General features: G+C 42.9%; 41 protein-coding genes, 1 rRNA gene, 1 other RNA gene and 5 pseudogenes. 30 read left to right on the top strand and 18 right to left on the bottom strand.

Going from position 1 to position 57,671, the window contains the following annotated elements; genetic code table 11:
* Positions 1 to 231: 231 nt before the first annotated feature.
* Together DXA15_RS03670 and DXA15_RS03665 are read left to right on the top strand one after the other, a co-directional pair.
* On the top strand, positions 232 to 549 hold the full coding sequence (locus DXA15_RS03670; protein ID WP_007654170.1) for a DUF3467 domain-containing protein: 318 nt from the start codon (positions 232 to 234) through the stop codon (positions 547 to 549).
* A gap of 391 nt (positions 550 to 940) precedes the next feature.
* A pseudogene (locus DXA15_RS03665) lies at positions 941 to 1,677 on the top strand (lysophospholipid acyltransferase family protein).
* A 2-nt stretch (positions 1,678 to 1,679) separates the two neighbouring features.
* Here the strand turns inward: DXA15_RS03665 and DXA15_RS03660 are convergent.
* Positions 1,680 to 3,167, bottom strand: a complete 1,488-nt coding sequence (locus DXA15_RS03660; RefSeq protein WP_128133169.1) for a capsule assembly Wzi family protein — start codon at positions 3,165 to 3,167, stop codon at positions 1,680 to 1,682.
* A gap of 141 nt (positions 3,168 to 3,308) precedes the next feature.
* Between DXA15_RS03660 and DXA15_RS03655 the strand changes: the two genes are divergently transcribed.
* The gene (locus tag DXA15_RS03655; RefSeq protein ID WP_128133168.1) at positions 3,309 to 4,694 is read left to right on the top strand and encodes a protein kinase; all 1,386 of its coding nucleotides are present in this window, start codon (positions 3,309 to 3,311) and stop codon (positions 4,692 to 4,694) included.
* Here the strand turns inward: DXA15_RS03655 and DXA15_RS03650 are convergent, their stop codons facing one another.
* A complete protein-coding gene (locus tag DXA15_RS03650) occupies positions 4,695 to 5,702 on the bottom strand; it encodes an alpha/beta hydrolase (protein ID WP_128133167.1) in 1,008 nt (335 codons plus the stop codon).
* Between the two features lie 379 nt (positions 5,703 to 6,081).
* On the opposite strand from DXA15_RS03650, the gene DXA15_RS03645 reads away from it, so the two are divergent.
* Positions 6,082 to 7,302, top strand: coding sequence for a hypothetical protein (locus DXA15_RS03645; protein WP_128133166.1), 1,221 nt, complete (start codon positions 6,082 to 6,084; stop codon positions 7,300 to 7,302).
* 16 nt (positions 7,303 to 7,318) lie between these two features.
* On the opposite strand, the gene DXA15_RS03640 is transcribed toward DXA15_RS03645, so the two are convergent.
* Genes DXA15_RS03640 through DXA15_RS03630 form a run of 3 tightly spaced genes read right to left on the bottom strand, consistent with a single transcriptional unit; the run spans position 7,319 to position 11,507 of the window.
* On the bottom strand, positions 7,319 to 8,023 hold the full coding sequence (locus DXA15_RS03640; RefSeq protein WP_128133165.1) for a LytTR family DNA-binding domain-containing protein: 705 nt from the start codon (positions 8,021 to 8,023) through the stop codon (positions 7,319 to 7,321).
* A gap of 1 nt (position 8,024) precedes the next feature.
* On the bottom strand, positions 8,025 to 9,059 hold the full coding sequence (locus tag DXA15_RS03635; protein WP_128133164.1) for a sensor histidine kinase: 1,035 nt from the start codon (positions 9,057 to 9,059) through the stop codon (positions 8,025 to 8,027).
* Between the two features lie 18 nt (positions 9,060 to 9,077).
* A complete protein-coding gene (locus tag DXA15_RS03630; protein ID WP_128133163.1) occupies positions 9,078 to 11,507 on the bottom strand; it encodes a TonB-dependent receptor in 2,430 nt (809 codons plus the stop codon).
* A gap of 345 nt (positions 11,508 to 11,852) precedes the next feature.
* Here DXA15_RS03630 and DXA15_RS03625 point away from each other — a divergent pair, with 345 nt between their 5' ends.
* From DXA15_RS03625 to DXA15_RS03585, 9 genes are all read left to right on the top strand, one after another.
* Positions 11,853 to 13,361 (top strand): sulfatase, encoded by a 1,509-nt coding sequence (locus DXA15_RS03625; RefSeq protein ID WP_128133162.1) that lies wholly within the window; start codon positions 11,853 to 11,855, stop codon positions 13,359 to 13,361.
* A gap of 118 nt (positions 13,362 to 13,479) precedes the next feature.
* Positions 13,480 to 13,833: a 30S ribosomal protein S6 gene (rpsF, locus tag DXA15_RS03620; protein ID WP_007654157.1), complete on the top strand. Its 354-nt coding sequence runs from the start codon at positions 13,480 to 13,482 to the stop codon at positions 13,831 to 13,833.
* A gap of 2 nt (positions 13,834 to 13,835) precedes the next feature.
* On the top strand, positions 13,836 to 14,105 hold the full coding sequence (gene rpsR / locus DXA15_RS03615) for a 30S ribosomal protein S18 (protein WP_007654155.1): 270 nt from the start codon (positions 13,836 to 13,838) through the stop codon (positions 14,103 to 14,105).
* A gap of 21 nt (positions 14,106 to 14,126) precedes the next feature.
* Positions 14,127 to 14,570, top strand: coding sequence for a 50S ribosomal protein L9 (rplI, locus tag DXA15_RS03610; protein WP_007654153.1), 444 nt, complete (start codon positions 14,127 to 14,129; stop codon positions 14,568 to 14,570).
* A gap of 247 nt (positions 14,571 to 14,817) precedes the next feature.
* Positions 14,818 to 16,014, top strand: a complete 1,197-nt coding sequence (locus DXA15_RS03605) for an N-acetylmuramoyl-L-alanine amidase (RefSeq protein WP_233566776.1) — start codon at positions 14,818 to 14,820, stop codon at positions 16,012 to 16,014.
* A gap of 24 nt (positions 16,015 to 16,038) precedes the next feature.
* Complete coding sequence (locus DXA15_RS03600; RefSeq protein WP_128133160.1) at positions 16,039 to 16,923, top strand: MlaD family protein; 885 nt, start codon at positions 16,039 to 16,041, stop codon at positions 16,921 to 16,923.
* 366 nt (positions 16,924 to 17,289) lie between these two features.
* Complete coding sequence (gene dnaA, locus DXA15_RS03595; protein WP_128133159.1) at positions 17,290 to 18,687, top strand: chromosomal replication initiator protein DnaA; 1,398 nt, start codon at positions 17,290 to 17,292, stop codon at positions 18,685 to 18,687.
* A 254-nt stretch (positions 18,688 to 18,941) separates the two neighbouring features.
* Positions 18,942 to 21,485 carry an adenosylcobalamin-dependent ribonucleoside-diphosphate reductase gene (locus DXA15_RS03590; RefSeq protein WP_128133158.1) on the top strand — a complete coding sequence of 848 codons (2,544 nt, stop codon included), beginning with the start codon at positions 18,942 to 18,944 and terminating at the stop codon, positions 21,483 to 21,485.
* A gap of 87 nt (positions 21,486 to 21,572) precedes the next feature.
* The gene (locus DXA15_RS03585) at positions 21,573 to 24,266 is read left to right on the top strand and encodes a 4-alpha-glucanotransferase (RefSeq protein ID WP_128133157.1); all 2,694 of its coding nucleotides are present in this window, start codon (positions 21,573 to 21,575) and stop codon (positions 24,264 to 24,266) included.
* A gap of 35 nt (positions 24,267 to 24,301) precedes the next feature.
* Here DXA15_RS03585 and DXA15_RS03580 read toward each other — a convergent pair whose 3' ends face one another.
* Positions 24,302 to 24,682, bottom strand: coding sequence for a polymer-forming cytoskeletal protein (locus DXA15_RS03580; protein WP_007654145.1), 381 nt, complete (start codon positions 24,680 to 24,682; stop codon positions 24,302 to 24,304).
* 88 nt (positions 24,683 to 24,770) lie between these two features.
* Between DXA15_RS03580 and folB the strand changes: the two genes are divergently transcribed.
* The 5 genes from folB (at position 24,771) to DXA15_RS03555 (ending at position 29,504) form a co-directional block, all read left to right on the top strand.
* The gene (gene folB, locus DXA15_RS03575; protein ID WP_128133156.1) at positions 24,771 to 25,133 is read left to right on the top strand and encodes a dihydroneopterin aldolase; all 363 of its coding nucleotides are present in this window, start codon (positions 24,771 to 24,773) and stop codon (positions 25,131 to 25,133) included.
* 56 nt (positions 25,134 to 25,189) lie between these two features.
* Complete coding sequence (locus DXA15_RS03570; RefSeq protein WP_128133155.1) at positions 25,190 to 26,626, top strand: monomeric [FeFe] hydrogenase; 1,437 nt, start codon at positions 25,190 to 25,192, stop codon at positions 26,624 to 26,626.
* Positions 26,627 to 26,632: 6 nt separating this feature from the next.
* Positions 26,633 to 27,874: a PNGase F N-terminal domain-containing protein gene (locus DXA15_RS03565; RefSeq protein WP_128133154.1), complete on the top strand. Its 1,242-nt coding sequence runs from the start codon at positions 26,633 to 26,635 to the stop codon at positions 27,872 to 27,874.
* A 296-nt stretch (positions 27,875 to 28,170) separates the two neighbouring features.
* Complete coding sequence (locus tag DXA15_RS03560) at positions 28,171 to 28,815, top strand: MarC family protein (RefSeq protein ID WP_128133153.1); 645 nt, start codon at positions 28,171 to 28,173, stop codon at positions 28,813 to 28,815.
* On the top strand, positions 28,815 to 29,504 hold the full coding sequence (locus tag DXA15_RS03555; RefSeq protein ID WP_128133152.1) for an HAD family hydrolase: 690 nt from the start codon (positions 28,815 to 28,817) through the stop codon (positions 29,502 to 29,504). The genes DXA15_RS03560 and DXA15_RS03555 overlap by 1 nt, the downstream gene beginning before the upstream one ends.
* Positions 29,505 to 29,726: 222 nt before the next feature.
* Here the strand turns inward: DXA15_RS03555 and DXA15_RS03550 are convergent.
* The 3 genes and pseudogenes from DXA15_RS03550 to mtaB all read right to left on the bottom strand — a co-directional run bounded on the left by DXA15_RS03550 (position 29,727) and on the right by mtaB (position 33,046).
* A pseudogene (locus DXA15_RS03550) lies at positions 29,727 to 30,778 on the bottom strand (glycosyltransferase family 2 protein).
* Between the two features lie 57 nt (positions 30,779 to 30,835).
* Positions 30,836 to 31,717, bottom strand: a complete 882-nt coding sequence (locus tag DXA15_RS03545) for a lysophospholipid acyltransferase family protein (protein WP_122328946.1) — start codon at positions 31,715 to 31,717, stop codon at positions 30,836 to 30,838.
* Between the two features lies 1 nt (position 31,718).
* Positions 31,719 to 33,046, bottom strand: a pseudogene (gene mtaB, locus DXA15_RS03540) (tRNA (N(6)-L-threonylcarbamoyladenosine(37)-C(2))-methylthiotransferase MtaB).
* A 299-nt stretch (positions 33,047 to 33,345) separates the two neighbouring features.
* On the opposite strand from mtaB, the gene DXA15_RS03535 reads away from it, so the two are divergent.
* From DXA15_RS03535 to DXA15_RS03505, 7 genes and pseudogenes are all read left to right on the top strand, one after another.
* On the top strand, positions 33,346 to 34,503 hold the full coding sequence (locus DXA15_RS03535) for a 6-bladed beta-propeller (protein ID WP_128133151.1): 1,158 nt from the start codon (positions 33,346 to 33,348) through the stop codon (positions 34,501 to 34,503).
* Between the two features lie 109 nt (positions 34,504 to 34,612).
* On the top strand, positions 34,613 to 36,277 hold the full coding sequence (locus DXA15_RS03530; protein ID WP_007654123.1) for an AMP-binding protein: 1,665 nt from the start codon (positions 34,613 to 34,615) through the stop codon (positions 36,275 to 36,277).
* 158 nt (positions 36,278 to 36,435) lie between these two features.
* Entirely contained in the window at positions 36,436 to 36,660 is a 225-nt protein-coding gene (locus tag DXA15_RS03525; protein ID WP_007654122.1) for a hypothetical protein, read from the top strand.
* Between the two features lie 74 nt (positions 36,661 to 36,734).
* On the top strand, positions 36,735 to 38,792 hold the full coding sequence (locus DXA15_RS03520) for an outer membrane beta-barrel family protein (RefSeq protein ID WP_128133150.1): 2,058 nt from the start codon (positions 36,735 to 36,737) through the stop codon (positions 38,790 to 38,792).
* 1,138 nt (positions 38,793 to 39,930) lie between these two features.
* Positions 39,931 to 40,871: pseudogene (mdh, locus tag DXA15_RS03515) on the top strand (malate dehydrogenase).
* 99 nt (positions 40,872 to 40,970) lie between these two features.
* On the top strand, positions 40,971 to 41,516 hold the full coding sequence (locus DXA15_RS03510) for a GNAT family N-acetyltransferase (RefSeq protein WP_128133149.1): 546 nt from the start codon (positions 40,971 to 40,973) through the stop codon (positions 41,514 to 41,516).
* Positions 41,517 to 41,521: 5 nt separating this feature from the next.
* Positions 41,522 to 41,803 carry a hypothetical protein gene (locus DXA15_RS03505; protein ID WP_128133148.1) on the top strand — a complete coding sequence of 94 codons (282 nt, stop codon included), beginning with the start codon at positions 41,522 to 41,524 and terminating at the stop codon, positions 41,801 to 41,803.
* Between the two features lie 60 nt (positions 41,804 to 41,863).
* On the opposite strand, the gene lpxA is transcribed toward DXA15_RS03505, so the two are convergent.
* The 4 genes from lpxA to DXA15_RS03485 are packed head-to-tail and all read right to left on the bottom strand — an operon-like array spanning position 41,864 to position 48,541.
* Positions 41,864 to 42,634 (bottom strand): acyl-ACP--UDP-N-acetylglucosamine O-acyltransferase, encoded by a 771-nt coding sequence (lpxA, locus tag DXA15_RS03500; protein ID WP_128133147.1) that lies wholly within the window; start codon positions 42,632 to 42,634, stop codon positions 41,864 to 41,866.
* 23 nt (positions 42,635 to 42,657) lie between these two features.
* Entirely contained in the window at positions 42,658 to 44,043 is a 1,386-nt protein-coding gene (locus DXA15_RS03495; protein ID WP_199676209.1) for an efflux transporter outer membrane subunit, read from the bottom strand.
* Between the two features lie 11 nt (positions 44,044 to 44,054).
* Complete coding sequence (locus DXA15_RS03490; RefSeq protein WP_128133146.1) at positions 44,055 to 47,270, bottom strand: efflux RND transporter permease subunit; 3,216 nt, start codon at positions 47,268 to 47,270, stop codon at positions 44,055 to 44,057.
* 59 nt (positions 47,271 to 47,329) lie between these two features.
* On the bottom strand, positions 47,330 to 48,541 hold the full coding sequence (locus DXA15_RS03485; RefSeq protein ID WP_128133145.1) for an efflux RND transporter periplasmic adaptor subunit: 1,212 nt from the start codon (positions 48,539 to 48,541) through the stop codon (positions 47,330 to 47,332).
* A gap of 322 nt (positions 48,542 to 48,863) precedes the next feature.
* Here DXA15_RS03485 and DXA15_RS03480 point away from each other — a divergent pair, with 322 nt between their 5' ends.
* From DXA15_RS03480 to DXA15_RS03460, 5 genes are all read left to right on the top strand, one after another.
* A complete protein-coding gene (locus DXA15_RS03480) occupies positions 48,864 to 49,496 on the top strand; it encodes a glycerophosphoryl diester phosphodiesterase membrane domain-containing protein (protein ID WP_007653788.1) in 633 nt (210 codons plus the stop codon).
* A gap of 73 nt (positions 49,497 to 49,569) precedes the next feature.
* Complete coding sequence (locus DXA15_RS03475) at positions 49,570 to 50,631, top strand: LacI family DNA-binding transcriptional regulator (RefSeq protein WP_128133144.1); 1,062 nt, start codon at positions 49,570 to 49,572, stop codon at positions 50,629 to 50,631.
* 132 nt (positions 50,632 to 50,763) lie between these two features.
* Positions 50,764 to 51,576 (top strand): SDR family oxidoreductase, encoded by an 813-nt coding sequence (locus DXA15_RS03470; protein ID WP_128133143.1) that lies wholly within the window; start codon positions 50,764 to 50,766, stop codon positions 51,574 to 51,576.
* Between the two features lie 24 nt (positions 51,577 to 51,600).
* Positions 51,601 to 52,776, top strand: coding sequence for a mannonate dehydratase (gene uxuA / locus DXA15_RS03465; RefSeq protein ID WP_128133142.1), 1,176 nt, complete (start codon positions 51,601 to 51,603; stop codon positions 52,774 to 52,776).
* A 203-nt stretch (positions 52,777 to 52,979) separates the two neighbouring features.
* The gene (locus DXA15_RS03460; protein WP_199676211.1) at positions 52,980 to 53,828 is read left to right on the top strand and encodes a M23 family metallopeptidase; all 849 of its coding nucleotides are present in this window, start codon (positions 52,980 to 52,982) and stop codon (positions 53,826 to 53,828) included.
* Here the strand turns inward: DXA15_RS03460 and DXA15_RS25890 are convergent.
* From DXA15_RS25890 to rrf, 5 genes and pseudogenes are all read right to left on the bottom strand, one after another.
* Positions 53,734 to 54,291 (bottom strand): hypothetical protein, encoded by a 558-nt coding sequence (locus DXA15_RS25890; RefSeq protein WP_233566774.1) that lies wholly within the window; start codon positions 54,289 to 54,291, stop codon positions 53,734 to 53,736. The genes DXA15_RS03460 and DXA15_RS25890 overlap by 95 nt on opposite strands.
* A gap of 163 nt (positions 54,292 to 54,454) precedes the next feature.
* Positions 54,455 to 54,855: a transfer-messenger RNA gene (gene ssrA, locus DXA15_RS03450) on the bottom strand.
* 60 nt (positions 54,856 to 54,915) lie between these two features.
* Positions 54,916 to 55,797: an alpha/beta hydrolase gene (locus DXA15_RS03445; RefSeq protein ID WP_128133140.1), complete on the bottom strand. Its 882-nt coding sequence runs from the start codon at positions 55,795 to 55,797 to the stop codon at positions 54,916 to 54,918.
* 33 nt (positions 55,798 to 55,830) lie between these two features.
* Positions 55,831 to 57,389: pseudogene (locus DXA15_RS03440) on the bottom strand (arylsulfatase).
* 177 nt (positions 57,390 to 57,566) lie between these two features.
* Positions 57,567 to 57,671 (bottom strand): 5S ribosomal RNA (rrf, locus tag DXA15_RS03435); the annotation flags it as partial.

Here is a 57,671-nt window from a genome sequence, read left to right as displayed (position 1 = left end):
AATGTAGATATACATCTGAACAGAAAAAAACCTTAACCTAAAAGTCAGGATAATAAATATTAAACACAATAAGGTATTTTTTTTACATTGGTCTAAAGAATTGAGAATTAAAAACACAACTGGAAAAGGGTCGCCTGTGAAGGTGGCCCTTTTTATTTCCAATATATTTCATGGATACTTCTTATATCAGTATATTTGCGTTCGATTTGTTAAACATAAAACATAAAGAAAATGGAGAACAATAACAAACCTTCTAACGAGATACAGGTAGAACTGTCAGAAGAAATGGCACAGGGTACTTATGCAAACCTGGCAATTATTTCACATTCAACATCAGAGTTTATACTCGACTTTATCCGTGTGGTACCGGGAGCTCCGAAGGCACAGGTGAAAAGTCGTGTGATCCTGACTCCGGATAATGCGAAGCGCTTGTTTTTTGCATTGCAGGATAACCTGGCAAAATATGAAGAACAGTTGAAAGGAGGAAATAAGACGGCTAATTTTGAAGATTTTATTCCACCGATGGGAGGCGTTCAGGGAGAAGCCTGATTTCTCGTGTTTCTTAAACTAAAAAGGGATCGTTTCAATTATCAGAAACGGTCCCTTTTTAATTTTTTGAAGCTTGTGTGTGTTACTCCATCTTCTTGTTGATAACAATGTGACCGACGTAACCAAGGATGATGACTGCCAAACCTGCGATAAGGATAGTGTTGGTTACACCTCCGGTAATAGCCGGTACAGCAGGATGATTACACCGATTAGGAGTACGATTACCCCAAGATTTTTGACTAATTCGCTCATGGTTATAGATGTTTTTATAATAATTTTCTTTTCTACCGCAAATAAAGTAATAATAACCCGATTGCAAAAATATTTTAGAATAAAAATAATGAATCCATCAAATTTAGCGGTTATATTTGTAGGATCAATACAGTTATATATGATACGAATACTTTACTTAGTTTATTTATGGCTGTTTTTTGTGCCTGTCTTTCTGGTGCTCACGATCGTTACAGCCTTAACTGTCATCGCTGGTTGTTTGCTGGGGGGAGAAAAGATTTTTGCTTATTACCCGGGTATGATCTGGTCCCGGCTGACGTGTTATCTGGCACTCTGTCCGGTAAAAGTAAGAGGTCGGGAAAATATAGATCGTAAACAATCATACGTGTTCGTCTCAAATCATCAGGGGGCATTTGATATTTTTCTTATTTATGGTTTTCTGGGCGTCCCGATCAAGTGGGTGATGAAGGCCGGGATTGGAAAGATTCCTTTTGTGGGAGCCGCCTGTCGTGCTGCTGGTTTTATATTTGTGGATAACTCTACGCCTAAAGCAGCAGCCCGCAGTGTGCAGGAAGCGGAACGATGCCTGAAAATGGTGCCTCTGTTGTTGTCTTTCCGGAAGGTTCAAGGACCTATACCGGGAAAATGATCCGTTTTAAAAAAGGTGCTTACCAGATGGCTCTCGATCAACATTTGCCGATTGTGCCGATTACATTGAACGGACCTTTTGATGTCTTGCCGATCGGATCGCTGAATGTGCACCGGCATAAAATGGAGATGATCATTCATCCGGCTATTTCAACGGAAGATATGGACCCTTCCCATAAAGGGATGCAGCAATTTGCAGACCGGACGCAGGCGATCATTACTTCTGCCTTATGGGAGAAGTATAAGTGAAATTAGTTCCATGCTTTCAATAAACCAGTCTTGGTTACACCCAGACTGAACCCGACACTCTTGCCCAGCATCGTTCCGGTATCGGCTGCTACTGATCCGGTAAACTGCCATCCTTTTAACCGGGGATGCGTGTAGTTGATATCGACCAGGCTGGAAGTGCCGTATTTCTTATTCAGATATGGGAAATAAGAGGTCCCCCAACCGTTCATTGCCGTGAATAATACGCGGTAGGACAGGAGGGCGTTAATATTGCCTTCTGCTCCAAAATGCCAGCTTTTAACACGATTGTTCTCAAAGCCTAAAGTACCGTCTGTGTTATATTCCGGTGCGGGAATCAGTGGTGAACCTACTCCACGGTTAAAATAAGAAAAACCTGTCCGGTATTCTCCATTATTATAATAATCATCGTTTCCGCCTCCTCGGCCGCCTTTCCATTTATCACGGTCGAATGTGATAAAGTGCATCGGTCCACTTTGATTCATTGTTACCAGATATTCGGCTACAATTTTATTTAGCCAGGGAATAGTCGGTAAATCGACTTGAATACCCCATAAGCCGTCCGTTTTATTGGCAAATTCCATCCCCGACTTATCATTGAAATAATGTTGATAATAAAAATGTCCTCCCCAGTCCTTTTGTGTGTAACTTAATTTGAAATCGTAAGAACCGTAGTGACTACCCAATACGTTAATCTGATCGGAATCTGTAGCATCTTCACCTCCCTTTTGTCCAAAAATGACTCTTATGAAATCTTTAAAAGATTGTGGTTGCTTGCCGATTCTAGGATTAGTGGAAGTACCTCCCCATTGGGCAAAATGCTGAACACCGGCTGTGAAGGATAAAGGAAAATTATTTTCTGTGTCCTTGATACGGAAGAAGAAGGATTTATGATGCCATAATACATTCTTCACATAAGTCTGTTTCGAGTTGGCGAAATCTTTCAGGTAATCGGTATCGAATGACTTGCCGACGGCAAAATCACCTCTCACCTGTAGCCACCCTTTAGTTAAGGGAACTAATGTAAATTCAGGCATACTGATATTAATTTCCGGGATAGGACGGGCATTAGCCGATTGAGTCATATCACCCGAACTCAGGTTACGGTCCCATAACGAATTATACCGTTCCTTACTTCCAATGCTGAGCAGCATGCTTCTGTATCCTATTTCCGCATAAGCCTGTTGAATGAAAACATTACGGTGGCGTGGTACGGCTGCAACGAGATCCAACCCTGCGCCCCAGTAGAACTTCGAACCGAAATGCTGGTTATGAAAAACTCCTGCATTTAAAAGCCCGTTTCCTGCATCCAACGGAACAACTCCATAGCGGTTGCTGACCATCCAGAACGGGGTGTTCGAACCGGTTGCTGCCGAACCGAACAGCTCGGCTTTATAAATCGTGGAATCTTGTATCTTGTTGATCTGGGAATAACTGCGAACAGAAATACTAAGCAAACTTATTCCTATTAATATAATATGTAAGGCTTTCATTTAATTTACTTTTTTGTCCGCAACAAAGGTAATGATAAATATAATGCTTCAAGAGACTCATTTAAAAAAGAAGCTTAAGCATTATAAAAATACAAATATAATTGTATCTTTGTTGTCACTGCTTGATTTACAACGTTTGATATGGATGATAAGCTACTTTTGTTTGAATTTCTTGATGCTGAAAAGTATAGAATTTCATTATCTTTGGGGGAATGTCAGTTAGATTCCAAACCTTTAGGGAGGAATGAGGCAGGCATAGTCTTCAAAGCGAGAATGAATGGAAAAGATGTTGCCTTGAAATTCTTTTTGTTTAATGGTGATGACTCAAGAAAAGGGAAGTGGTTAAATAAACTTAAAGCAAGATACCTGGAAATATCGCTTTTGGAGACAAGAAATAACATTGTCCAGTATGCCGACTTTGATATCGTGACTGTCGAAGGGGAGGAAATACCGGTCCTTGTGATGAAATTGTATAAATGTTCGTTGGAAGAATACCGGAGTATACTTTCGATGGATACTTTCCTAAAGTTGTTCCGTTTCCTGACGAACACCGTACAGTTCCTGCATAGCATGGGAATCAGCCATGGAGCTATAACTCCCCGTAATATCCTGGTGGACGATCATAATGATTTTGTCCTGACGGATGTCTCTATCCTGGAGAATAACGATGCCGGTTATTCAGATATCACCGCGATCGGAGAGGTACTGCAATGGTATGCTTTCGGAAATACCAGCAACGACGCTGGCATAAGCAAGGTTTTCCCGGCATTGAAACTGTATGACCAGATCGTGGAACGTTGCCTGACACAGGATAACAGCCGGCGCTTCCGTTCGGTGGATGAGATATTGGCTTTTGTAGAGATCCAGAAAGAACGTGATCCGAGTGAATTATTGAAAGAGTTCAGCCTGATCTGCCGGAAGAACTTTCCTAAGGAACTTCCCGAGTTTGTCCATTGTTCGGACCAGGCAAAGATCACAAAACTCTTTTCCGAGTTTGTCTCCAGAAAAGACTTCTTTGGCAGCAACCTGATCTATTTCACGGATGTGGAGCGGAATGTCTTTTCTCCTCAGATATGCAAGAACGGATATATCAAGTTCGATAACTCAGCACAATATAAGGTATTGGATATCTGGATTCACAGTGACAGCGATATGCGAAACGACTATATCCTGGTTCACCATTCGAACACACTGCCCGAAAAGGTAAACGGCAAGGATGTGTACCGCTGGGCCGTTTATGAAGAACGTACACAGATCACCTGGGAGGAAGCGATGAACGGTTTCGCCGAAAGCGACGGGGATATTATCGCACTGGACCGGACTAAAATTGAGTTTTACAACCGCATCTCCCGTGAGGGGTATACTTTTATCGCGCTGAACCATCTGCATAGCCTGGCTTCTCCCGCCAATGCCGGGACGTTACGCGATTACTTTTTCCGTTTTAGCTTTAGTTATGTCAACCGTTACATTCTGGAAGATATGAATAACCAGATGAAGCAACATATCTCGGCTCTCGGCAGAAAATGATCAGAAGCCTTTCCGGTTCATCCAGTCGAAAACCGTCCGGTAGGTGTGGTCGCGGGATTCTTTTTCGGAGAGTATCAGGTCATGGATGCCGTTCGGTATCGTGTCGCGGGTCACATACTCTCCCAGCTTCGGAGCATACTTCTGAATATCGTGTACATCCAGTACTATGTCGGAAGATAGATATTCGTTATGCCATTCTTTAGTCTCCGGATATGACTTGTCGGACGACATGACCAGAACCGGACAATCCAGGTGCAGGCCTTTCCTTACTTTTCGTTGCCCTTCCTGAATAGCCTTTATCCAGCCAGCCTTTTTAGGATGCCCGTTAATCATCTTCCAGTTTGTATCGTATTCCCATTCCCCTTTGAACTGCTTCAACAGGCTGTGTGCGTAAGATGCAATACCATAGCCTTGTACGGTCAGGTTCGGCAAGAATCTCCCTATAAATGCCACAGCCGGAATAGCAACCTTTTCCATAAACCATCCGAAGTTCCAGTCGAGGAAAGGACTGTTCAATATCAACCCGTCGACCGGAAGGTTATCCTTTTTGCTATCCAGGTATAATGGTGTGATCAATCCTCCCGTGGAATGGGCCATCAACAGGATTCTGTCATTCCCTTCCGAACGTATGGTTGCCAGTGCCGTATCGATATCCGCGAAATACTCCGTAAGGCTTTTGCAGAAAAACGGATTCTGGTTGGGGAGGATGGAACGCCCGTATTTTCGCAGGTCCATCGCATAGAAGTTGTAGCCGTGTGCATTCACGCTATCGCCCAGTTGCTTCTGAAAAAAGTAATCGTTGTAACCATGAATATACAGGACCGCCTGTTTTACATCGGGCAACTGGGGCTTCTTGACCAGCGTACAGACCACTTTCCCTTCGTAATCGTCAGGCATTTGAAAAGTACGACGCAGGTATCCGTCTCCCAGCACATCGGGTACATATTGGGCATACAGGCTGACTGCCAGTAGAATAAGTAAAGATGTAAAATAAAGTTTGCGTCTCATAATCGTTTTCCTTTTATAACCGCGACGGGTATATCATTGTTCCGGTCGCAAAGGTAGGTAAACAATTAGAACGGAAGACATCGTATTTTAATCTTTTCTATATTACTATTTAGTTCTTACCTCTTGTATTTTTATTCATTCCGGCATGCATAAATTTAATTTTGAGCATGCCGGAAATTAAATTTATGCATGCTGAAAATTGATTTTTAGCTTGCTCAAAAGAAATAGAATAAGGGAGAAAAATACGAAAAGTCTATGACAAACAAACTAAATAGTCATGTCTTTCCGGTTAGTTTGATTTATGCCGTTCTTTATTTCATTAAATAAAATAATTGTGTACTTTTAGGACTTCATTAATAATCAATAGGGGGAGATAGTTATGAGACGTTTTTATTCTTTGTTACTGATGGTACTGTGTTGCGCCGGTTTGTTTGCCAAGACGAAGAAGGCAGTGTATATAATCATCGACGGGGTTCCTGCCGACCAGATCGAGAGACTGCATACTCCGGCGATTTTTGATATAGCGTCGAGGGGAGCCTATGGCAGGGCTTATACCGGAGGTGAGATAGGAGGATATTCCCAGACCGCTACGATCTCGGCGATCGGATATACTAATTTGCTGACATCTACTTGGTTTAACAAGCATAATGTGGGCGGCAATTCGGACTTGAAACCCAATTATAACTACTGGACTATCTTCAGGATCGCGAAAGAACAACCCAAAGAGTATAAAACAGCCATTTATTCCAGTTGGACGGATAACCGTACCGTGTTGATCGGGGAGGGGAAGAAGGAAACAAACAATCTTAAAATAGATTATGTAAAAGACGGTTACGACCTGGATACAATTCGTTTTCCTAAAAAGGAGAAGGATTTGCATATCTTCGATATAGATGAACAAATATCGAAGGATGCCGCAGAAGGTATCCGTAAAGAGGCGCCCGACCTGAGCTGGGTTTATCTGTGGTATACCGACGACGCAGGGCATATTGCCGGAAACGGGGCTTTCTTCGACGAATATGTCCGGAAGGCCGACAATCAGGTTGCCCGTATCTGGGAAGCCGTCAAGTACCGCGAAGCAAACTTTGATGAAGAATGGATGGTTGTTGTTACCACCGATCACGGACGCGGAGAAAATGGTCACGGTCACGGGGGGCAGTCCTGGCGCGAACGTACTACCTGGATTTCGACCAATATCCCTGTAAACAGTCATTTTACAAAAGGCTCCCTGGCTATCACGGATATCGCTCCTTCCATTTGCCGTTATATGGGATTTGAAATTCCGCAGGCTGTACTTTGGGAGCAGGACGGCATGCCGTTTATCGGGCAGACCGATATTTATGATTTGCAAACCCTGCCTTATAATAATACGGTGGAGTTGTCCTGGAAATCCTATACAGGAAATGCCCCGGTCGCAGTCTATGCCGCTTCCGCTAATAAGTTCAGGGAAGGCGGAAAGGATGAGTGGACTAAGCTCGCGGAACTTCCGGCCGGCGTGAAAAGTTATACGGTCGATCTACAGGTTTTACCGGCATCGCAGTTTTATAAGTTCGTTGTCGTGTCTCCGGGCAATCATCTGAACCGTTGGTTACAGAAATAGCTGGATTACAATAGGTCTAACCTTTGGTTATTAACCGGTTATTCAGTATCAGGTTGAAGATGTTATCCTTTAGGTTCCGGGCTACGGGTATTTTGTATGAGTTTACGTTCAGCAGATTTCCGTCGATAGCATTTACCTGGTTGATATTTACAATATATGACCGGTGGGTCTGTTGAAAGATATCCTGTGGCAACGATTCATGGATCTGTTTCAGGGTGGTGTACACTATTTCTTTAGAGGACACAGTTTGGATGATAACATAGTTTTCCATGCTTTCGATAAAGAGGATATCTTTGAACAGAATCTTCTTCAACTGCTTGTCGCTCTTTACGAATATGTAATCGTCAGCTTCTTTCTGTTCTGTTTGCAACAGGGCGTGAATCCTGTTTGCTGATTTTAGGAAGCGATCGAAGGATACCGGTTTCAGAAGATAATCCACTACTTCGAACTCATATCCTTTAAGGGCATATTGCTCATAAGCCGATACGATGATAACCTTAGGCGGGTTGGTTATGTTTGATAGCAATTCCAGTCCTGTCATTTCAGGCATTTCAATATCGAGGAAGATAAGGTCGACCTGTTGGTTCTTCAGCATTGTGTTTAACTGAATAGCATCTTCACATTCGCCGACCAGTGTGAGAAATTCTATTTTTTCGATATAACCCCGTAACCCCTTTCTAGCCATGGGTTCATCATCTGTTATGATACATTTTATTTTCATGTCAGTTTGTGCTTATAGTAAGTTTAGCAACAAACAGATTTTCTGTTTGTTTAATCTCTAAGTTGTATTTATCAGGATACAGAAGGTCGAGCCGTCGTTTTAAATTCTCAATGCCTATCCCTTTTTTCTTTTTGGTGCTCTGCGATTGGGATATTGAATTTGTTATTTCAAACAGAATTTGTCTCCCGTCTGATTTCATTTCCAGTTGTATTCTGTATTCACCTCTTACATATTTAAAAGCATTTTCAATTAAAGGCTGAAACAAGAGAGGGTGTATCTTCTGATCTTTCAACTCCGGATCGAAATACAGATCCAGCACGAGCCTTTCGGTCATCCGTAACTGCTGAAAAGCAATATATGATTTAAGATAACTTATTTCCTGTTCCATTCTCACCTCCTTTTCTATATCATAGAGCTGATAGCGTAGCAGGTCGGATAACTGTTCGATACTTTGTTTGGCTTCCCCGTTTGTATCCTCTACCTGAAAATAAATGGTATTTAAGGCATTGAACAGGAAATGCGGATGGTATTGCGATTTAAGGAATTTCAGTTCGGTTTCTAGCTGATCGACTTTAACCTTTTCCAGTTGAAGGTTTTGCTCAATGAAACTTTTGAATAAAATGCCATTGCGCACCAGCGTATAATATAGAAACAGCATAAGAGATACAACCACATTAATCAGTGCCGATTCCCCCCATTTAAAAGTGTCATTCAAGTTTACACAAAACTGAATAAATGTGTGTGTGATATTTAAGAGGGTAAAATTTATTAGAAAAACCAACACATATTCTTTCCAGCTTGCTTTCTTCTTATCTTTGCTTTTATTGATAGAATAGCGTGCTATTCGTTGATAAATAAAACTTCCCAGAAAGAATGTGGTAATGGTTATACCCATAGCCAGTAAACGGGCTCTAAAAGCAAACGGATTAAATTCCCATATTCGCTCATTATAAGCAATATCCACAACAATAAACATGCACAATGTAAGTGTTAACGCGATAAGTAAGGAATTAATCCAGTCATGCTTTAAGTTCATTTGTTTTTATCTTTAATGTTACAAGCCTATTCGTTTACTTTCTTCGATCCTATTTGCCTTTTGGGATTTCTTTATCTCCCTGCCACGATTAAAACGGTAACCGAGCGATATTCCTATCATTCTGCTATCATTCTTTTCTTTAGATGTATAATACAGATAGTTACTGTCTATACTGACACGGGGACGAAGAGAATGAAAGATATCGTGAGCGTAAATATACATACTAAATTTGTCTTTAAACAGGTTTTTGCGAACTCCGAGCGATAGTGTCCATAAAGATTTCACCCTGGTTTGTCCTTCGATCATCTTGCCGCTATAAAATCCTTGAACTTCTCCTCCCCATCCGTAGGGTAGCCTGAATTGATTGCTGATATGTAACATTGGGGTGATAGCCTCATTTTTTAATGTTTTCCCGGATGCCGTCCAATCGAATTGTTTATAAGTTAAAGAACCATTTATGTGAGCTGTCCACCAATTAAAAGGTTGCAGGTTGTTTAATCCGACTCTTAATCCGAATGAATTATTGCCGGATAAGTTTTGCGGCATAATCATGACGCGGCTATCCTCGACCAGAAAACTAGTAGAGATCGGATTGTTTATATGAGAGTAGAATACATTGAATGAGTAGCGTTTTTTGAACAGCCATGAAATTTCTATATTATCTATTAACTCAGGTTTCAATCCGGTATTTCCTTGCTCATATAAAAACTGATCTCTGACTTCCACGAAAGGATTCATATTCCTGTAATTGGGGCGGACAATACGACGGTTATATGCCATAGACAGACTGTGATTCTCAGATAGTTGATATTGAGCCATCAGAGAAGGAAAAAGGTCTGTATATCTTTTACTGAAAGTAGTGTCCTGAGTGGTCGAACTATAATCGCTTTTTGTATATGTATTTTCTAATCGCAAACCTATTTCTGTTGAAAAGTGGGGAGACCATTTAGCGTTGAATTGAAAATATCCTGCGTTGATGTTTTCATTATAAGCAAAATTACTGCTGAGGTTGTTGTCTTCCTGCCAATTGTCGTCAATCAGGTTTTTATACAAAGCATCGCTTCCAATATTTACGAAAACTGTTTTCAGTCCGGCTTTTATTCCAAATTTCTCAGACATATCATAACTTAAATTAGTTTGTCCGCTGTATATTTTAATATCCCCATTTGTTTTGCCGGACATTGTATCTTCCTGTAATGGTTTGATATGAGTCTGGAAAAAGGATTTCAACAACTGATCGTCTTTCTGGTCAAACAGTTGGAAGTCGAAGGAGGCGTCCCATTTTCCTGCTTTCGCAAATTTGTATACCATATTGGCTCCTCCTGTGATATTGGTGTAGCCGTGATCCAATGCGCTTAACGCTGTTAAAGTAGAATCGCTTTGAGTGCTGTTATTCTTAAAGAAGTCTGATATGATAGTTTCGTTTTTGTCCCGGTTAAACCAACTTGGCGATAAATATGTTCCGACGGTTATTTTATCCGAAAGGTCATAATCTATCCCGGCATTTATAGAATGTCCTCTATATTCCCTTTCTATATCATTAACGAAGTCCTTTCGTAGTTCGAGTGGTTTTAAAGTGACCGGATCTATGTAATGACCGGAGACTGTGAGTTCTATATAGTCTTTCCCCCAGTAATAAGAGTAATCAGCATATATATTCAGTTTGTTATGATGGAAGTTTAAAGATAAATTTTCATATCCTTTGGTATATTTCCCTCTCTCCAAACCGGAAGATACTGCAATGTTTATACCTTGTTCTTTGACTTTCTTTTTCTGGATATTAATCATACCCGAACTACCCGCCGCATCGTATTTTGATGATGGCTGGGATATCAGTTCGATATTTTCAATGGAGTTGGCGGGGATGGAACGCAAGTAATTGACCAGATTTTCCCCTGACAGATAAGTTACTTTATCATTGATCAATACTTTCGCACCTGATTTGCCATTTAGAATAATCGATCCGTCATTTTGAACGATTACTCCCGGCAATTTTTTTAATGCATCCAGTATATTGCCATCCGTACTCAATAATGCGGAAGATAGGTTGATTGTCATTTTCCCTGATTCGACTTTCACCGGGGGACGTTTACCGGTTATAGTTACAGCAGACAACATATAAGAATCTTCTTCCATAACGATGTTACCCAATTCGTTTTTAGTATTTGGTCCGACTTGTTGCTGCATGCTGATCTTTTTTAGTCCCATCATAGAAAATGAAAGGATATAACTGTCTGGTTTGAGATTCGGGATTTCGAATTGTCCGTCCAAATCTGATATAACACCTGTTATGTAGGTTGAATCAGCATGGGTGACTACTACTATTGTTGCACCGGCTACAGGTGCATTGTCTTTGTCTATTACTTTACCTGATATGACGGATTGTGCGGATATGCTGATCGACAGAATCAGTAATACAACCAGGATATACATTTTATTGTATTTCATAACTTTATTGTTTTTTGATTTCTGGCTCAAAACTAATCCGAAGCAATATGGCTATCAAATTAACCTGACGAACGGAATAATTTACTTGATGAAAGGTAAAAAAGTATCTTTCCGGATGATTCCTTTTCTGTAAGGGGAGTGCCTGACAGTTGAAAAAACGGGAGCATAAACTTTCGGTTTAAGAGATATTGTTTAATTTTGCAACTGGGATATTAGAGGAAATGTAGTGCAAGACATAGAAAATGCAGGATTGCCGCCTTATTATCCGGGCCGTTGGGGATTTTATCTGCGGTCTTTTGTCCAAAGCCTTATCTCCTAAAGATAATTTTGTAAAATTGAAATATCATGAAAAAAACTCTTTGTGTATCAACTCTTTTATGTTTAGCCGGACAGCCGCTTGTGGCACAGGAACGTCCGAATGTTATTGTTTTTCTGGTTGATGATATGGGCCTTATGGATACTTCGCTTCCGTTTCTAACGGATGAGGCAGGTAATCCGGTCCGTTATCCGCTGAACGACTGGTATCAGACTCCGAATATGGAGCGTATGGCCCGCCAGGGAATTCGTTTTTCTACTTTCTATGCGCAAAGTGTCAGTTCTCCTTCCCGCGCATCTATCATGACCGGCCAGAACTCGACCCGGCACAGAACGACCAACTGGATCAATTCTGAAACAAATAACAAAACACCTTTCGGTCCGACAGACTGGAACTGGAAAGGTATCTCGAAGAATGATGTAACATTGCCCCGTGTGCTGCACGAAGCCGGATATAAAACGATTCATGTCGGCAAGGCTCATTTCGGTTGCCAGAACAGCGACGGGGAACTGCCTCAGAATATAGGTTTTGATGTGAATATAGCCGGTTCTTCCATCGGGCATCCGGGTAGTTATTACGGGGAAAACGGATATGGAAATATAAAAGGGCAGAAGGCTCGTGCTGTTCCGGGATTAGAAAAGTATCATGGTACGGATACATTCCTGAGTGAAGCTCTGACATTGGAAGCCAATGAGCAGATCACTGAGGCCGTGGGGGAGAAGAAACCTTTCTTTTTATATATGTCCCATTATGCAGTTCATTCTCCTTTTGAAGCAGATAAACGTTTTGCCGACCATTACCGTTATACGGGAAGGCCGAAAGTCGCGGCTGATTTTGCTACGTTGATCGAAGGAATGGATAAATCGTTGGGTGATATTATGGATCACTTGGAAGAATTAGGGATTGCCGAGAATACATTAATTATATTTCTGGGTGACAATGGTTCCGATGCCCCTCTGGGAGATGATAAAGGTTACACTTCTTCTGCTCCTCTGCGTGGAAAGAAAGGTTCTGAATTTGAAGGTGGTGTCCGCGTTCCGTTTATTGCTTGCTGGGGTAAGCCGGATATGAATAATCCGGTTCAAAAACAATTACCGATTGAAGTAGGTGGTGTCCAGTTACAGATGGGTACAGTGATGGATATCTATCCGACACTTGTTTCTTTGAGCGGAGCAAAAAATCCGAAGGGACATATTGTCGATGGTGTCGATCTGCGGGAGCAATTGGAAGGAAAGAGAAATAATAGCCGTCCGGAAACTGTCCTGATGCATTTTCCGCATGAGCATCGGGGAAGTTACTTTACTACTTATATAGAAGGAGATTGGAAACTGATTTATTATTATAACCCGGAAAATCCATCCGAACCTCGTTGTCGTCTGTATAATCTAAAGAAAGATCCGGGCGAATCACTGGATGTGTCGGAAAGAAATCCTAAATTATTGGTTAAGATGGTAAAAGCAATGACGGCACAACTCGATGCCGAAGGTGCGCTTTATCCGGAAGATGCGAAGGGAAATGTGCTGAGGCCGGTTTATTAAAAGAGGAAGTAGCAGACGTATGGAGTAAAAAATAACACGTAATGTATTGTATACTCAGAAAAACTTCTTACCTTTGCCCCGCAAATTTTAAGTATTAACAAATATAAAACAGCGTTTTATGAACAATTATGAAACCGTTTTCATTTTAACTCCCGTTTTGTCTGACGCACAGATGAAGGAAGCGGTAGAAAAATTCACGAACCTCCTGAAAGAACAGGGTGCTGAAATCGTGAACGAAGAAAATTGGGGATTGCGCAAATTAGCTTATCCTATCGACAAGAAAACAACAGGCTTCTATCAGCTGGTTGAATTCAAGGCAAATCCGGAAACTATCGCTACTCTGGAAGTTCACTTCCGTCGTGACGAACGTGTGATCCGCTTCCTGACTTTCCGCCAGGACAAATATGCAGCAGAATATGCCGCTAAGAGAAGAAATCTGAAATCATCTAAAGAAACAGTAAAGGAGAATTAATCATGGCAGCAACTCAATCAGAAATCAGATATTTAACTCCGCCTTCAGTAGACGTTAAGAAAAAGAAATATTGCCGTTTCAAAAAGAACGGTATCAAGTATATCGATTACAAAGATCCTGAATTCCTGAAGAAATTCCTGAACGAACAGGGTAAAATTCTTCCGCGTCGTATTACAGGTACTTCTTTGAAGTTCCAGCGTCGTATCGCTCAGGCTGTAAAAAGAGCTCGTCACCTGGCGTTGCTTCCTTACGTAACCGATTTAATGAAATAATAAAAAGAGAGGAGACAGAATATGCAAGTTATTTTGAAAGAAGATGTAATCAATTTAGGTTACAAAGACGATATCGTAACAGTAAAAGACGGTTACGGACGTAACTTTCTAATCCCCACGGGTAAGGCAGTAATCGCTTCTGAGTCTGCTAAGAAAGTATTAGCTGAAAACCTGAGACAGCGTGCTCACAAATTGGCTAAGATCAAAGAAGATGCTCAGGCATTGGCTGCAAAGTTGGAAGGCGTTGCATTGACTATCGGTGCAAAGACCAGTTCAACAGGTACAATCTTCGGTTCTGTTACAAATATCCAGGTTGCTGAAGCTTTGGCAAAAGCTGGTTTCGAAGTAGAACGTAAGATTATCTACATTAAGGATGCTGTTAAGGAAGTAGGTAACTACAAAGCAATCCTTAAACTTCACAAGGAAGTTTCTGTTGAAATTCCTTTCGAAGTGGTTTCTGAATAATTCAGTAAACGATATAAAGTTGAAAAGGGCGGTCCTTCGGGATTTGCCCTTTTGTGGTTTTATATGGTTGGGTGGACTCCTTTTATATTGTATAAAGACTCATCTGGTTTTGTTTTGTTGTCCTATGGGCCGGATACCGGAATGAACGACGTTAAACAGGCTATGACTAATTATTTATAGAAAAAGACTTCTCTTTATCAGTAAAAAAATGCTACATTTGCCCCGAATTTGCATAAAATCGTTTACTGTGGCTAGAATATCTTTTCTATATATTAATCTGTTGATGGCCTTGTTTTTGACTCTTCCTGTACTTCAGGCGAGAGAGAAGACTTTTACTGTCGTGATTGATGCCGGTCATGGAGGAAAGGACCCTGGGGCTCGCGGTACCGTTATCGATGAAAAAGCCATTAATCTTTCTGTGGCTTTAAAACTCGGAGACAGGATAGCGGCCAGCCATAACGATGTAAAAGTTGTTTATACCCGTAAGACAGACCGCTTTATAGAACTGGATGAACGTGCGAATATAGCCAACCGTAATAAGGCGGATCTTTTTATATCCATCCATACAAATTCAGTCAAAAAAGGTAGCACAGCTCGTGGAACGGAAACTTATACGTTAGGTTTGGCTCGTACCGACGAAAACCTGGCTGTGGCTATGCGTGAAAACTCCGCCATTTTGCTGGAAGATGACTATCAGCAGAAGTATGAAGGTTTTGATCCGAATTCATCCGAATCCTATATTATTTTTGAGTTTATGCAGAATAAGCATATGGAGCAGAGTATTAGTTTTGCTTCAGAGATACAAAAATGCTTTGTCTCGGCAAAACGGGCAGATAGAGGGGTAAGGCAAGCCGGTTTTCTGGTTTTGAGAAAGACAAGTATGCCGAGCGTTCTGGTCGAACTGGGTTATATTTCAAATCGGGATGAGGAGCGTTTTATGAAATCTTCGGATGGGCAAAACCGACTGGCGAGTGCTTTGTATGACGCATTCAACAGGTATAAGAAAGAATATGACAGAAAGCAGGGAGGAGTATCCGGATCTACGCCGAGTATAGCAAGCTCGGAGGTGTCTTATGTTGAATATGAAGCAACGGAAGAGACTGTGCCTGCCGGTAGTGAAGAGGATATTCTGAATAAAAAGAAAAATACTTCGGTTTCTTCACAAAAGAAACAAACTGCTGCGACTCGGACAAAATCGAATGCAACAGGGAAAATTGTCTATAAAGTGCAAATTCTTACTTCGGATAAAAAACTTTCTCCGGGGGCAAAAGTGTTTAAAGGATATAAGAATGTAGACTTCTTTGTGGAGAAAGGAATCTATAAATACACCTATGGCGAAACGACCGATTTCGATTCGATCAGGAAGTTGCGCCGACAGGCTGCCAAAGACTTTAAAGATGCTTTTATCGTAGCATTTAAAGATGGCAAAAAGGTAAAGTATTAAAAGAGAAACATATAATTTAAAAGGATGAAAAGTATATTGACCAAAGAGGCAAAGATTGGACTTGTAAGTATTATTAGTTTGGCGTTGCTGTATTTCGGGATTAATTATCTGAAAGGTATAAATTTATTTAAACCGGTAAATCATTATTTCGTTACATTTCATAATGTGAAGGATGTGACGGTATCCAGTCCTGTTTATATCGATGGTTTTAAAGTGGGATTGGTAAGAAGTATTGTTTATGATTATGAGAATACAGATAAAATAACGGTAGAGATCAGTCTGGATGATGAAATGAAACTTACGACGGGAAGTTACATTACGATTATAAAGACGCTTCTGAGTGGTGGCGAACTTCATATTCATCTGAATAAATATGTAAAGGATTATTTAAAGCCTGGGGCTACGATTGAAGGAAAGATGGAAGAGGATATGATGCAGTCCGTGCAGGAGAAGATTCTGCCGGGAGTGGAAGACCTTTTGCCCAAGCTGGATTCTATACTGGGCGGTTTGCAGGTGCTGATCAATCATCCGGCTATTACGCAGTCTCTCGATCATATAGCGAAGACTACAGGTAACCTGGAGGCTTCTACCCGCCAGTTGAATACTATGCTGAGTAAAGACGTGCCGGGTATTATGTCTGATTTGAAAGTGATAACTGGTAATTTTAATGAGGTGAGTACCAGTTTAAAAGATTTGGATCTGGCGACTACCGTCAATTCCATTAATGCGACTTTGGCAAATCTGCAACTGACAACAGACAAGTTGAACCAGAAGGATAATACATTAGGATTGTTGCTGAATGACAGAAGTTTATATAATAATCTGGATAGTACGATGATAAATGCATCAAGGTTGTTACTGGATCTGAAGCAGAATCCGAAAAGATATGTTCATTTTTCTGTTTTTTAACCGAAAAGAATATTAAATCATCTAATCTTATTTAGAATTTTTCCAATTAAGGAAAAAACTGTCTAAACGTAATTTTAGAGATGCATAAGGCCTTTAGATAGAGGAAAATAACGTAGTCTACGGGCCTTTTTGCATGAGAAACAGTGGGATAGCGTAATAATTAAAAGTGCCCCAAAATAAAGGGCTCTTGAATGAGTAAGTATTTAAGTGGTTGTAAATCAGAGTTGTTTTCTATAACTTGTTGACACTAAATGCTATATTAAACATTCAAAAGAACCAAATAATTCGGCACTTTTTTTTTCCGAATTAATTTCTAAACTTTGTAGTCGGAAAAATAAAAAAGTATAGTTGGGAGAGTAATAAATCATGCAGACTGAATATCAGACATTGTGGAATAAATGCCTCGCTGTCATTAAAGACATCGTGCCGGAGGCCGCTTTTAACACATGGTTCATGCCGATCATACCTTTATCCTATGAGGATAATAAGTTCACGATCCAGGTGCCGAGCCAGTTCTTTTATGAGTACCTTGAGGAGAAATACGTAAATGTATTGAAAGTTACACTATATCGTGTAATAGGTCAGGGTACGATTCTTAACTACCGTGTTATGGTAGATAAGACGACTGGTGGCACCGTAGATTATCCGGCAGAGAATGGTTCGGTAGCAGTAAAGAAGATAACTCCCAAAGATGCGAATAAGGCTCCCAATCCATTTGTACAGACTGCACCTCAGGATTTGGATCCTCAATTAAATCCCAAGTATAACTTTGATAACTATTTTGAAGGGACCAGCAATAAGTTAGTTCGTACGGCAGGTGAGGCTGTTGCACAGAATCCTGGGAAGACGACGTTTAATCCTTTATTTATTTTCGGACCGTCAGGGGTTGGTAAAACACACTTGTGTCATGCCATAGGAACCCGTATCCGTGAACTTCATCCGGAAAAGAAGGTGTTATATGTTTCCTCTCACCTGTTCCGTGTTCAGTTTACTGATGCAATCCGTAAGAATACAACGAATGACTTTTTGAATTTTTACCAAAATATCGATGTCCTGCTATTGGATGATATCCAGGAATTGATCGGTATGGATAAGACTCAGAATACATTCTTCCATATATTCAATCATCTTCATCAGCTGGGAAAACAGTTGATCCTTACTTCGGATAAGGCGCCTGTCGATTTGCAGGGGATGGAGGAGCGATTGATAACCCGTCTGAAATGGGGGCTTACAGCTGAGTTGAGCCGTCCGGATCTTGATTTGAGAAAGAAGATCCTGAAGAATAAGATCAACCATGACGGTATCGTTATTCCGGATGAGGTATTCAACTTCATAGCGAATAATGTTACTGAAAATGTACGTGATTTGGAAGGTATCCTTGTTTCATTGATGGCGAATGCTGTTATTAATAATAAGGAAATAGATCTGCCTCTGACAAAACGTGTGGTAAGTCAGGCTGTCCGTCTGGAGAAAAAACAGCTCTCTGTTCAGATGATTCAGGAAATCGTATGTAATTATTTCAATCTGGATCAGGCAGTCATTCAGACACGCTCCAGAAAACGTGAGATTGTGCAGGCTCGTCAGATTACGATGTACCTTGCCAAAAAGTATACCGATTGTTCTTTTTCCCATATAGGGAAGATTGTAGGAAAGAAAGATCATGCCACAGTATTGCATGCCTGCAAAACAATCAAGGACCAGATGGAAACAAGCAAGTCTTTCCGTTCGTCTGTTGAAGAGATCGAGGTTAAATTAAGAAGCTGATAAATCATTTTATATAGGTGGAAAGGATGTCGTTTTATATGGCATCCTTTTTCTGTTTTGGGAAACATGGAAATATTAGTGGTTTTCTTTTTGGAAAATATTTTTGGGTTTGTGAAAAGTTAATGTGTTGATTTTCATATATAGTATAAAATGAATTGGAAAACCTGATATTCTTTTCGATTTTAGTTGTTGAATAATTTGGTCAATAAATAAAGTATTCTTAAACTTGCACTATTATTAATACAGTAATTATCGTGAACCATAAAACTTACACATTCGATGAAGCGTTTAAGGCTTCACTGGACTACTTTACGGGCGACGAGCTTGCCGCTAAAGTATGGGTAAACAAGTATGCTTTGAAGGATGCATTCGGGAATATTTATGAGGAATCTCCCGTGGATATGCACCACCGCCTGGCAAGTGAAATTGCCCGTGTAGAGAAAAAGTATCCTAATCCTTTATCAGAACAGGAACTTTTTGACCTATTTGATCATTTCCGTTACATCGTTCCGCAAGGAAGTCCGATGACGGGGATTGGCAATGATTTCCAGATTGCCTCACTCTCTAATTGTTTTGTTATAGGATTGGACGGAGAAGCCGATTCATATGGTGCAATTATCCGGATTGATGAAGAGCAGGTTCAGTTAATGAAGCGCCGCGGAGGTGTGGGACATGATTTGTCGCATATCCGTCCGAAAGGCTCTCCTGTTAAAAATTCAGCTCTTACATCTACTGGTTTGGTGCCGTTTATGGAGCGTTATTCTAATTCGACACGCGAAGTAGCACAAGACGGTCGTCGTGGGGCGCTGATGTTAAGTGTATCAATTAAGCATCCGGATTCGGAGTCCTTTATTGATGCAAAAATGACTGAAGGAAAAGTTACCGGGGCAAATGTTTCGGTGAAGATTGATGATGATTTTATGAATTCCGTTGTTAGCGGAACTGCATATAAACAACAATATCCGACTGACTCGAATGAACCGACTACAGTAAAAGAAATCGATGCGGCTGCTTTGTGGAAGAAGATCATCCATAATGCATGGAAGTCGGCTGAACCCGGTGTTTTGTTCTGGGATACTATTTTGCGTGAATCTGTTCCTGATTCATATGCCGATCTGGGATTCCGTACGGTTTCTACCAATCCGTGTGGTGAAATACCTCTCTGTCCCTACGATAGTTGCCGTTTGCTGGCTATCAATCTTTATTCATATGTCGTAAATCCGTTTACAAAAGATGCTTACTTTGATTTTGATCTGTTCAAAAAACATGTAGCATTGGCACAACGTATCATGGATGATATTATCGATCTGGAATCTGAAAAGATCGAGAAGATTCTTGAAAAGATTGATTCTGACCCGGAATCAATGGAAGTGAAGGAAACGGAACGCCATTTGTGGGAAAAGATACAAAAGAAGACATTGCAAGGCCGTCGTACCGGTGTGGGTATCACTGCTGAAGGCGATATGATTGCGGCTCTGGGACTGCGTTACGGAACGGACGAGGCAACAGAGTGTGCAGAAGAAATCCAGAAGACATTGGCCTTGGAGGCTTATCGTTCTTCCGTAATGATGGCTAAAGAGCGTGGCGCTTTCGAAATCTATGATTCGAAACGTGAGGATAAGAATCCGTTTATCAACCGTTTGCGTGAAGCTGATCCGGGATTGTATGAGGATATGCTGAAGTATGGTCGTCGTAACATAGCTTGTCTGACTATTGCTCCGACAGGAACAACCAGTTTGATGACACAGACAACTTCCGGTATCGAGCCGGTATTCCTTCCGGTGTACAGACGTCGTCGTAAGGTAAACCCGAACGATGCGGAAACGCGTGTCGATTTTGTGGATGAAACCGGAGATGCATTCGAAGAATATGTCGTATTCCATCATAAGTTTGTAACCTGGATGCAGGCTAACGGTTATTCCGTTATCAAGAAATATACTCAGGAAGAAATTGATGAGTTGGTTGCTAAATCACCTTATTATAAAGCTACTTCAAATGATGTAGACTGGTTGCAGAAAGTCCGGATGCAGGGACGTATCCAGAAATGGGTGGACCATTCTATCAGTGTAACTATCAACTTGCCGGCTGACGTATCGGAAGAATTGGTAGATTCTTTGTATGTTGAAGCATGGAAGTGCGGATGTAAAGGCTGTACGGTTTACCGTGATGGTTCCCGTTCAGGTGTACTGCTCTCGACAGAAAAGAAAAAAGAGAAGAAAGACGATTGTAATTGCATGCAACCACCGGTGATTGTTTCTACCCGTCCGCGTGAACTGGAAGCTGATGTAGTGAAGTTCCAGAACAATCGCGAAAAGTGGATCGCTTTTGTCGGTTTGCTGAACGGTCGTCCGTATGAGATCTTTACCGGTCTTGCCGATGATGACGAAGGTATCATGTTGCCGAAGAATGTATCCAAAGGAACGATCATCAAGAGTTATGATGAAGACGGCAAGAAACATTATGATTTCCAGTTCAAGAACAAGCGTGGTTACAAGATGACTATCGAAGGTCTGGACGGAAAGTTTGATCCCGAGTTCTGGAACTATGCGAAACTGATCTCCGGCGTATTGCGTTACGGTATGCCTATCGACCAGGTTATCAAGTTGGTTCAGGGAATGGAGCTGAACAATGAATCGATCAATACCTGGAAGAACGGGGTTGAACGCGCATTGAAGAAGTATCTGCCGAATGGTACGGAAGTAAAAGGACAGGTGTGTCCGAACTGTGGCCTGGAAACCCTTATCTATCAGGAAGGGTGCCTGATCTGTACGAACTGCGGAGCTTCAAAGTGTGGATAAGCGTAACATAACAAATATTTTTATAGGAATGCGGGGAAAATCCCCGCATTTTTTATACCTTCGTCTCCGGAACTAAATTTGATACACATGAAAGTCACCTTTAATATAAACTTCCATACCGTTTGGGGACAGAAGTTATGTATAGTAGGGTCTCTTCCGGAGCTTGGCTCATGGGAGCCTGCTTTGGCTAAAGAGATGAACTACAAAGGGGATGGAAACTGGCAGCTTGAGCTGGAGTTGGAACTTACATCGCCGCAACAGACTATAGAATACCGCTACTTTTTAAGTATAAACGATAAGCAGATATTTGAAGAGTGGGAGAAAAATCATCAGGTCACATTTGAAGGACATGCCAATCATTATACTTTATATGACTACTGGCAGATACGTCCGGCTAATCTGGCATTCTACTCATCGGCTTTTACTAAAAGTCTGTTTGCACATCCCTGTAATACATACGAAAGAGTTGTTAAGAGCGGAAAGAAACTGACAATAAAAATATCGGCTCCCCGGGTGGAGAAATGGCAGAGTGTTGCCATCACCGGAAACCAGGAATGCTTGGGAAACTGGCATCCGGATAAAGCGTTGATACTTAGTTGTGATACCTTTCCCGACTGGCATATCGACCTGGATGCCAATGATATCATTTATCCGTTGGAATATAAGTTCCTGGTATATGATAATGACAAACACCAACCATTATATTGGGAGGAAGACGAAAACAGGAAGCTGGACTTGCCTCCGCAGGATTTCGGAGAAACAGTGATGGTCTCCGGTCTGTCTTTTCGTGATAACTTACCGTTGTGGCGGTGTGCGGGAACAGTTATCCCTGTATTCTCTTTGCGTTCGGAACAAGGATTCGGTGTCGGTGATTTGGGAGACCTCCGTATGTTGGTTGACTGGGCAAAGAAAACCCGCCAGCGCATTATCCAGGTGTTGCCGATGAATGACACGACTATGAGCCATACCCGGAGTGATTCTTATCCTTACAGTGCCATTTCTGTTTATGCGCTCCATCCGATGTATATCAGCCTGCCTTTGATGGGCGAACTGAAGGATGCAGACAGGGTTGCCTTCTACAAGGCAAAACAAGAAGAGCTGAATGCAAAAGATTTTGTCGATTATGAAGCGGCGGTAGGATATAAGCTGGCTTATTGCCGTGAGTTCTTTAGTCAGGAAGGACAAGCCATTCTGTCGAGTCCGGAATATCGTGAGTTTTTTGAGCAAAGCCAATCCTGGCTGATGCCTTATGCCGCTTACAGTTATCTGCGTGAGAAGTACCAGACTTCCGACTTTACGAAGTGGGATAAGAATGCAATCTATAATAAGTCTCAGATACGCGAACTTTGCTCGGAAGACAGTGGTGTCTATCCGGAGATATCTTTTTATTATTTCCTGCAATACATATTACATACTCAATTCAAGTCGGTATCCGACTATGCTCGTAAGAATGGCATTGTCCTGAAGGGAGACCTTCCTATCGGAGTGAACCGTACCAGTATCGATGCCTGGACAGAACCACAGTATTTCAAAATGAACGGCCAGGCAGGAGCTCCGCCCGACGACTTTTCTGTCAATGGGCAGAACTGGGGATTCCCGACTTATAACTGGGATATTATGGAGAAAGACCATTTCTCCTGGTGGAAGAAACGTTTCCATAAGTTGAGCGACTATTTCGACTGTTTCCGTATCGACCATATCTTAGGCTTTTTCCGTATCTGGGAAGTTCCGTTGGATTATATACAAGGCCTTTGCGGACATTTTAATCCGGCTTTGCCATTTACCCGGGAGGAGATTGAACAGTATGGATTAACTTTCAATGAAGCACGTTTTACTACACCGCATATTAACCGAAAGTTCCTGCCCGAGTTGTTCGGCGATTTGGCAGAGGAGGTAGAAGGAACTTACCTGGCACAGTCTTCATCCAATCATTTCGTCCTGAAATCATTCTGTGATACGCAACGGAAGATAGAAGCCATATTCGGTGGGAAAACAGACGAAGTCTCTTTACGCATAAAAGACGGATTGTTTGCCATAGCCAATGAGGTGTTGTTTTTGCGTGACCCACAGGAAAAGGAAAAATATCATCCGCGTATTTCAGCCAGCCATTCCTATATATATAGTGAATTGAATACATCCGACAAGTATGCCTTCGACCAGCTGTATTGGGATTTCTTCTATCATCGTCATAACGACTTCTGGAAGGCACAGGCATTCAAACGGCTGACTCCTTTAGTGGGTAGTACCAATATGCTGGTGTGCGGGGAAGACCTTGGGATGATTCCCGAATCGGTGCCTGATGTAATGAACAAGTTACAGATTCTGAGCCTGGAGATTGAACGGATGCCAAAGACTCCTCAGCGGGAGTTTTCCGATTTGTTCAGTCTGCCGTATAATTCCGTTTGTACTACATCGACCCATGATATGTCACCGCTCCGCAACTGGTGGAAGGAAGACCGCGAAAAGATACAGCGCTATTATAATAATGTATTGCATTATGAAGGGCAGGCTCCCGGGGAATGTTCGTCGGAAATTGCCGTCCGGATTATAACAAACCATCTGGCAACAAACTCTATGCTGACTATTATTCCTTTACAGGACTGGTTTGCTATCGACGATACAGTGAAGAGGAAAGATATCGAAGCCGAACGAATCAATGTCCCGGCCAACTCAAACCATTACTGGTGCTACCGGATGCATATACCGTTGGAAAGTCTGTTGATGAAAGAGGAGTTTAATGATAAGGTTGCGCAACTGATTGTTGCCTCAGGAAGAAAATAAGTAACAGTATATAAAAGTAAAAAGCCCGGTAAATATTACTGGGCTTTTGTTTTCTTCGTCATATCGGATGACATGTTGCAAACCCCGTTGAAACGGGCATTCGGCTCTATTTCCAGCGACTGGGCAAACACGTCTCCTTTAATATTTGCGGTAGCTTTCAGTACCAGTTTTTCGGTGACACGTACGGAACCTTCCACTTCGCCCAGGACTTCGGCATTGGTAGAGATAATGTTGCCTACTACACGTCCTTTGGGACCGACTACGATTTTTCCACTGCAATTGATGTCGCCATCTACCTGTCCGTCTAATCTGAAATCGGTTTCTGTAATAATATTACCTTTTACGTTTGTTCCGGCGGCGAGGGTGTTATGTAGGCCACCGGCAGAGTTTTCATCTTTTTGTTTTATTCCCATCATAAATAGTTTGTTTGCTTAATCGCAAATATAGACTATTTTTTTGCAGAAAGGTTTACTTTATCTACTTTTACAGATAAAATAACGAAAAATGACAGTACAAATAGAACTGGAAACCATGAAATTTTACGCCTGTCATGGGGTCTCCCCGCAGGAGACACGTGTCGGTAATACGTTTGTGGTAAACCTTGTATTAACGGCTCCCCTTGAAAAGGCGGTAGCCAGCGATGATCTGGAAGATACGATAAATTATGCCGTTGTCTACGAAGTCGTAAAGCGTGAAATGGCTATCCCTTCTAAATTACTGGAACATGCGGCGGGACGTATCCTGACCGCCTTGAAGGATACTTTTCCGCAACTTCTGGCTATCGAACTGAAACTCTCCAAGTTGAACCCGCCTTTTGGGGGCGATGTTTACAGCGCCTCTGTAATTCTAAGGGAGAGCTACGGTTAGTATTTGGATAACTTTCTCTATCTTTGCATTATTAAAGCACAAATAAACAAAACACCATGGCATTTACCAACAACGTAATGATTGTCCGTCACGGATTGATGGCGAAGTTAGTTAAACTTTGGAAGGAAAATCGTCTGCTCGACGAGATTGACCGTTTGCCCATAGAGTTGAGTCCCCGTAAATCGAAAGTAATAGGCCGTTGCTGCGTACATAAAGAACGTGCCGTATGGAAATACAAGACACTTCCTCTTCTGGGATTTGATATGCAGGACGAAGTGGATGAACTGACACCGCTCTCCGAGTACGCTAAACGGGCGTTGCTCCGTCCGGAAAACAAGAAAGAGAACCTGATGTGCGTTGTGGATGAAGCATGTTCCTCCTGTGTACAAGTAAACTATGAAATAACGAACCTCTGCCGTGGTTGTGTGGCGCGTAGCTGTTATATGAACTGTCCGAAAGACGCCATCCAGTTCAAGAAGAACGGACAGGCGCGGATTGACCATGACACTTGTATCAGTTGCGGCAAATGCCACCAGAACTGTCCTTACCATGCAATTGTTTATATACCGATTCCTTGTGAAGAAGTTTGCCCGGTCAAGGCTATCAGCAAAGATGAATACGGCGTGGAGCATATCGACGAATCGAAATGTATCTACTGCGGTAAATGTATCAATGCCTGTCCTTTCGGTGCTATCTTCGAAATCTCACAAGTATTTGATATCCTGCAACGTTTGCGCAATAAGGAGAAGATGATTGCCATCGTGGCACCTTCCATCCTGGCACAATTCAGTGCACCGGTGGAAAGTGTGTACGGAGCGATTAAGGCAATGGGATTTGAGGAGATTGTGGAAGTTGCCCAGGGAGCGATGGAAACGACCCGCCGGGAAGCGGAAGAACTGAAGGAAAAGCTGGAAGAGGGACAACCGTTCATGACGACCAGCTGTTGCCCGTCGTATGTCCAGCTGGCAGAGAAACATATTCCGGACCTGAAGAAATATATCTCTTCAACCGGTTCCCCGATGTATTATACGGCCCGTCTCGTGAAAGAAAAACATCCGGACGCCAAAGTCGTTTTCATCGGCCCGTGCGTTGCTAAACGTAAAGAAGTAAAGATGGACCCGGCAGTCGACTTTACGCTGACTTTCGAGGAAATCGGTTCGGTGCTGGAAGGCCTGGGTATAAAGGTGGAAGAAGCGAAACCGTTCTCTGTCCTTTATAATTCCGTGCGTGAAGCACATGGCTTTGCCCAGAGCGGCGGTGTGATAAATGCCGTGAAAGTCTATCTGAAAGAAGAACAGGTAAATGCCGTACAGGTAGCCAACCTGACAAAGAAGAACGTTGCCCTGCTTCGTGCTTATGCCAAGACGGGAAAGGCTCCGGCACAGTTTATCGAAGTGATGGCCTGCGAAGGCGGGTGTGTAACCGGTCCTTGTATCCACGCCGATAAAGTAACCGGACAGAAACAGCTGATTAAGGAACTTACTAAATTCTGAACAACAATGACAAAGAAAATCTTATTATCATTCTCATTGGCCGGTGCGATGCTGTTGACTGCATGCGGCCACAGGGAATTACCGGCGATGGGAGATTATTCCGTGCAGGTATTCCACGACACTCCGGTGAAGTTCGCACCGGACCAGTATGCCGGTTACAGTGAACCGGGAGCAGACAGTATCTACCATCTGGTAAACGGACGTATCATCCTGAAGAAGGTTACATTGCCCGACTATAAACGCAATGTCTCCGTGAACCTGAAAGTAACAATCGCCTCCAACGGTGACCGTTGGGATAAGTCCGGTTCCTGCTTCATCCTCCCCAAAGAGTCGGCTATCAATCTGCTGAACATAGCAAAAGGAGAGAAGCAATTTCCCGCAGTAGACAGTACGAAATTGGAAAACTTGATTGGTATTGTTTCCGGTGAGGATTATGAACCGACTGTCGAACTGATGCGTTTTATGACCCCGTTTGGTGTCGGTCATTACAGCAGTGCAGACGATAGCCTGAGTAGCAAACGCAAGCCTGTTTATATCGACCAGTGGGCCGACAGTGTGAGCTGGGAGCAGAATATCACCGACCTGTATCCTTTGCTGGAAGGCGGGGCTTATGTGGGTGTCTTTATCGATACCTGGACTCCCGAAGGATATATTGCCAGTGTTACCATTGATGTGGACGAATCGGATATAACTTGTGACGCATTGCCTAAAAGACATGTGGAACCGTTGATGAATACGGTTTACTATATCGGTCAGTCTTATCCTGATATTTTTGCCCGTAAAGATGTGTCGACCGGCTTTACCGTTCCGGAAGGAGCAAAGAACGTGCGTCTGAAATATATCGTTACCGGACATGGCGGTCATAGTGGAGGTGACGAGTTTGTACAGAAGCGCAATATCATTTCTGTGGATGGCAAGGAAGTGCTGAACTTTATCCCGTGGCGTAATGACTGTGCTTCTTTCCGCCGTTTCAATCCGGCAACGGGCGTATGGCTGGAGAAACGTTTGGCCTCTTATATCGGAGAGAAAGGATATGCAGAGAAAGAAGTGGAAGAACCTGTCGCTTCTTCCGACTTTTCCCGTTCCAACTGGTGTCCGGGTTCCGATGTGATGCCTGAGGAAGTCGAATTGACCGATATCCAACCGGGCGAACATACATTTACCGTAAGCATCCCCGAAGCTCAGGAGATAGATGGCAATAAACTGAACCATTGGCTGGTGTCTGCTTATCTGGTTTGGGATGAATAGTGGAAAGATTTGAGCTATCCAATAAGACTTGGCTATTACAGGTTTATTTGCCGTCTGCTTTAGCTGACGGACTAGTAAAGGAACTCTCTTTTTGGACTTTAGTCCCATTTCTTACAGGTTTCTATCTAAGAGAAATGTGGCTGAAGCCAAAAAAGAGAAACAGCTTGTAAACCGTCAGCTAAAGCAGACGGCAAATGAACCTGTAACAGATAAGCCACATTGATAAGAGGGCTCATATTTGTCAATCACAGAACCAACTGTCAACTTCAGAAACGTTTCATTAAATCATTATTATTATGGATACACTATTACCTTTTGCCCTTTTGTGCTTCACTTCTTTCTTTACCCTGACAAACCCGTTGGGCACTATGCCGGTTTTCCTGACGATGACTAACGGGATGAGTGACGATGAGCGTAAAACCATTGTGCGCCGTGCCACCATCGTATCCTTTATCACGTTGATGGTTTTCACTTTCTCGGGGCAGTTCCTGTTCAAGTTCTTCGGTATCTCTACAAACGGTTTCCGTATTGCCGGCGGTATTATTATCTTTACCATCGGATTCGACATGCTTCAGGCACGTTATTCCAAGGCAAAACTGAAGGATGAAGAGGTAAAGACGTATGTAAACGATATCTCCGTCACCCCGCTCGCCATTCCGATGCTTTGTGGTCCCGGTGCGATTGCCAACGGTATCATGCTGATGGAAGATGCGGATACGTTGATAAAGAAAATCCTGCTGGTGAGTGTGATAGCATCTGTCTATTTTATCACTTTCCTGATACTCCGTGCTTCCACCCGGCTGAACAAATATATGGGTGAGACGGGTAATAACGTGATGATGCGTCTGATGGGACTTATCCTGATGGTTATTGCCGTGGAATGTTTTGTAAGCGGTTTCAAACCAATAATGATTGATATATTGCAACAAGCTAATTTATAATGGAAGGAATACAGGTGATTGGCTTCGATGCCGATGATACGCTTTGGGTAAACGAAACTTATTTTCTGGAGACAGAGCAGAAGCTCCGCCTTTTGCTTGCTCCCTATGTAGATGGCGAAACTGTCTCGGCTGAACTGTTCCGCACGGAAAGTCGCAACATGCCTCTTTACGGTTACGGGGTAAAGGCTTATATCTTGTCTGTCCTGGAAACGGCTATCCGTATCACCGGCGGTAAAGTCCCGGCAAGCGTACTGGAGCAAATCCTGGCCCTGGGAAAGGAACAACTCACCAAGCCGGTAGAACTGCTGGATGGAGTGGAGGAGACACTGAATGCGTTGGTTGGCCGTTACCGTCTGATTGTTGTGACCAAAGGCGACCTGCTCGACCAGGAGCAGAAACTGCGCCGCTCGGGTATCGAGCATCTTTTCCATCACGTCGAGATAATGAGCGACAAGACCGACCGTGAATACCGTCTGCTGTTGAAGCATTTGGATATTCGTCCCGAAGAATTTCTGATGATTGGTAACTCTGTTCGTTCCGATATCCTCCCGCCTTTGGAACTTGGCAGTTATGCCGTTCATATCCCTTACCACACCACCTGGGAACATGAAAAGGTGGATGAGCCTGTCGTAAACCCGCGGTTCTTTACTGTCGATTCGTTGTGGGATATTATCTCTCTGCTTCCTTAAACCGGTTCATTACAGGTTTTATCCTTTGGGGTCCTGACAATTAATCCTTTTTGTTATGACTTTTAAATATGTAATATATACGTTGCAAATATGTAAGGCTAGACTTTTGGAAATGTAAAGCATGTCTTACATATATGTATACTTAATCTTTCTTTTCTAAAAGTCCTGACAAAAAAGGTTAGATATCATATCCTTTCCACTTAGATATTATGAAGAAAGTACTTAAAGGTCGGAGTATTTCTTTTTCCCTTTCAAATAGAAAGCGAGGATTAGGCTGCTGCGCATCAGCTCCGGGATAATCGGAAGGGTTGTCTTTGCCAGGTTCTCCCTGCGTTTCTCTTCATATTTCGGTTTCATATCGAAAAAGGCTTTGCGGGCCTCATATACAGCCTTGGCATTTTGAATATGGCCGCATAACAGAAATTTCGTAGCAGCTATATAATCCAACCAGAAGCGGGCACGCATTACAGGCTTCAGGTCTTTTTCGGGAAGGTTCTTGTAAAGCATCAGCAGGTTATTGCGGAAGTTGAGGAAAGTCTTGCGGGGACTCTCCACCTGCAAAGTCGCCCCTCCGACATGATAAACGACCGATTGGGGCGTACATACCAGCCGATACCCCCGTGAACGTAACCGCCAGCACATATCTATCTCCTCCTGATGGGCAAAGAAACCGGCATCGAGGCCGCCTACTTCCTTATAGACGGCGGTACGGATAAACAGGCAGGCCCCTGTTGCCCAGAGGATATCGGCAGGCGTGTCATATTGGGCTTCGTCTTTTTCTACGACATGCAGCATGCGTCCCCGGCAATAAGGATACCCGTAAATATCCATATAACCGCCGGCCGCTCCGGCATATTCGAAATATTCCTTGTTGCGCTGTGCCCGTATCTTGGGTTGGGCGGCGGCGATGGTGGCATCGGCTTCAAGGGCAGCCAACGGTGCGTCGAGCCAGCCGGGCGTTACTTCGACATCACTGTTCAGCAGGACGGTATATTCGTTGTCGAGTTGTTTGAGTGCCTGGTTATATCCTTCGGCGAAGCGTAATTCTTATCCAGCCGGATAATGCGGACGAAAGGGAACTTTTCCTGCAACAGGGCTATCGAGTTGTCGGTAGAACCATTATCGGCCACGACTACTTCCGTCCTTTCTATCGGACTGTATGCTATTACCGACGGGAGAAATTCTTCCATCAGCTTCGCACCGTTCCAGTTAAGGATGACGATGGCTACTTTTTTAGTTGACAGATGGGGGGAGGAAGTAGTATTATTTGTCATGATATATTTATTATAGTGACTGGTTGTAACTGTTTCCCCTCTTGAGAGGGGAGGGGATTACTCCCGTTTATATTTCCAACGTTTATGTGTCCAGAGCCAATAGGCCGGATTGCGGAGAATCATCTTTTCCGTCATGCGGGCGTATGATTCGGTAATCTCGTTCTCGGTAGTCTGTTTGGCATGGGCGGTCATCAGCTTCATTTCGACTGTATAGTAGCCGCGTTTCACTTTCTGTACATCCAGGAAGATGACCGGCAAATCCAGTTTACGGGCGATACGTTCCGCACCGTTCAGCATAGCGGTATCCTGATTCAGGAAGGTAGTCCAGTAATGCAGGTTTGCCTTGCTGGGTGTCTGGTCGGCTATGAAGATAACGATGTTGTTGTTGCCTTCTTTCTTCAACGTCATCATGTCGCGTACCGTGTCGTTCTTCTTCATTCCATAAGAACCGAAGCGGGTGCGCAGATAAATGAACAGGCGGTCGACAGCTTTGTTATTTAACGGTCGGTAGATTTGCCACAGGCACGAATCGGTATATACCAGGCTGGAGGCGCTGAACCATTCCCAGTTGCCGTAATGGCCCATCAGCATCATCACTGTTTTTTGTCCTTCTGCCTGCAAACGGGTTGCCACTTCGGGATTCTTGATATGGGCACGGCGCAATACTTCTTCGGGAGAGATATGCGCCAGTTTGATTGTCTCGACGATATAGTCGGCAAAATGATGGTAAAAGGCCCTTTCCAACCGGCGTAATTCTATTTCCGATTTCTCGGGGAAAGAGGCTTCCAGGTTGCGGCGCACTACTTTTATCCTGTAACGAATCACCCAATAGATTAGTACATACAGGATATCGGACAGTACATACAGTACCGACATCGGTAAAAATGCATGCAGCTTGGCCCATGCAAAGATTAATCCGTATTGAATTTTATTCCACATATCAACCGATAGTTACTAATTCACAATTTAATGCAGTACGGTCTTCGTTCCATCCGGTCAGCGTCACCCGTCGGGTTTCGTTTACCAGCGAACTGTTGTAAGGTATCTCGACTTTAATATAATTCTCTGTGAAACCGTGCATCCGGCCGTCTTTGCGTGTATGTTCGAATAAAACTTCCGCCTGACTGCCGATATGGGCGTCGTAGAAAGCATGAAGTTTCCTGTCGGAAATATCCAGCAGTTGCTGGCTGCGGGCATGTTTTACTTTCGGGTCGACCGAATGGGCAATCTTCAACGCCTGTGTTCCCGGACGTTCCGAATAGCTGAATACATGCAGCTGGCTGATGTCCAGGCTGTTGATGAAGTTGCGGGCATCTTCGAAGAACTCGTCCGTTTCGCCGCGTGTCCCGACAATCACGTCCACCCCGATAAAGGCGTGGGGCATGATTTCTTTAATCTTCTCGATCTTATGACGGAAAAGGGCCGTGTCGTAACGGCGGCGCATCAGTTTCAGCACCTCGTCGCTTCCGCTCTGTAAAGGGATATGGAAGTGAGGGGCGAACCGTTTGCTGGAGGCTACGAAGTCGATGGCCTCGTCCGTAATGAGGTTCGGCTCGATGGAAGAAATACGGTAACGCACGATACCTTCCACTTCGTCGAGTGCACGAATCAGGTCGATGAAAGTCTCGCCTGTCGACTTGCCGAAGTCGCCGATATTGACTCCGGTCAGCACGATTTCTTTTCCACCTTTGGCAGCTACCTCCCGTGCCTGCTCCACCATACTGGCGATTGTGCCGTTGCGGCTTCGTCCGCGGGCAAAAGGAATGGTACAATAGGAGCAGAAGTAATCGCATCCGTCCTGTACTTTCAGGAAATGACGCGTACGGTCGTCTGCCGAACAGGAAGGGGAGAAGGTCCGTATATCTTTAGTTTGTGAGGCAACGACTGCGCCGCCTTCTTCTTTCTTTTTCAGGTCATCCAGATACATTAATATATCCAGTTTTTGCTCTGCGCCCAAAACCAGGTCGACCCCCTCGATATGGGCCACCTCTTCCGGTTTGAGCTGCGCGTAACAGCCGGTCACAACAATAAAGGCTCCCGGATGCTGTTTGCTGATGCGACGGATGGACTGGCGACATTTCTTATCGGCCAGTTCCGTTACCGAGCAGGTGTTTACGACACAGATGTCTGCTTTTTCACCCGCACGGGCTTTACGTACGCCCTGCTCTGCCAATACCTTCCCGATGGTGGAGGTCTCTGCGAAGTTGAGCTTACAGCCCAGGTATAATAAGCAGCTATTTTATTTTCAAATACGGTTTTGTCTATCATTGCGATTGAATTATCGCGCAAATGTAATTAAAATTATTGACATGTAGATTGTTGGTGTTTTGTGTGGTTTCAGTAATCTCGTTATTTCTCCTTTCCCTTTACAGTTAGAAGGAGAACATTGTGTTTGTGAAGATTAAAGGTATGGATGACTTACTGTTTTATTGCCCTTTCTTTGTGAATAAGAAACAGGAAGAAATAGATTGAGTTGTTTATTCGCCAGAAAGTACGTATATTTCGTACGATTTATTCGTGCAAACGTGAGGTCGTTCGTAATTAGTATTCATAACAAATAGAAAGAAATGAAGAAACTAAATGTAAATCTGGCAATTATCCTCTTTTTCATAGGGGGATGCACTGGTTGCCAACAGTCCGGTTCCCAAAATGACGAGATTATCAGTGTCGATGTTACTGCCAGCTATCCTGAAAAGGAACTGATTCTCCAGGATATAATGGATGTGGAATACGTTCCGCTGGAAACCACTGACGAGTTTATCACTCATGGTATTGTGGAAGCTGTCGGTGAGGAATTCTTGCTGGTAAGAAACCGGAACGATGGAAATATCTTTGTCTTTGACAGGAAAACCGGTAAGGGCCTGCGAAAGATAAACCGTCTGGGGCAAGGTGCTGAGGAATATTCCGGTATTTCAGGAATTATTCTGGATGAAGATAATAACGAATTGTTTGTCGTAGACTATACTAAGAATATATTGGCATATGACTTATCCGGAAACTTTAAAAGAAGTTTCAAATTTGCAGATAACAGTTATTATGATGATGTATTCAATTATGACCGGGATCATCTGATTACTTATAAGAAATACTACGGAACGCCGGAAGAAAACAGGCAGGCATGCCATATACTGTTTTCAAAGCAGGACGGAAGTGTCACCCGGGAAATACCAATTCCCTTTAAAGAGATGAAGACACCGGTTGTGATGAAAGATGAATTGGTTGTAACGCCTGAGTTTCATATGACATTTCCAGCCAAGGATCATTGGGTGCTTGTGAATACATCTTCCGATACTGTGTACAACTATTTGCCGAAGGGCAATCTAACTCCTTCTATTGTCAGGACTCCCACCATACAATCCATGGAAGTAGAAGTCTTTCTTTTCCCAACCATTATCACCGACCGCTATTATTTCATGCGGACTATGAAGAAAGAATTGGATTATAAAACGTTTAAAGGATTCCCCGGTACCGATTTGGTATATGACAAGCAGGAAAAAGCAATCTTCAACTATACTATATGTAATGCTGATTACTCGAATAAAAAACAGGTCTCTTTCTTTTCGAAGCCTAAAAATCAAGAAATACCGGTCAGTCTATCTTTAGAAGCCTCTGACCTTACGGAGGCTTATGAAAAAGGACAGCTGAAAGGCCGGTTGAAAGAAATTGCAGCAACCTTGGATGAGGAAGCGAATCCGGTGATTATGCTGATAAAGCATAAGAAATAAAGAAATCAAACAGAGGCTGAGTTTGACCGGATAAGGGTTAAACTCAGCCTGTCTGTTGTGTATCTGCCGGATAGTCTGTATTTTTGCACAAAATATAAGCATCTGTGCTATGATACAAGAAAACTTCATTAAGATATACGAAAACAGTTTCAAGGAAAACTGGTCGTTACCCGCACTGACAGATTACAGCAAGAACGTCACTTTTACATTCGAGGATGTAGCGAAGGAAATAGCCCGTATCCATATCCTGTTTGAGGAATGTCAGATACGCCGGGGAGATAAAATCGCTCTGATCGGTAAAGACAGTGCCCGCTGGTGTATTGTCTATATGGCGGCTGTTACGTATGGTGCAATCATAGTGCCCATCTTGCAAGATTTCAACCCGAACGACGTACATCATATTATCAATCATTCCGAATCGGTCTTCCTGTTCGTCAGCGACCGTATCTGGGATTCGCTGGAAGAGGATAAGATAGAAGAGATACGCGGTGTGTTCTCTCTTTCCGATTTCCGTTGCCTGCATCAGCGTGACGGCGAAAGCATTCAGAAATTGATGAAGTCGATGGATGAGAAGATGGCGGAAAAGTATCCGAAAGGATTCAGCAAGAACGATATAAAATATGCCGAACTGGATAACGATAAGGTTGTCCTGCTGAACTATACTTCCGGTACGACCGGTTTCAGTAAAGGCGTTATGCTGACCGGAAATAATCTGGCGGGAAATGTAACTTATGCCAAGACCCTCGATTTGATGTATCGTGGCGACCGCGAATTATGCTTCCTGCCGTTGGCACATGCCTATAGTTGTGCTTTCAACTTTCTCGTACCGATGGCGGTGGGTGCCCATGTCTATATGTTGGGGAAAGTCCCTTCTCCGAAAATCTTGCTGAAAGCATTTGAAGAGGTGAAGCCGAACCTGATTCTCACCGTTCCGTTGATTCTGGAAAAGATATACAAAAAGATGATTCTTCCGCAGTTGAGTAAAACAACGATGAAACTGGCGTTGAATATTCCTTTGCTGGATTCGCGCATCTATGCCCAGATTCGTAAACATCTGGTGGATGCTATGGGAGGACGCTTCCGTGAAGTGATTGTCGGTGGAGCAGCTATGAACCAGGAAGTGAGCGATTTCCTGTATAAAATCAAATTCCCGTTTACTATCGGTTACGGAATGACCGAATGTGGGCCGCTGATTAGCTACGACCACAATTATGAATATGTGCCCGGTTCCTGCGGACAAGTCCTGAAAGGAATCATGGAAGTACGTATCGATTCTGATGACCCCTATAATAAGGTAGGGGAAATCCAGGTCCGGGGTGAGAATGTAATGAAAGGCTATTATAAGAATGAAGAAGCGACAAAGAATGCTTTTACCGAAGACGGCTGGCTTCATACCGGCGACCTGGGAACGATTGATGCGGATAACCGTATCTTTATCCGGGGCCGTAGCAAGACAATGATTCTGGGTGCAAGTGGACAGAATATCTATCCGGAAGAGATTGAGTCGAAAATCAATAACCTGCCTTTCGTCATGGAAAGTATCGTTATCGAGAAAAACGGCAAGCTGGTAGCTTTGGTCTATCCAGATTACGACACGGTAGACGGTACCGGAATATCCCATACCGACCTGCCGGTCATTATGGAACAGAACCGGGTTGAGTTAAATAAGCAGCTGGCTTCCTATGAAGTTGTTTCAGAAATACAATTATACCCGACAGAGTTTGAAAAAACACCGAAGAAGAGTATCAAGAGGTATTTGTACAGCAACTATTGATAGGTATTCATGTCTTGATTAACAGTCTATTACGCTTGTTGCGAAAAATAATTGAAAAAAAAGCATCTTATGTTGTACAACATATATAATTAATACATACATTTGCATCGTTTTACAACAACAAGAAGATATTATAGACCGTTTAAATTAAAGACAAAATGAAAAAGTTAGTTGCATTTGCTGCTATCGTTGCAGCCGTTTCTTTCACATCATGTGGTAACAAATCTGCAGAATCAAATGCTGAAGTAGCTGAAACAGAAACTACAGTAGAAGAAACTACTCCTGCAGTTGTTGAAGAAGAAACAGTAACAGAAGAAGTTGCTCCTGCTGAAGGTGATTCAACTGCTGTTGCTACTGAAACAGAAGCTGCTCCTGCTGAATAATATTCAGTAATCAGTTAAAAGGACAGTCTGTATGCTCAAACATACAGACTTTTTTGTTTATAACGGTATTCAATATGAAAAGAAATCGAATCATTATCCCAGTTGTCGCATTGTTGAGTCATACGATGTATGCCCAGACCCCGGTTGACATGAATTTGCAGTTGCAGAATGTGGAAATACAGGGTAAACGTATTGCCGGTCTCAATGGCGGTGAGGTTAAACGTCTTCAGGTAGACAAGAACCTGAGCAGTATGACGGGCACGGTATCCGAAGCCTTCCGGCAAATGCCTTCGCTGGTGACCGATATTGAAGGGGGAGTCACTTATCGCGGGTCGGGGAAAGCAGGGATGCTGATTAATGGTATTCCTTACGGGTTGCTGGAGGAATATAGCGGAGATGTCCTTATCCAGTTGCCTGCTTTATTTTTCAACCGGATATCAATGTCTGCCTTGCCTGATATTTCGCTGGTGCCTGATGGGGATGCCGGTGTACTGAACCTTTCCTCTACCAATTATACAAAATCGGATTCGCCGCTGACGGTGACGTTGGGAGCGGGATTGCAGGAACGGTATAATGCCGGGGCAATCGTAAATCTGCATCCGGGGAAATTTCATATCGTTGGGAAATATAATTACCGGAAGGAATACCGCGAACGTTCGTTTGACAAGACGACAAAAACGGATGCCGGTACAACCATAATGAATAATAATGCATCGGCACGTCCGGATGTTCATCTGGCCGACCTGAGTGTGGGGTATGACCTGACTTCAAAAGACTTGCTGACTGTCTACGGATTATATCATTTGATGGATTACAGCCGTTATGGGGGAATCAATAATAAGGTCTTGAATCCGGATGGAAGTGTAAAGAACCAGATGACCCGCCATCGTTATAACGACCAGCGTCAGGATGCTTATGCCTTGGAGGCCCGTTGGAACCATCATTTTTCCAATCCGTTGGATCAGTTGAGTGTAACATTCAATTATAATGACTTCGGTTATGATGAGGACAATTACTATGAAAATGAGAAGCCGGGAACCGGAACTATCCTGAAGAAAGACAATATGTTCATCAATCAGGACAAGCATAATTATTATTTTTCTGCTGCCTTCAGTAAGTTGTTTGCCGATGAATGGTATTTCAAAGCCGGATATATCGGACGTATCAAGGATGAAACTTACAGGACGGAGACAAACGACATCGGCCTGGATGATAATACCTGGACTCCCGTTGCCAATAAATCATACGATTATTCTTTCAACCGGAATACCCATTTGTTGTATGCCTCGGTCGACAGACGTTGGGACCGTTTCTCTGCCGAAGCCGGTTTACAGGCGGAAGTCAATGCGCAGAAATTCAAAACACAGAAAAGCAATACTCGTTTTCATGTATATCCCCGGGTAAAGTTTTCTTTACAGACCGGCAATGCGGGTAGTTTGTCATTGAGTTATCTGCAACGCGTGATTCGTCCTAATGGAGCGGATTTGAGTCCTTTCACCAATTACAGTGACCCGACTCATCTGTCACAGGGGAATCCGGATTTGAAGGATGAGTTCATTCATTCATTGGAATTGTCTTATCTGTTGGTTGCAAATCGTTTCCGTTTCTCCCCGGCCATTTATTACCGTAATAAATCGAACCGGATTATGGAAGTGATAAACGAGGAGTCTATCTGGCAGAAAGAGAATATAGGCCACAGCCAGGCATTGGGTTTTGAACTTTCCGGAAACTGGAATCCTATCCGTATCCTGAATATCGGTTTTTCCGGTAATGTGTACAGAGATGAGATCGATGGCAGAACGGTTGGCTATGAGGAGAAGAAGTCAATGGTTTGCACCGACCTGAAAGGAAGTGTGAGTATCTATATCACCCCGACCACGGAGTTTCAGCTGGATGGCTTCTTTATCTCGGACCAACTGACTCCGCAGGGTAAAATCAAAAGCCACAGCAGTGTGAATGCCGGGCTTTCCCAATATTTCATGCATCGTAAACTGCGTGCCAATCTGAGTATCAATAATATCTTTGACGGCCTGGAAGAGACGAGCCTTATCGATACAAGTAAAATGCACATGGAGCAAGTACGCAACCGGGATGCACGGGTGACCTGGCTGACATTGACCTATAGTTTGTAAATGGTATTTTGATGGCGTAGATAAAGATAGATAGGCTCAAATCTTATCATATTTGAACTATCTTTAATAAAGAACCAGATACGCGGCTGGCTCTTTCACTTTTAATTGGTTCTTTCTACTAATGCCCCCAATATAAATTCAAGACAGTATCTTTATCATCTAAAGTTTTTCTGTTTTTTTCCTTCATTTGTTCATATTGAAGCTACTGTACTGATGAATAATGGTTTGTAAATGAATATAATGAAGAATATCATCCTATAGCATCTATATAATTCAAATTTTCCGTGTAATATAATGAATAAAGGCAAACTTTCTGTATACCTTTTTCAGGTAAAGTCATAAGTCGTATGTTGTAAGCATTTATCTTATTATTCTTTAATTCAAAAATCATATCCAACTTCTTGTTTGTCATCTGTCGGACGCTTGTTCGACAGATATCGGATAAGCGTCCGACAGATATCGAACAAGCATTTGACAAATGACGGACAAGAACGAATACAGCACTTTTGGTCTAAAAGTATATCAGTTCCACTCTACCTATACACTAATAAAGAGACAAGATATACCTTTGGATTTGCCAGTATCCAATGGTTGTTCATGATGAAGCGATAGAGGAAAATAGAGGAGAAATAGAGACGTTTACCTCGATTCTATTACAAATCATATCGGATCCTTCATTATGTTCATCTTGTATTGCTTGATTTATAATGCATATATGCCATAAATGAAGGAATGAATACAGAAAACGGAAAAACTTTTATTAGGAGAGTCTGCAATCGGTTTCGTTTTATTTACTGACTATAACACACCCCCTTCCCCCTCTCAAGGGGAAACAGGTACAACCTGTCACTATTAACAGATAACTCACTTCTTGGCAGATATGAGTGTTTGTTTATAGCAACTGGTTGTACCTGGCTCCCCTCTTGAGAGGGGGTAGGGGGTGTGTTAAGCCAGTCAATAAACAGATAGCTCAAATCTTTCTAAACAGACCTCTCCTTTCCCCTATTTAGTGATAATTAATAGTCCCCGCAAATAAATTATTTACGGAAATATTTCTTTATTCAGCAATACATTGTACCTTTGTCCTCGTTAAAAAAGAAAGTATTATTATAAGTAATAACATATAAAACTTATTATTATGTCTAAAGTAACAGTTGTTGGCGCCGGTAATGTAGGTGCTACTTGCGCAAATGTTCTTGCCTTCAATGAAGTGGCAGACGAAGTTGTAATGCTTGATGTTAAGGAAGGCGTTTCCGAAGGCAAAGCAATGGATATGATGCAGACGGCTCAGTTGCTGGGTTTCGATACTACAGTTGTAGGTTGCACAAACGACTATGCTCAAACAGCAAATTCTGATGTTGTTGTTATCACTTCTGGTATTCCCCGTAAACCGGGTATGACTCGTGAAGAGTTGATCGGTGTAAACGCTGGTATCGTGAAGAGTGTAGCTCAAAACATCCTGAAATATTCTCCGAATGCAATTATCGTAGTTATCTCTAACCCGATGGATACAATGACTTACCTGTCATTGAAATCTCTGGCTTGCCGAAAAACCGTATCATCGGTATGGGTGGCGCATTGGATAGCTCTCGTTTCAAATATTTCCTGTCTCAGGCATTAGGATGCAATGCTAACGAAGTAGAAGGTATGGTAATCGGTGGTCACGGTGATACTACAATGATTCCGTTGGCTCGTCTGGCTACTTACAAAGGTATCCCTGTAAGCAAACTGCTGAGCGCTGAAAAATTGCAGGAAGTTGTTGCTTCTACTATGGTTGGTGGTGCTACACTGACAAAACTGCTGGGTACTTCTGCATGGTATGCACCGGGTGCAGCAGGAGCATTTGTAGTTGAATCTATCATCCACAACCAAGGCAAAATGGTTCCTTGTTCAGTTTATCTGGAAGGAGAATACGGCGAATCAGATCTTTGTATCGGTGTTCCTGTTATCCTGGGTAAAAACGGTATCGAAAAGATCGTTGAACTGGAACTGACAGCTGAAGAAAAAGAATTGTTCGCTAAAAGCGCTGCCGCTGTTAAGGGAACAAACGCTGCACTGAAAGAAGTAGGTGCTTTATAATCGGTAAACAAACTCGATTGATTAAATAATAAAGAGGATAACTCAGAAATGGGTTATCCTCTTTTTCTTTTTATCATTACCTTTGCAGAAAAAAGAATTATGATTCGTCCGATGACAGTGTCTGATGTGAGCGAGATTGTCGCGATCTATGCCCACTATGTAAACAACACGGTAGTAACCTTCGACACGGAAGTTCCCTCTGAAACGGAGATGTGCCAACGGTTATGCCCTATTATGGAACATTATCCGGCCTGGGTATATGTCGAAGACGGAAAGATTGCCGGTTACTGTTATGCACACGAATGGAAAACTAAAAAAGCCTATCGCTCCACCGTTGAGACAACCATCTACCTCCATCCGGACTATACCGGCAAAGGATACGGACGTTTATTAATGAACCGGTTAATAGAAGACTGCCGCAACCGTTCGTTCCATGCCCTGGTCGCCTGCATCACCATCCCCAATGAGCCCAGTGTAAAACTACACGAAAGACTAAATTTCAAACAAGTCTCCTGCTTCCATGAAGTTGGTCGAAAATTCAACCGTTGGCTGGATGTGGCTGACTATGAGCTGATTTTTGAGAATAAGGAAGCTACAACAACAATAGTAACGAACCAGATCTCGATTACCTCCGCCATCAGTTGAAACACATGAAAGCCTTGGTTACAACCCTCGAACTCCCTTGGGATCGCTTAATTCCTATCCTCTTCCGTAGTTTTACCTCTTATATTCAACAACCGGATACAAACATGAACATCCGAAAATCCAGCCAACTCACCGCTCTACTAATGGACAGCATGAGTTACCTGTCTAAAAATACACGGACAGTCAACGCCTTATCCACTTTCCTGGATCAACAGATCAATGATCTCGACAAATTACTGGAAGGAAAGATGGAATATAGAACACATGAATCTCCTGCTCTGGAATAAGTAACAAAAAAAAACGAGGATACCTGCAAAGATATCCTCGTTCCTTATTATATAAGCATGTTATCTTCCGATAATACCCAGCTTTGAATCATTGATGAAATCAATGATGTGCTGTATCTCTGCGCTCATCGGCACCTGGTCCTTAATCATCAGCAGGGCATCGAAAAGACTTGAATTTCCCTGATAGATGATACGGTATGCATGGCTGATATGCTTGATAACTTTCTCGCTCACTCCCTGATGCGCCAGGATGACGGAGTTAACGCCGTAATAAATTGTCGGCTCCTGGGCAGCTACAATATAAGGAGGCACATCCTTGCGGAAACGGCAACCGGTCTGTGTCATCGACCATGTACCGACACGGCTTCCCTGGCTTGCCAGCACACAACCTCCGAAGATTGAATAATCCTCGAAGAAACAGTTGCCGGAAACCTTGCTACCATAACCAAACACACTATGATTTCCAATATGTGTATCGTGCGAAATATGTACACCTTCATGCAGGAAATTACCATTACCGATAACAGTCCGGCCTTCCGGCGTCGTGGCACGGTTGATCACTACGTTTTCGCGGATCACATTGTCGTCACCGATAACAACCAGCGTACTGTCGCCTTTATATTTAAAATCCTGGGGTTCTGCTGCAATGACAGCCCCGTTGAATACACGGTTTCCCTTACCCAGACGTGCGCCACTCATGATACTGGCGTGAGGCATGATTTCGCAATTGTCGCCAATCTCTACATTCTTGTCGATGTATGCAAAAGGATGAACAGTTACATTCGCTCCCAGTTTTGCACCGGCATCTACATAAGCTAACGGACTAATCATAATAATCTAAGTTTTAATGGTTATTACTCTCTTCCTCCACCAACAGCACTGTACAAGTTGATAACAGCCTGCATACGCTGAACGTTGTCGGATACTTCTGTCAATTGTGCGCTAAGAAGACTCTGCTGAGCTGACAGGATTTCCAGATAAGTTGACTGGGCTGACTGGAACAAGGCTTTCGTATAGGTTACGGCCTTTTCCAATTGCTCGATCTGTTGTCTGTCCTGAACCAACATCTTATTGGTTGCATCGTAAAGATGCAGGGCATCGCTTACTTCCTTACCGGCTTCAAGAATTTTCTGCTGATAATTCATCTGGGCGATCTTCTCCTCTGCTTTCGATACCTTCAGGTTAGCGATCAGCTTACCATTGTTGAAGATAGGCTGTGCCAGTGAAGCCAGGGCCTGGAACATGAACTGTCCCGGATTAGCAACAGTAATACCCGAACCGTTCGTCCAACCGGCTGTTGCCGTAATATTCAATCCCGGATAGAAAGCGGCACGTGCCTTATTAGTCGTATAGTAAGCGCTGGCAAGCGACATTTCCGCAATCTTCACATCCGGACGGTTTTCCAGCAACTGCAAAGGTACGCCGGCCATGATCTCGTCGGGGATTACCTGATCTTCCAGTCTGCCGCGGTCGATACGTTGCGGTGCTTTAGCCAACAGTACGGACAAAGAGTTTTCCACTTCGCGAACCTGGCGTTGCAGATTGATTAACGAAGACGAAACCTGATGGTATACGGCTTTCATCTGAACGACTGCAGCCTCGGTTGTCATACCGGCCGTCTTCATTGCTTCCATCGCGCGTACATTTTCTTTATAGATAGCAACCGTTTCGGTTGTGATCTCTACCTGACGGTCGAGCATCAGCAGGGTAAAGTAAGTATTGGCAATACCGCCGATCAACTGTGAACGGACAGCCTGTTGTGAATACTGGCTCTGCAAATAGATTGCTTTCTGGTCGCGGCTTGCATTGAGCAGCTTACCAAACAGGTCGACTTCCCAATTAGCAGCAGCCGGCAAAGTATAGGCTTTTGCATAGCTGGATCCTCCCATGGTGGTCAGCGAGCCTTGCGGAGCCAGGTTCAAAGACGGAAGGAAAGATAAACGGGCAGCAGTCAGCAACGTTTTCGCTTCTTCCACACGGAGAACGGCAGCCTGCATATCCACGTTATTCGCCAGTCCTTCTTCAATCAAAGCCTGCAATTTTGGATCACGGAAAACTTCCTTCCAGGAAAGGTTTCCCATATTGGTCGTATCGGCAGCCAATGTATCCGTTACCGATACCGGATCACGATACAGACCAGACGTATCTATCGTTTCAGGACGATCATAAGCCTTGTAGATGTGGCAACTGCTCAGCAGGGCAGTTGCACACATCATATATATTATTTGATTTTTCTTCATTGTCTTCTCACTTATTTTTTAGCGTACTGTTCTATTTCCGTATTCAAATCGCTGTTGTCAAGGTCTTCCCATTCGATCGGTTTAACCTTTTCCTGCAAGTACTGGAATACCACGAACAAGGCAGGAACGATCAGGATCTGGAAGATCATACCGACAAACATACCGCCAATAGCGGCAGTACCCAGCGTACGGTTACCGTGAGCACCTACACCGAAGGCGAACATCATCGGCAACAAACCGACAACCATTGCCAGAGAGGTCATCAGGATAGGACGCAGACGGGCAGCCGAACCTAAAACAGCAGCCCAGGTAATGCTCATACCCATACGGCGACGGTCGAGGGCAAACTCTACGATCAAAATAGCATTCTTTGCCAACAGACCCATCAACATGATCAACGCGATCTGCATATAAATGTTATTCGACATCGTACCCAGTATCATCTTCAGCGCCGGGATGCTACCTAACGCAGCCCAACCCTGTACAAACAGGAAGCTACCCATCAGACCGAACGGAATTGAAAGCAATACGGCCAACGGCAATACATAACTTTCATACTGTGCACTCAGCAACAGATAAACGAACACGAAACAAAGGATAAAGATCAAACCGGTTGTACTACCGCTACTTTCAGCCTCTTCACGTGCCATACCTCCCAACTCATAACCGAAACCGGCAGGAAGGGTGGTACTTGCTACTTCTTCCAGGGCTTTCAGTGCCTGACCGCTGGTAAATCCGTCAGCCGGGGCAACCATCAGTTTCATAGAGGTATACATGTTAAAACGGCTGATGATATCCGGACCATATACTTTCTCTATTGTAATAAACTGGGAGATCGGTGCCATTTCGTTACCGTTTCTGACCTTGATATTCTTCAACGATTCCATATTGGCTCTCATAGAAGGATCGGCCTGCACCATTACACGGTACATCTTACCGAAACGGTTGAAGTTAGAAGCATACAGACCACCATAATATCCTTGCAAAGTCATAAGGATATCGCTCGGACTGATACCTACTTTCTTACAAGCTGCCGCATCGATATCGATCATATATTGCGGGAAGTTCGGGTTGAAAGTAGTCTGGGCCGACTTGATTTCCGGACGGGCCGCCAATGCAGCCATATAGTCTTTGGAAACATCAAAGAATTTCTCCAGGCTACCACCGGTCTTATCCTGCATATTCAATTCGATATCACTGGAAGCGGAATAACCCGGAATCATAGGCGGAGTAAAGAACAATACCTGTGCATCCTTCACCACTTTCTGGGCACGCATGAATAAACTACCGTAAACAACTTCCGCACTCTGCGTCATAGAACGTTCTTCCCAGTCTTTCAACTTGATGATGAATGAACCGTAAGAAGGTCCCTGACCACCGATAAAACTGAAACCGGTAATAGCCGTACGTGATTTCACTGCCGGATCGGAAGCGATCAGACTATCTACACGTTCCATGATTTCCAATGTACGTTCCTGGGAAGCTCCGGGAGGTAATGTTACAGCTCCCATGATAGTACCCATATCTTCATTCGGCACCATACCAGTCGGCGTTACCTGCATGAAGAAGATCAACAGAGCAATAGAGGCAGCTACAGTTCCGAATGCCAGCCATTTCTTCTGGATAAAGAACAAGACACGCTTCTTGTAACTCTTCAATAAAGAATCATAAGCTACATTGAAAGAGGTATGGAAACGGGATACGAATGTCGTCTTCTTTTCACCGTGTTCATCATGAGGTTTCAGGAAAATAGCACAAAGCGCCGGACTCAATGTCAAGGCATTCAATGCCGACAAACCGATAGCAATAGCCATCGTCACACCGAACTGGCGATAGAATATACCGGCTGTACCTCCCATAAAACTTACAGGGATAAACACGGACATCATCACCAATGTAATAGAAACGATCGCTCCGCCAAGTTCACTCATCGCATCGATAGATGCCTGTTTCGCCGATTTATATCCCTGGTCCAACTTGGCATGGACCCCCTCGACGACGACTATCGCATCATCGACCACAATCGCAATGGCAAGCACCATCGCACAAAGTGTCAACAAGTTGATACTAAATCCGATCAGTGACAACAGGAAGAATGTACCGATCAAAGCAACCGGAATCGCAATAGCAGGAATCAAGGTTGAACGTAAATCCTGCAAGAACACATACACCACAATAAACACCAGGATAAAGGCTTCCAGCAAAGTCTTGAGAACCTCATGGATAGAGGCATAGAGGAAGTCGTTGGCATTCATGGATACTTCAATCTTCATTCCCGGAGGCATAGTCGCCTCTGATCTCACCAGCAAATCCTGGATATTGTTGATCGTTTCTGTTGCATTCGTTCCCGGCATCTGGTAAACGATACATGCTACCGCATTATGGCCGTTTACTTTATTTACATAGTTGTAAGTCAAACGTCCCAATTCGATATCGGCAATGTCTTTCAGACGAAGTACTTCACCATCGGGCAATGCTTTTACTACGATATTATCAAATTCTTCAGCAGTTTGCAGACGTCCTTTATAACGGATCGTATACTGGAACGACTGGTTTCCCTGTTCACCGAAAGAACCCGGAGCTGCCTCCACATTCTGTTCAGCCAGCACGTTCGACACATCGTTAGGCACCAGCTTGTATTGTGCCATTACATCCGGCTTCAACCAGATACGCATAGAATAGTCGGTACCCAATACGTTGGCATCACCTACCCCCGGTACACGCTGTACTTCAGGAATCAGGTTGATCTTTGCATAGTTCTCCAGAAACTTCTGGTCGTAACGGTCTTCCGCATCATAAACGGCAAAAACAACCAACATGGAGTTCTGACGTTTCTGGGTAGTCACACCAACCTTTGTTACTTCGGCAGGCAACAGACCTTGTGCCATCGACACACGGTTCTGAACGTTTACCGCCGCCATATCCGGGTCGGTCCCCTGTTTGAAATATATGGAGATATCGGCAGAACCGTTATTGGAAGCATTTGATGTCATATACATCATGTTCTCTACCCCGTTGATCTGGTCTTCCAGCGGTGCAATCACACTATTCAATACAGTCTGCGCATTGGCACCTGTATAAGTAGCCCTTACCGAAACAGTAGGAGGCGCAATGTCCGGATATTGGGTAATAGGCAATGTGAACAAACCTAATATACCCAGGATGACAATCAGGATGGAGATCACCGTTGAAAGCACCGGACGGTTAATAAATCTATCTAATTTCATATGTTACTTTTTTATAAACGAATATCACCGGGAAAGTCCGGGTTATCCTATACCTTTAATTAATTAAAAGCTGTTTTTAAATTTCCTTCGTTCTGGTCTTTCATGGCCTGCTGGAACTTTGCAGCCTGTTCAGCCTGTGTAATCGGCTTGATTTCCTGACCGTCTCTTAAATTCTGAACACCTTCTACTACGATCTTGTCACCGGATTTCAGACCTTTAGTAACCAGATAATTCTGGCCATCATCCAAAGAGGAAACTTGAATTTCAACATTTTTAATTTTATTATCGGGTTGCAGTACATATACGAATTTCTTGTCCTGAATTTCAACAGTAGCTGACTGCGGAATCATAATAATACCTTCCATGGTGTAAGGGAATACCACGTTTCCTGTTCCCCCGCTTCGCAGGATTCTTTTGTCATTCGGGAAAACAGCACGCATACTAACCGAACCGGTCGACTGGTCGATAACGCCACTGACAGCATCGATCTTACCGGTTTCTTCCAGCATCGTTCCGTCTGCCAGCTGTAACTGAACGGCCGGCATCTTATCCAATTGTTCTTTCAGTGTACCTCCGGCTTTTGTGAGCTGCAACAATTCCTTTTCTGTCATTGAGAAATAAACATATACTTCTCCGATCTCGGAAACAGTTGTCAACGGACTCGAGATAGAAGGACTCACCAAACTTCCGATACGGTAAGGGAAAGTTCCGACAACGCCATTGGAAGGACTGGTCACCGTACAAAAAGATAAATTCTGATTGGCACTGACTAAAGAAGCTTTTGCCTGTTCCAGAGAGGCCTTTGCAGACATTAACTGGTTGACAGCTGTCTCATATTCAAAAGAACTGATAATAGCATTATTATACAAGTCTTTCTTATTCTTTTCTGTCAATGTCAACGTTTTTACGTTTGCCTCTGCCATAGCAACAGCAGCTTTGGCCTGGTTCACTGCCGCCTTATACTGCGTGGGATCAATTTCAAACAAGGCCTGCCCTTTACGGACCGTAGCTCCTTCATCGACACATAACTTAACAATAAAACCCGACACCTGGGGACGAACCTCGATATCCTGCGTACCTCTGATAGTCGCTGGATAGGATGTTGTCTGATTGCTGGAAGATGAATTCACGGCTAAAACAGCATACTCACTGTCACCTAACTTCATGCCACTCTGGCTGTTACCACAAGCAGCTAATAAAGACACTCCCACTGCAAATAACACAATTTGCCTACATTGGGTAATAGTAGCTCTCAACATTTGTTTATTCATAATTACAATTTAAATATTTCTGCCTTTTATATTTTCGTACATTTATTCTTGAAGGCTTGTATTATCAGGCTCGACAACAAAGGGACTCATATCCTAAAAACGTACAAATGTAGAATCTTTTTATCGCACTTTTACCGTTTATACATTCTTTTATACTAAAAAACAGCATTATTTATATGTAGAGATCAAACAGATAGCTATTTTTTGCCGGTTCGAAAGTAAATTAGTCCAAAATTGCATACATTCCATTGCTGTTGTTTGTTTATTCAATAATTTAGTTTAAATTTACAGCTATCTATAAACATAATTAATCTACAATCTGATGGGACCAAAGTTTTCAATTTCGGAAGTATGCAGTACTTCATGGCAACGTACTAAAACTCAGATATGGGTTTTAGCCGGCTTATTGATTGGTATGACAATAATTTCTTTTACGCTGAGCGCTTTTGCCATGCCTATGCAAAAATCCATAGTGGGTACAATCGTTATTAATTTGATCAGTTGCATTATCTCCTGCATTTTTGCACTAGGATACATGAAAAACATATTTCAAGCCCTGGATGGAGAGGAACCGCAATTCTCAGCCTACGGACAACAGGCCCGTAAAATCATCACTTATTTTGTGGCTAATCTTTTTATGGGAATCATCGTGGTGTTCGGTATCTGTCTGTTCATTATTCCGGGCATTTATCTGGCTCTCCGATTGCAATTTTTCACCGCTTTCATTGTTGAAGAAGATACAGGTATCATCGAATCGCTGAAACGTAGCTGGGAAATAACCCGCGGACAGGGCATGCCGTTATTTATGCTTATGCTGGCCATGATCGGAATTTTTATATTGGGACTTATCCTGCTGGGTATAGGAATTTTTGTAGCAATGCCTCTTATATATATGATGTATGGCTATGTTTTTCGTAAATTAAATGCACCTTTGCAGATTATTGAGGAATTATAATTTTTATAACACAAAACAATCCGCAGATTATTTTTGATGTTCTGCGGATTATTTATGATAACAGAATTGCCCTATGGGGAAAACGTATAGAATAAAAGATATAGCAGAATTATCCGGAGTATCTACCGGAACCGTCGACCGTATTTTGCACAACCGTGGCAAAGTGTCGGAAGAAGCACAAAAAAAGGTCGAAAAAGTATTAAAAGAGATAGACTATCACCCGAATCTGATAGCCCGTTCGTTAGCCCTCAAGAAAAAGTATAAATTCGTTACATTGATACCCTCTTTCGGACAGGGGGAATATTGGGCAAAGCTGTCCGAAGGGATCAATAAGGCTGAACAGGAACTATTCAGTTACAATATTGAGGTCGAGCGGATGTACTTCAATCAATATGACAGAAATAGTTTCGACAATTTGATTCCCAAAATAGAAGAGGCGGATTGCCAGGGAGTAATCATAGCAACCCTTTTCAAAGAGAGCGTTATCCAACTCACGCAACAACTCGATAAACTCGAAATCCCCTATGTGCTGATCGATGCCTTTATCGAAAATACCAACTGTATCGCTTATTACGGAACAAACTCCTATGATTCCGGATATATCGCCGGGCGGTTACTTTTTGAACAGATACATCCGGAGGACAACATCGCTATTTTCCGCTTTATCCGTAAAGGCGACATGCATTCAACTCAGGTTATGAAACGTGAGGAAGGTTTCCGCGATTATCTGTACGGTCACGATTTTCTGGGAAAAATATACCCTGTACATATTCATGCCGATGAATCAGTAGAAAACAAAGAGATACTCGACTCTTTCTTCGCAACGCATGAAGAGATCAAGGCTGGTATAATCTTCAACTCCAGAGCACATGTCCTGGGTGATTATTTCCAGCATCAGGACATCGACAAACATTTTAAATTGATCGGTTACGATGTGATCGAATCAAATCTGAGCCATCTGAACAACGGATACATCACCCATCTGATCGCCCAACGTCCGGAAGTGCAGGGATTCAATTGCGTCCGCGCCTTATTCCGTCATCTGGTATTAAAAGAAAAAGTCGAACAAATCAATTATATGCCTATTGATATACTTATCAAAGAGAACATTAAGTACTACAATAACTATATTTAAAGGCATAAATTAATTATTTTTCTTCTATATTTTTTTTGTTTGACAAATAAATACTATACATTTGCACTCAGCGTGTGCTCGCGCACATATTAAACACAAAATGGAAATATCACAATAAAAATCATATATAAAATGGCTAATTTATTTTGTATTAAAGACAGAGTTGTCATCATTACCGGAGGAGCCGGTATTCTGGGTAGCGGAATCGCAGGCCATCTGGCTGAAGAAGGTGCTAAAGTTGTAATCCTTGACCGTGCAGTGGAAACTGGAGAAAAAATCGTTGCCGATATCAAAGCAAAAGGTGGCGAAGCCTGTTTCTTCCAGACTGACGTTCTGAATAAAGAGATCCTCGAACAGAATAAAAAAGATATCCTTGCCAAATATGCCCGCATCGATGCATTATTGAATGCTGCCGGTGGTAATATGGCCGGTGCTACAATCGGTCCGGACAACAACATCTTTGACCTGCAGGTCGATGCTTTCAAGAAAGTGGTAGATCTGAACCTGTTCGGTACAGTGCTTCCTACCATGGTTTTTGCAGAAGTAATGGCTCAACAGAAAGAAGGTGCTATCGTAAACTTCTCTTCCGAATCAGCTCTTCGTCCGTTGACACGTGTGGTCGGATACGGCGCAGCCAAAGCTGCCATCTCCAACCTGACCAAATATATGGCCGGTGAATTGGCTATCAAATTCGGTGAAGGTTTACGTGTAAATGCTATCGCTCCGGGATTCTTCCTGACAGAACAAAACAGGACATTGATGACTAATCCGGATGGTTCTTATACGGAACGTGCCAAATCTGTCATTGCCCACACTCCGTTCAGACGTTTGGGAACACCGGAAGAATTATTCGGTACGATTCAGTACCTGATCAGTGACGCATCCAAATTTGTAACCGGAACAATTGCAATTGTCGACGGCGGTTTCGATGCTTTCTCAATCTAATAATCCATAAAACACAATACATATATGTATTTATGCGAACAAACTTGGCGCTGGTACGGGCCGAATGATCCCGTCAGCCTTTGGGATATTAAACAAGCCGGAGCAACCGGTATCGTAAATGCTTTACACCATATCCCTAATGGAGAAATATGGACAGTAGAAGAAATCATGAAACGGAAAGAAATGATCGAAGAGGTAGGCTTGAGATGGTCTGTTGTCGAAAGTGTTCCCGTTCATGAACATATCAAAACACAAACCGGAGATTTCCAGAAATATATTGACAACTACAAGGAAAGTCTGCGTAACCTCGGAAAGTGCGGAGTTAATGTTGTGACATATAATTTTATGCCGGTACTTGACTGGACACGTACTGATCTGGCTTATACGATGCCGGACGGTTCAAAGGCTCTTCGCTTTGAACGTGCAGCTTTCGTTGCTTTCGACCTTTTCATCCTGAAACGTCCGGGAGCTGAAAACGATTACTCGGCAGAAGAGAAGGCTAAAGCGAAAGCTCGCTTCGATATAATGACCGAAGATGACCGTAAATTACTTACCCGTAATATGATTGCCGGTCTGCCCGGATCGGAAGAAAGTTTTACGATCGAACAATTCCAGGAAGCACTGGACCGCTACAAAGATATCGATGCTGAAAAACTGCGTTCCAACCTAATCTACTTCCTACAGGAAATTGCTCCGGTAGCCGACGAAGCAGGTGTTAAACTGGTGATCCATCCGGATGATCCTCCCTACTCCATCCTCGGTTTACCACGTATCCTGAGTACGGAAGACGATTTCAAAAAATTGATCGAAGCTGTTCCGAACCCAAGTAACGGTCTGTGCTTGTGTACCGGTTCATTCGGTGTTCGTAGCGACAATGATCTTGCCGGTATTATGGAACGCTATGGCGACCGCATCGACTTCGTTCACTTCCGCAGCACACAACGGGATGCAGAAGGAAACTTCTTCGAAGCAAACCATCTGGAAGGTGACGTGGATATGTACGGCGTAATGAAAGCGTTACTCGAGTTACAACAAAGACGTGGTTGCTCGATCGCTATGCGTCCGGACCATGGCCATCAAATGATCGATGACCTGAAAAAGAAGACAAATCCGGGTTATTCCTGCATCGGACGCCTGAGAGGTTTAGCTGAACTTCGCGGTCTGGAGATGGGTATAGCCAAATCTCTTTTCAAGAAATAACAGAGACTGAAATTTCATTTCTTATTGATTTATAATGAAAAAAGCGTTCAACTCCGGTTGGCGCTTTTTTCTGTTTTATAGCTTTTCGATTCATTCAACAGACCATTGAAAAGCATAAATAAATGAAAAAGAACTATAAAGTATTCCTGATTAGGACTTTAGACTGGATTGTTTTTTCTATTTTTGTCCAGCTAAAAAATTTCATAATGCCTAAGATCTACAGTTATATATTATTATTTATTACACTAATAACACTAAGTACCTGTTCTCCGGTACTATCAGTGCAATCACCACCATCCGTTTCCGATCAGGAATTTTACATGCTGTATCCGTCTACAGAAGTTCCTCTTCCCCAGATAGATATATTCCTTCCTCCTACACCGGAATTGGGAAAAACAGAATATGCACGTAAAGATATTACTGAGGATTTTTCTCCACGGGAAAAAGCCGATATAGCTGTTCCGGATCCAAAACTTCTGGCTGACGAAAACTCTCTTGTTATTGACCTGGCTCTCATGACAGATGAAGATTATGCTTTTCCGCTCCCCGGAGCAAAAGTCATATCACCCTATGCCGGCCGCAGAAGACATCATTCCGGCGTTGATCTGAAAACATGTGCCAATGATACCATTGTTTCAGCTTTCGATGGGATTGTCCGTCTGGCAAAACCTTATGCAGCTTATGGCAATGTCATAGTTATCCGTCATTATAACGGGTTGGAAACAGTCTACAGCCATAATTCCAAAAATCTGGTTAAAGTAGGTGACCGCGTAAAAGCCGGTGAACCGGTCGGATTAACAGGAAGGACAGGCAGAGCAACTACGGAGCATCTGCATTTTGAAGTGCGTATCAACGGACAGCACTTCAATCCTGATAAAGTATTCGACCTGGAAAAACGAAAATTGCAAAACACTTGCCTGGTTGCTACCAAAACAGGAAAAAATATTGCTGTAAAAGCTATTGATATACTCCCGCATCAGCGTGCTGGTGAATACCAATACTCTTATTTAGGAATCCCTGTTCCGAATAATAATAAAAAGCTGGATTTGTAGAATAAAAAAAGACTTTATAAACTTCAACCTCCCGTATTTGTTTTTTGGGAGCAAAAGAATAGAGGGAATGCCCGCTTTCCGGGTATTTACTCCACCCACCAACAAATGTGATATATTTGTATTGATCTTCCGCTTGTTTACAGAAATCAATAAACAAACGATCCTGAGAATCTTTTACTTTTCCAAAACTTTCCATGACCAAATTCACAATACAATTCTGCTTTTGATCCAGAAAGGCCAGTACATCCGTTACTGCCTTTTCATGAAATTCCAAAAGACCATGAGCAAAATAAGGTGTTGCCTCTTCATCAAAACGAATACGAAGATCAAAAAATCTGACGCCAAATTCATACTGTTCTTTAAGAGACAGGTTCTGACATTTTCCGGTATTCCAAGCTATTATCTGGACCAGTCCGGTTGGCTTAAGATAAGTCATTGAGTTGTGAGTTCCTAATTTAAGCATAAAATGGTTATTTAAGTGATTAGTAGAAGCTGATTTTCAAAGGGAACTTCCATTCAGTAAATATAAGGATTAATCCATATCTAATGTAAAAAAACAACTGATATTCTTATTTATTTTCTAATTTGGTCCATAAACAAAAAAGGCCACTGATTTTCAGTGACCTTTGTGGAGCTGGAGAGATTCGAACTCTCGTCCAAACGAGGAACTAATCTGCTTTCTACATGTTTATCTTCGCCTTCAATTGTCGGGATCAAGCAAGACCGAAGCCACCCACTTAATCCTTATCCTCTAAATTTTCGCCTGAGACCCGAGGCTCATTTCAGACTATCTCCGATATTGCTGCACCACCTGATCGGAAAGCTTCGGAGCAACAGCATCCGGGTGATGTCACGTCCCCGCAACTTTTGCAGGGATTAAGCTTGAATCTACTATACTTCGATTAAGCAGCGAGAGCGTAATTGTTTTCGCCAGTTAATTGTTCGTTGTCTGAGATTTAAGTGCAAGCCAACCACGCACTACATGCTTACAAACCACTTCTGCCCGCTGTCAAAACCGGTCAGCCCCTTGATTTGTGAGTACAAAGATACAAAGATTCTGCGTATCTCTGTACTCCATTTAGTTTTTTTATTCTATTACCCCTATTTCACGGAACCAGTCTTCGGCTCTGTCAGGCCATTCATTCACGGCTGCACCGGTATCTCTAAGTCCATAACCGTGTCCCCCCTTACTATACAGGTGCATCCAGGCAGGAACACCTGCTTCTTTTAATGCATAATAATAGAAAAGGCTGCTGTTTATATATGACTTATCGTCTTCTGCCTGAATCAGCATGGTCGGAGGTGTTGCCGACGTTACTTTGATCTCTGATGCCAATTGGAAATTTTCGCCATCCAGATACGCCGGATACACCAAAAGACAGAAATCAGGACGACAACTTACCTTATCCGCAGCATCCACTGCCGGATATGTCCGTTTCTCAAAATTATTACTAACCATCGCAGAAAGGTGACCTCCTGCCGAAAATCCCATCACACCGATACGTTGCGGATCTACATTCATCTCTTCTGCATGGGCTCTGACATACCCGATCGCACGCTGCAAGTCCTGCAAAGGAGCTTCATGCTTCTCGCGACCTTCCCGACGCGGGACACGGTATTTTACCAACACAGCTGTTATTCCCAAATTGTTCAGCCATTCGCAAACTTCGTCTCCTTCCAGATCGTAAGCCAGAATATTATACCCTCCACCGGGACAGACTACCATTGCCGCCCCTGTAGCAACTTCATCTGGAGCCGGATAAACAGTGACTGTCGGTTCACTTACATTAGTAACCCGTAAGACGGTTTCACCACCTGTCTTACCGCCATCAGTATCTGCTTTTTCTATCAGCTTGGTTGTTTCTCCCGGTGCTCCTTTCGGGAACAACAGGATCGGATTATCTTGTGCCATAGCTGAACCTATTAAACAACTTGCTCCGACAAGCAGGAGCATCCATTTTCTGATCATACACTACACTGTTTAAAGAATTTATAAAAACCATTATTTTTGAGGGAAATTCGGACTATACAGCATTGTTTTCTCTAATGTCATTAGTTTGCCATCTTTCACAAAAGCCTCTCCACGTTCTGAAAGATGTTTAACCATTTCTCCACGGAGTTCTTTCAACTGTTTTGCATATTCCGCCTTGGCAGAACAATCGGTCAACTCACCCGGGTCTTTCACCAAATCGAACAGTTGCTCTTTTCCATTATGAAGATTCCAGACATATTTTAGTTTGCCATCTGTTAAAGCACACCAATAATTATCCGCACTATAACAAGTAGCATGTTCCATATCAATATATTTACGCCATTCATCTCCATGTCCCTGCACTAATTTCAGCAGTGAACTACCATCCATATCGGGAGGAACCGCCCCCCCAGCCAAATCAATAAAGGTCGGCAGAAAATCGCGTAATTCAACCGGCTGTTCAATCTTTGTACCATTTGGAACTGATTTCTTGACATAAGACGGCCATTTTACAATATAAGGGATATGAGCAGACCCCTCATACGGATAAGTCTTTCTCCAATGATAATGGTCGCCCAACATATCGCCATGATCGGCAGTAAAACAGATCACGGCATCATCATACATACCTTTTTCTTTCAACGTTTCAATAATCTGCCCTATCTGGTCATCGATAAAAGTGACATTTGCATAATAATGCCTTCTGGATTTAACGGCATACTCATCCCCAAAGTTACCAAACGGAGCGTCAGAAGCAGCCTTTTCCGGATCCAGACGTTCCGCATATTTGCCACACCAATCTCCAATAACAGGCTTAGGTATATCAACATTCTTATACATATCCAAATAACGCTTCGGCGGATCATAAGGACTATGCGGACGTGCAAAAGAGACTTTAAGGAACAATGCTGATCATTATTATAATTACGAATCAGTTCACAGGCGGTTTGCCCTGTCCAGGTTGTCGGATGTAAACGTTCATTCAGTTTATAAACTCCTGCACCATGGTCATTCCAGCCTATACCAGTTAAGTCCGGATTCTGTCCCGGAGCATTTAACTGGAACCATTCCCGGTAATCACTGATGAAATCTTTTGACTCAATCCGGCCGCTCTCATCAATTAAAGTTGCATGGAATCCATGAAGTGCCTTCTGCGGGAACCAATGCATCTTTCCGATACCAAAAGTGAAATAACCCAGATTACGCAACATCTGAGGCATTTCATATTTATATTGCTCAGCCATTCTTCCGTATCCCAGCATACCATGATGCCAGGGAGATAAACCTGTCAGCAAGCCGGCACGTCCGGGCGTACTGCTTGGAGCCGAAGAATAACCATTTACAAACAGTGTTCCTTCTGCTGCAAGTTTATCTATATTAGGAGAAATAACAGCTTTGTTACCCATACATCCCAAAGTATCCCCACGATGCTGGTCTGTCATGATAAAAATTACATGAGGTTTCTTTTTCTTTTCCTCTTGTCCATTATTCTGTTCATTCAAGGAAGAAGTGATAGATTGTGCAGAATGATTGACTCCAACTCCTGCACCTGCTAATAGTGACGATTTAAGAAAGGCTCTTCTTTTCATTATATGTTTTTCTATGAATACTAATTTAGATAGCGAAGATAAATATCTTATTTGATTCGTGCAAAGAGAAGACGACTAATATTATCGGTAAGAATAAAAACGAAAAGAAGCTATAAACGCAAAAAGGAACCAACCTTACGATTGATTCCTTTCATTTGTTTGGAGTCTGTGACTCTAAAACGGCGGCTATCTACTCTCCCACTTTTACGCAGTACCATCGACGTGGTTGGGCTTAACTTCTCTGTTCGGAATGGGAAGAGGTGGATCCCCAACGCTATAACC

Source organism: Parabacteroides sp. AM58-2XD, from assembly GCF_003463685.1.
Lineage (GTDB): Bacteria > Bacteroidota > Bacteroidia > Bacteroidales > Tannerellaceae > Parabacteroides > Parabacteroides segnis.
This window is presented reverse-complemented; position numbering and strand designations above follow the sequence as displayed.

Bases quoted from the DNA above. Each gene is read 5' to 3' on its own strand.
- DXA15_RS03570 (WP_128133155.1), top strand. From the start codon at position 25,190: ATGGCATTTACCAACAACGTAATGATTGTCCGTCACGGATTGATGGCG.
- DXA15_RS03640 (WP_128133165.1), bottom strand. From the start codon at position 8,023: ATGAAAATAAAATGTATCATAACAGATGATGAACCCATGGCTAGAAAG.
- DXA15_RS03485 (WP_128133145.1), bottom strand. From the start codon at position 48,541: ATGAATAAACAAATGTTGAGAGCTACTATTACCCAATGTAGGCAAATT.
- DXA15_RS03560 (WP_128133153.1), top strand. From the start codon at position 28,171: ATGGATACACTATTACCTTTTGCCCTTTTGTGCTTCACTTCTTTCTTT.
- rpsR (WP_007654155.1), top strand. From the start codon at position 13,836: ATGGCAGCAACTCAATCAGAAATCAGATATTTAACTCCGCCTTCAGTA.
- DXA15_RS03490 (WP_128133146.1), bottom strand. From the start codon at position 47,270: ATGAAATTAGATAGATTTATTAACCGTCCGGTGCTTTCAACGGTGATC.
- DXA15_RS03510 (WP_128133149.1), top strand. From the start codon at position 40,971: ATGATTCGTCCGATGACAGTGTCTGATGTGAGCGAGATTGTCGCGATC.
- DXA15_RS03650 (WP_128133167.1), bottom strand. From the start codon at position 5,702: ATGAGACGCAAACTTTATTTTACATCTTTACTTATTCTACTGGCAGTC.
- dnaA (WP_128133159.1), top strand. From the start codon at position 17,290: ATGCAGACTGAATATCAGACATTGTGGAATAAATGCCTCGCTGTCATT.
- rplI (WP_007654153.1), top strand. From the start codon at position 14,127: ATGCAAGTTATTTTGAAAGAAGATGTAATCAATTTAGGTTACAAAGAC.
- DXA15_RS03520 (WP_128133150.1), top strand. From the start codon at position 36,735: ATGAAAAGAAATCGAATCATTATCCCAGTTGTCGCATTGTTGAGTCAT.
- DXA15_RS03645 (WP_128133166.1), top strand. From the start codon at position 6,082: ATGAGACGTTTTTATTCTTTGTTACTGATGGTACTGTGTTGCGCCGGT.
- DXA15_RS03635 (WP_128133164.1), bottom strand. From the start codon at position 9,059: ATGAACTTAAAGCATGACTGGATTAATTCCTTACTTATCGCGTTAACA.
- DXA15_RS03530 (WP_007654123.1), top strand. From the start codon at position 34,613: ATGATACAAGAAAACTTCATTAAGATATACGAAAACAGTTTCAAGGAA.
- DXA15_RS03580 (WP_007654145.1), bottom strand. From the start codon at position 24,682: ATGATGGGAATAAAACAAAAAGATGAAAACTCTGCCGGTGGCCTACAT.
- DXA15_RS03495 (WP_199676209.1), bottom strand. From the start codon at position 44,043: ATGAAGAAAAATCAAATAATATATATGATGTGTGCAACTGCCCTGCTG.
- DXA15_RS25890 (WP_233566774.1), bottom strand. From the start codon at position 54,291: ATGCTTAAATTAGGAACTCACAACTCAATGACTTATCTTAAGCCAACC.
- DXA15_RS03505 (WP_128133148.1), top strand. From the start codon at position 41,522: ATGAAAGCCTTGGTTACAACCCTCGAACTCCCTTGGGATCGCTTAATT.
- DXA15_RS03475 (WP_128133144.1), top strand. From the start codon at position 49,570: ATGGGGAAAACGTATAGAATAAAAGATATAGCAGAATTATCCGGAGTA.
- DXA15_RS03445 (WP_128133140.1), bottom strand. From the start codon at position 55,797: ATGATCAGAAAATGGATGCTCCTGCTTGTCGGAGCAAGTTGTTTAATA.
- DXA15_RS03630 (WP_128133163.1), bottom strand. From the start codon at position 11,507: ATGAAATACAATAAAATGTATATCCTGGTTGTATTACTGATTCTGTCG.
- DXA15_RS03625 (WP_128133162.1), top strand. From the start codon at position 11,853: ATGAAAAAAACTCTTTGTGTATCAACTCTTTTATGTTTAGCCGGACAG.
- lpxA (WP_128133147.1), bottom strand. From the start codon at position 42,634: ATGATTAGTCCGTTAGCTTATGTAGATGCCGGTGCAAAACTGGGAGCG.
- folB (WP_128133156.1), top strand. From the start codon at position 24,771: ATGACAGTACAAATAGAACTGGAAACCATGAAATTTTACGCCTGTCAT.
- DXA15_RS03670 (WP_007654170.1), top strand. From the start codon at position 232: ATGGAGAACAATAACAAACCTTCTAACGAGATACAGGTAGAACTGTCA.
- DXA15_RS03660 (WP_128133169.1), bottom strand. From the start codon at position 3,167: ATGAAAGCCTTACATATTATATTAATAGGAATAAGTTTGCTTAGTATT.
- rpsF (WP_007654157.1), top strand. From the start codon at position 13,480: ATGAACAATTATGAAACCGTTTTCATTTTAACTCCCGTTTTGTCTGAC.
- DXA15_RS03565 (WP_128133154.1), top strand. From the start codon at position 26,633: ATGACAAAGAAAATCTTATTATCATTCTCATTGGCCGGTGCGATGCTG.
- DXA15_RS03535 (WP_128133151.1), top strand. From the start codon at position 33,346: ATGAAGAAACTAAATGTAAATCTGGCAATTATCCTCTTTTTCATAGGG.
- DXA15_RS03555 (WP_128133152.1), top strand. From the start codon at position 28,815: ATGGAAGGAATACAGGTGATTGGCTTCGATGCCGATGATACGCTTTGG.
- DXA15_RS03655 (WP_128133168.1), top strand. From the start codon at position 3,309: ATGGATGATAAGCTACTTTTGTTTGAATTTCTTGATGCTGAAAAGTAT.
- DXA15_RS03545 (WP_122328946.1), bottom strand. From the start codon at position 31,717: ATGTGGAATAAAATTCAATACGGATTAATCTTTGCATGGGCCAAGCTG.
- DXA15_RS03600 (WP_128133160.1), top strand. From the start codon at position 16,039: ATGAAAAGTATATTGACCAAAGAGGCAAAGATTGGACTTGTAAGTATT.
- DXA15_RS03525 (WP_007654122.1), top strand. From the start codon at position 36,436: ATGAAAAAGTTAGTTGCATTTGCTGCTATCGTTGCAGCCGTTTCTTTC.
- DXA15_RS03480 (WP_007653788.1), top strand. From the start codon at position 48,864: ATGGGACCAAAGTTTTCAATTTCGGAAGTATGCAGTACTTCATGGCAA.
- DXA15_RS03470 (WP_128133143.1), top strand. From the start codon at position 50,764: ATGGCTAATTTATTTTGTATTAAAGACAGAGTTGTCATCATTACCGGA.
- uxuA (WP_128133142.1), top strand. From the start codon at position 51,601: ATGTATTTATGCGAACAAACTTGGCGCTGGTACGGGCCGAATGATCCC.
- DXA15_RS03585 (WP_128133157.1), top strand. From the start codon at position 21,573: ATGAAAGTCACCTTTAATATAAACTTCCATACCGTTTGGGGACAGAAG.